This is a genomic window from Sulfitobacter aestuariivivens (assembly GCF_014763045.1).
GTDB lineage: Bacteria > Pseudomonadota > Alphaproteobacteria > Rhodobacterales > Rhodobacteraceae > Sulfitobacter > Sulfitobacter aestuariivivens.
Map to the genome: position 1 here is coordinate 112,285 of NZ_JACTAG010000002.1, position 53,381 is coordinate 165,665.

Genomic DNA, 53,381 nt, shown 5'->3' on the forward strand with positions numbered 1-53,381 from the left:
TGTAGATCGGTTGCCCAAGACACGCTCTGGCAAGATCTTGCGCGCCACCGTGGTCAAGATTGCCGAAAGCGCAGATTTCAAGCTGCCCGCCACCATCGACGACCCGGCCATCCTGGATGAAATCAAGGCGGCCCTGCAAACCATTGGTTACGCCAAATGACCCTACCGTTTGACGAACCACGTCTTCGCGCAGCCCTGCGCGCGGCGTGGTCCGCTCAGACAGCAAAGCAATGGACACCCGAGATGCCAGCAGCGGGTCAGTGTAATGTCACTGCGGTAGCTGTTCACGATCTCTATGGCGGCGATATCTGCATGACGGCGCTGGAAACCTATGACGTGCCGCATTTCTATAACGTCTTTGACAGCCGGCGCGTCGATCTGACGGACAGCCAGTTCGACGCACCGATCGCATACGATGACACGCCCACAACCCGGACGCATGCCATGAAATGGGTCACTGCGACCGAACTACAGACCCTCAAGGCAGCGCTCGAACTGCAACCGGGCGGCAGCCAATTCCAGGCGATCACAGAAAAGCTGATCGACGGCGGACTCAAGGGAACAGAATTGGATTCCCTGCTTGAGTCCTTCTGTGCAGAGCTTGTGGCGGCAGACGTCCCCATCAGCCGTGCGCATATCACGATGCGCACATTACACCCCGAGTTCGGCAGCGTCGCGTTTCGCTGGCAAGCTGAGACAGGCAAGCACAGTCAGCGATTTGAGCGCACGAGTGAAAGCCCCGAAGAGTGGCTCCGCAGCCCCCTTTATCATCTGGCGACCAGCGATGTGTCAGAGATCCGACAGCGCCTGACGGCCAATGAACCGACGTGGGATTTTCCCATTTTCGACGACCTGCGGGCTGAAGGGCGCACCGACTATGTCGCATTCAAGCGATTCTTTCTCGATATGTCCAACAGCGACCGAAGAGAAGAAGACCTTCAGAGCGCCGAAGGCATGTTGCTGTCGTGCTCCTCAGACCATCCCACGGGCTTTTCGGAGGCACATCTGGAAACCCTGCGAGCGCTTCTTCCGCCGCTCGGCCTTGCGCTCAAATCCGGCTCAAACCGCCAGATGGCAGAGGACATCACGGCGATCTATCTGGGCTCTGACGCAGGTAAGCGCGTCCTGTCCGGTGATATCACCCGTGGCTCGTCGCGCACGATCTCGGCCGTCATACTTGATTTCGACCTGCGTGGGTTCACCCATCTTTCAGAAACCCATCCGGGCACCGTTATCATCGAAATGCTCAACGCCTACTTTGGCGAGGCTGTCGAGATTGTTGAGCAGCACGGCGGTGAGGTTCTGAAATTCATGGGCGATGGGATGCTGGCAATTTTCGACATTGAAAAGGTGCCAAATGCGCGCAACGCAGCCTTGTCCGCAGCCATCGCGATGCGCGATGAGCTTGAAGTCTTCAACATCGCGCGCAGCAACGCTGATCTGCCTGTGACGGGTTTCACCCTCGCATTGAATGCAGGCGACGTTCTTTATGGCAACATCGGGGGGCGGGCACGGCTCGACTTTACGGTAATCGGTCCTGCGGTGAACACGACGGCGCGCATTCTGGGGATGTGCGATCCGCTTGGTCAGCAGATTCTTGTTTCATCCAATGTTGCCGCCCCTTTGCGTGAAACCCGAAAGGAACTTGTATCAGTAGGTCAGTACCGGATGCGGGGTGTGGCCGACCGGCACGAACTGTTCACCGTCGACTGATAAAAAAAGGGCGGCCCGCAAGGACCGCCCTTTCCTGCCAATGCAATTGCCTTAGTGCTTGGCGACAAATTCGTCGATCTGACGCTCAGCTTCAGATTTCGCAAGGCCGTAACGCTCTTGGATCTTGCCAACCAGCTTGTCGCGGTTGCCTTCGGCCTGATCGACTTCGTCGTCGGTCAGATCGCCCCAATGCGCTTTGATGTCGCCTTTGAACTGCTTCCAGTTACCTTCGATTGTGTCCCAATTCATGTCTTGGTCCTTTCGAATAAGTTGTCATGGCGGCGCGCCGGATGCTGCCGCCTTCCTTATCAAACCAACCCCCCAGAACGCGGGAAGTTCCGCAATTGCCAGCGCAAAACAGAAATTGTTGAAATTGTGATTTGCCGCCATGGCGATCAGCGGCCTAGGCTGATCCAATCACGTCAAAAGGATCGAACATGCACAGACTTCTTGCCGCCGTTCTGGCGATACTTCCCATAAGCGGATGGGCCGCCGAAGGCGAACGGATCACCGTCACAGGTGAAATCATCGACACGTGGTGCTATTATTCAGGCGTCATGGGCGGGCCGGATGCGGTTGTCGGTTCTGCACATCACACCTGCGCTTTGTGGTGTTCCGCCTCTGGTATCCCCATTGGGCTGCTGACCGAGGACGGAACGGTCTATACGATCCTCAAACTGGGCGCGCAGGATAATGCGACCGGCGGCGATACCGCTCTGAGGCTCGCGTCCCATACGGTGACGGCAGATGGCATGCACTATGCACGCGATGGCATCAATTACATTGTGGTCGAAGAGGTGGTCGAAGATCTCGGAATCGTAAACCTCACCCACGAAGACTACGACGTCGTCCCCTCCTTCGCCATTCCGGAGCCGAAAGAATGATCCGCGCATTTCTTTTCCCCGCTCTCGCCCTGCTTGCTGCGCCGCTCGCGGCACAGGATTTCTCAGAAAATTCCGAAGCCCGCAGTTGGAACCTCTATGCCGAAGAACCGGCGCTCTTTGAGGCTAAGGTCGTTGACGCCATGTGCGAACTCACGGGTGACTGCCCGTCAAACTGCGGCGATGGCGACCGCCAGCTGGCGCTTTTGCGTGCGGCCGACGGGGTCTTGGTGATGGCGCTGAAGAACAATCAGCCCGCTTTCACAGGTGCCGTCGTCGATTTGCTCCCCTATTGCGGGCAAGATATCACCGTTGATGGACTCATGATCAACGATGAAGATTTCCCGATCAACAACGTTTATCTGGTGCAACGCATCAAGGCTGGGAGCGCGGACTGGACCAAGGCAAGCCAGTGGACGAAGGTCTGGGCAGCCAATAACCCCGATGCCAAAGGCAAAGGCCAATGGTTCCGGCGCGATCCCCGCATTCAGGCACTGATCGCCAAAGAGGGATATCTTGGGCTGGGGCTCGAGATCGACAAGGCGTTCAAGGAATACCTTTTCGAATGAAGGCGCTGATCACGGCCTTGATGGTGTTGGCAACACCGGTCTGGGCGCAGACTGCGCTGCCTTTCGATGTGGGTGGACCTTTTGCGCTGACAGATCACACCGGGGCACCGCGCACACAGCAAGACCCTGAAGGGCAGCCACAGTTGCTGTTCTTTGGCTATGCGAATTGCCCCGGCATCTGCACTGCCGCGCTGCCGCTGATGGTGGGGATTGTCGAACAACTGGCAAAAAAGGGCGTGACCGCCACCCCGGTCATGATCACCGTCGATCCGGCGCGGGATCAAGTGGGCAACATGGAAGCCCTTTTGAAATACCATCCGGACTTCATCGGTCTGACGGGCGATCCTTCCGCATTGCAAGCCGCCTATGAGGCGTTCTCAATCGATCATGAACTTGCCTATGAGGACCCCGAATACGGTCCGGTCTATAGCCACGGCTCTATGGTCTACCTGCTTGACGGCCAGGGTGAGGTGCTGACCCTGATCCCGCCTGTGGTGGACGAATGGACTGCTGCCGAAATCGCTTTGAAATATGTCTCAGGGCCGGGGTAGCCTCGTGTTGAGGCCAAGTGTCAAAGTCCGAGCGGCAGGATACGTTGCAGATGCCAGGCTGAGTTTATTGGAAAGATGAAGAAGCTCCGTCCATTATTCATCTTTCCAAAAAACTCATTTAAGATGTCGACGTGCTGCCGCCGCCGGATCTGGATCGCGCGTGTTGCAACAGGAGCTCAGGTAAACTGTTCTGATATCAGTCGTTCTTCCAATCCGTGACCAGGATCAAAAAGAATGGCGTGTGACACACTCGGCTCTGACCGAATCTCGACCCGCGTCACATCGCGATGGGATTTGCCGTCAGCATCGGCCATTACGGGCCGTTTTTCGGGCTCAAGCACATCAAATTGCACCCGCGCGGATGAGGGCAAGAGCGCCCCGCGCCAGCGCCTGGGCCGAAAGGCGGACATGGCCGTCAAGGCCAACACATCCGCGCCGATCGGCAGGATAGGACCGTGCGCTGAATAATTGTAGGCGGTCGATCCGGCGGGTGTCGCCACCAGCGCCCCGTCACATACAAGTTCCTGCATCCGCAGCCGCCCGTCGACGGTGATCTGCAACTTGGCAGCTTGTGGACCTGCCCGCAGGAGGGAAACCTCATTGATCGCCAGCGCCGTTGAAACCGATCCGTCCGAATGGGTTGCGCGCATCTCAAGAGGGTTGATCTCTGCCCGCTCGGCAGCGCTCAGCCGCTCCACCAGATCGCCTTCGCCGTATGCATTCATCAAAAAACCGATTGTGCCACGATTCATCCCGTAAACGGCCGCGTCCAGTTCTTGGGTTTCATGCAGCGTATGCAACATGAAGCCGTCACCGCCCAGCGCCACGATGACCTCGGCCTCTTGCACAGGCACATCGCCATAGCGCCCGATCAGGGCGGCCCGCGCGGTCTGTGCCACGGCGGCGGCACTGGCGGTGAATGCGATTTTCATGGACGTCTCTCCGGAGGCGGTACGCGCAAGCTCCCTGCAGACAAACATATTTGTGCGCGCCCCGCCAGCGCTGCCGCGCATATTGCCGCAAGGGTCGCAATCACACCTTCACGCGTCTGACGGATTCGGATAGGAGACGCAAAACCCCAAGGCCCCAAAGAGGAATGCGCCCATGTCCGGCTTTTTCACCGCACCCCTGTCCGAGACCGACCCAGACATCGCCCGCGCCATCGCGGATGAACTGGGCCGCCAGCGCGACGAGATCGAGCTGATCGCGTCAGAAAACATCGTGTCCGCCGCCGTCCTCGAGGCGCAGGGGTCAATCATGACAAACAAATACGCCGAGGGCTATCCGGGTCGCCGGTACTATGGCGGCTGCCAGTTTGTGGACGTCGCTGAAAATCTCGCCATCGAACGGGCGTGCGAACTCTTTGACTGCGGCTTTGCCAATGTGCAGCCGAACTCGGGGTCTCAGGCAAACCAGGGGGTGATGCAGGCACTTTTGCAGCCCGGCGATACCATTCTGGGCATGAGCCTTGACGCAGGCGGTCATCTGACGCACGGGGCCAAGCCAAACCAATCCGGCAAATGGTTCAACGCCATACAGTACGGCGTGCGCAAGCAAGACAACCTGCTGGATTATGAACAGGTGCAGGAACTGGCCAGCGAACATCAACCCAAGATGATCATTGCGGGCGGTTCTGCAATCCCACGCCAGATCGACTTTGCCCGCATGCGTCAGATTGCCGACAGCGTCGGCGCATATCTGCATGTGGACATGGCGCACTTTGCAGGGCTTGTGGCGGCGGGGGAACATCCCTCGCCCTTCCCGCACGCACATGTGGCCACCACGACGACCCACAAAACCCTGCGCGGCCCTCGCGGCGGCATGATCCTGACAAATGACGAGGCGTTGGCCAAAAAGTTCAACTCTGCCATCTTCCCCGGCATTCAGGGCGGGCCGTTGATGCATGTCATCGCGGGCAAGGCCGTGGCCTTTGGCGAAGCGCTGCAGCCGGGGTTCAAGGACTACATCAAACAGGTCGTGGTGAACGCACAGGCCCTCTCTGATCAGTTGATCAAAGGCGGTCTTGACACGGTCACACACGGGACCGACACCCACGTGGTTCTGGTGGACCTGCGCCCGAAAGGTGTGAAAGGCAACGAGACTGAAAAGGCCCTGGGGCGCGCGCATATCACCTGCAACAAGAACGGCGTGCCGTTTGACCCTGAAAAGCCAACGATCACATCCGGTATCCGCCTTGGTTCTCCTGCCGGTACCACGCGCGGCTTTGGCGAAGCCGAGTTCCGCCAGATCGCGGACTGGATCATCGAAGTGGTTGACGGCCTGGCTGCAAACGGTGCTGACGGCAATGCAGCGGTCGAAGAGAAGGTCAAGGCGGAGGTCGAAGCACTTTGCGCGCGCTATCCGATGTATCCCAACCTCTGAGAGCCCTCTTATGGGCGCAAGGGTACAGGGGGCGGCCGTCAGTCGCCCCTTTCGCGTCTGCGGGCGATGTCGCTATGGTGACGCAACCCATCACAGGAGACACCCATGATCATCCACCGCGCCGGGTCACGCCCTTCCAGCACGCCCAACCCTGACTACTTCACTGGTACTGTACGCATGGACCCGCTGATAACAGCCCCCGCGCCTGCGCGGCTCAACGCGCTGAGCGTCACGTTCGAGCCCGGCGCCCGAACGGCCTGGCACACCCATCCACTGGGCCAGACATTGATTGTCACTGCGGGTGTCGGACGCGCACAACGCGCAGGCGATCCTGTTCAGACCATCCGCCCGGGCGACGTGATCTGGTTCGAGCCCGGTGAAAAACACTGGCATGGTGCCGCGCCCGATTGCGCCATGTCCCATATAGCATTGCAGGAAACGCTGGATGGCAGTGCGGCTGATTGGCTGGAAAAGGTTTCGGATGCCGATTACGGCGGCTGAGGGCTGACTACCTTACATCCAGAGCAAGCTTACCGCCCAGCCCCACAAGGATTGACCCGCCCATCCCCTGTGCCCAGACACTTGCACGCGACGATTGGTGCAATTTGCGCATAAGGCGATCCGCCATCAGAACGCAGGCCAGATCCGCGCTGGAGAACATGATATTCACGATGGTACCAAGCACCAAAAGCTGCAGCCAAATGGCCATATCCGCCGCAGGATCCGTAAACTGGGGCAAGAAGGCGAGAAAGAAAAGCGCCGTCTTGGGGTTCAGCACCTCGACAGTCACACTTTCCCAAAATGCGCGGCGGGGCGTCCTGGCGGCGAGTGACTTTGTCTCGACCGATTGAATCGCAGGCGCCCGGAACATGCGCACCCCCAGCCAGATCAAATACGCGGCCCCGCCCAGCTTGAGCAGGACGTAAAGCGTGGGTACGGCCTGAAATATCAGGGCCAGCCCAAAGGCAGCCGCCAGCACATGGACATAGCCGCCAAGGTGCAAACCCAAAGCCGCCATGGTGCCCGCGCGACTTCCCCGTGAGATCGTCTGCGCAGCCGCATACAACGTGCCGGGCCCGGGCATGTAGGCAAAAACGGCGGTGGCAACAAAAAAGGCGATCAGGGTTTCAGATCCCGGCATGGTCAATGGGCCAGAATATTCAGCGCCCGGCCCATGGGATCGGTGACGAAAAAGCGCCGCACCCCCCAGGGTTCATCGGTCAGCGGATAGCTTATGTCGCAGCCCATATCCTGCGCGTGCGCAAAGACGGCATCCACATCATCAACCTGAATTGACAGATCCGGCACGGGCGTGCCGCTGCCGCCCTCAGAGGCGATACTCAACTGCACGGGCCCCAGATCACCACTGCCCATCGTCATGATCCAGCCCTGGTCCATCAGGATGTTGAGGCCCAGCAACTCTTCATAGAAGGCCGCCAGGCCCTGGACATCTGCGGTGGCCAGATTGGGAACGATCCGCACAACGGTCATGAGAGTCCTCTGCGATCAGACATAGCCACGCCACCACAACCAGACCAAAAACCCGGCGATAACAATCAGCAGATTTCCTGCCACGGCGGCCGCAAGGCTCAACAACTTGCCTTTGCGGGCATCCGCCACGTCAATATCCTTTAGATGTGCGGCAACTGTCGCATAGGCCCGGTCGACCTCGGCACTATTCAACTGCCGCGCAAGTTTCGGGTTCGCAGCCAGCTTTTCAGCACGCACCAGCGCTTGGCCCTCACCGCGCACCCGGCGCGGCAGCCTGCGGCCAGCGCGCTTCAGAGCCTGAGACAGATCCCGGCTGCGCACGCCAAGTTTCTCCTGCAGTTGCTTGCGCAGGGTTTCTGCCTTGGTGTGAATGTCCTGGTCCTGGAACATGGCGGCACCCTAATCGCACTGGCATTGGGGGCGCAATGGCAGTACGTCTGCTCCATGCTGGCATACACGGAATACGGAACACCTGTCGCCAACGTGCCACCCCTCGTCATTGCGCACGGGCTTTATGGGTCGGGACGCAACTGGGGTGTGATTGCGAAACGGTTGTCGGACAAACGCCATGTGATCACGCCGGACATGCGCAACCATGGCACAAGCCCGCAGTCGCCGACACACAGCTATCCTGATCAGGCCAATGATCTGGCTGAGCTGATCCATGACATCGGCGCACCGGTCGACCTTTGTGGTCACTCCATGGGGGGCAAGGCCGCGATGACGCTTGCACTCACGCACCCGGGACTGCTGCGCAAGCTGGTTGTCGCTGACATTGCCCCGGTGGCCTACGGACACACGCAGGCGATGTTCATCGATGCCATGCGCAGCGTGGACATGTCGCGCGTCACCCGCCGCTCTGACGCCGAGGCGCAGCTGGCCGACGCTGGTGTGGAGCGCGCCTTGCAAAGCTTCTTCACGCAGTCGCTGGATGTGCCGGAGAAGCGGTGGCGCCTGAACCTTGATGTGCTCGAAGCCGAAATGGACAAGATAATTGGCTGGCCAGAAGACATTGCCGGCCAATTTGACGGGCCGGTCCTGTTCCTGTCCGGCGGCGCATCCGACTACGTACAGGTTGCGCACCGCGACCGCATCAAGTCTTTCTTCCCAGTGGCGCGTTTTGCAAAGCTTCCCGGGGCCGGACACTGGCTGCATGCTGAAAAACCCCGCGAATTCGAGGCCACCCTCCGCACATTTCTGGACGCCTGACACCCGCCACTTGACGCACGCAAAAATCCCACCAAAATTACTAATGTGAGTTTGGGGGCTCGTGGGAAGATGCTGAAATCGCTCTTCGAAAAAGTTCTGAATACCGTCATGGTGCACGACCAACTGCGCATCACCTATCCGGACGGATCCGTAAAATCCTATGGACCGCAAAGCGGTGAGACGGTTGGCTTTACCATCCATACACCCGCAACGCTGAGGCGCATGTGCATCAATCCTGAGCTGGGGCTGGGCGAAGGGTTTATGGATGGGACCATCACCCTTAACAATACCAGCCTTGACGATTTGCTTCGGGTATTGATCACGAACCGTAACGACGGGGGCGTACCGATGTGGTTACACCTGTCCAACCGGGGCCGGTTTCACATGCGCCGCTTCATTCAACGCAATACGCCCGAACGGGCACGGGCCAACGTGGCGCATCACTATGACATCTCGGACGCGCTTTATCAGCTGTTTCTGGACGAGGACATGCAATATTCCTGCGCCTATTTCACCGACCCCGACATGTCGCTGGAGCAAGCCCAGATCGCCAAAAAGTCCCATATCGCTGCCAAACTGCGGCTTGAACCGGACAACCATGTGCTGGACATCGGCTGCGGCTGGGGCGGCATGGCGCTGACGCTGGCGCGGGATTTTGGCGTGCGGGTGACAGGGGTGACACTGTCGCAAAATCAGTTGGACCGAGCCAACGCCCGCGCGCGCGCCGAAGGGTTAGAAGATCGCGTCACGTTCCGCCTGCAGGATTACCGCAATGTAGACGAAAAATTCGACCGCATCGTCAGCGTCGGCATGTTGGAGCATGTGGGCGTTCCGAACTACAGCACCTACTTTGCCAAGGTCGCCGATCTTCTGAAACCAAAAGGCGTGGGGCTGATCCATACCATCGGGCGCAGCGCACCACCCTTGCCCCATAGCGCGTGGATCAACAAGTACATCTTCCCTGGCGGGTATGTCCCGTCCCTGTCCGAACTGGCAGGACCAATCGAGAAAAGCGGGCTGTGGCAAACTGATATCGAGGTATGGCGCCTGCACTACGCGCAGACGATCCGCCACTGGCGCACACGGTTCGAGACCAATCTCGACAAGATCACGGCGATGTATGACGATCGTTTTGTCGCCATGTTCCGCTACTACTTCGCTGCCTGCATTGTCGCGTTTGAACATCAGATGCAGGCCGTCTACCAGTTTCAACTGACCCATGAACGCGATGCGGTGCCCCTAACCCGGGCATACCTGCACACATGATGACGGCACACGGCATCTGCGGCCCCGTTAAGTGCGGTTTGAGGTTGCAACGCCCCCCCCGGTGCCTATAACGCGGTTCAATTTGGCGCGCGTTCCCGCGCGCCCGTCTGACCGGGGGGCTCCATGCCAAAAAGAACCGATATCCAATCGATCATGATCATTGGCGCGGGCCCCATTGTTATCGGTCAGGCCTGCGAATTCGACTACTCCGGCGCACAGGCGTGCAAGGCGTTGAAGGAAGAAGGCTACCGGGTCATCCTCGTCAACTCCAACCCTGCGACGATCATGACGGATCCCGGACTGGCCGATGCCACCTATATCGAACCCATCACGCCGGATATTGTTGCCAAGATCATCGAAAAAGAACGCCCCGATGCGCTTTTGCCCACCATGGGCGGGCAGACCGGGCTGAACACCTCACTTGCCTTGGAAGAAATGGGCGTGCTCGACACTTTCAACGTCGAGATGATCGGGGCCAAGCGCGAAGCCATCGAAATGGCCGAAGACCGCAAGCTGTTCCGTGAGGCAATGGATCGTTTGGGTATCGAAAATCCCAAAGCCACGATTTGCACCGCACCGCTGGATGCATCGGGCAAGAAAGATCTTGTTGCTGGTGTGCAGTTGGCCCTTCAGGACCTCGAAGAGATCGGCCTGCCCGCGATCATCCGACCTGCATTTACCATGGGTGGGACCGGCGGCGGTGTGGCCTATAACCGCGAAGACTACGAACATTTCTGCCGGTCGGGCATGGATGCCTCTCCGGTAGGTCAAATCCTGATCGACGAAAGCCTGCTGGGCTGGAAGGAATTCGAGATGGAAGTCGTGCGCGATACCGCCGACAACGCCATTATCGTCTGTTCAATCGAGAACGTGGACCCGATGGGTGTGCATACCGGCGACAGCATTACCGTTGCCCCGGCCCTCACCCTCACGGACAAAGAATACCAGATCATGCGCAACCACTCGATCGCTGTCCTGCGCGAGATCGGCGTGGAAACCGGCGGCTCGAACGTGCAATGGGCCGTGAACCCCGACGATGGCCGCATGGTCGTGATCGAAATGAACCCGCGTGTCAGCCGCTCCTCCGCGCTGGCCTCCAAGGCGACCGGTTTCCCGATTGCCAAGATCGCCGCGAAACTCGCCGTGGGCTTTACACTCGATGAACTCGACAACGATATTACCGGTGTCACACCCGCCTCCTTTGAGCCCACAATCGACTACGTCGTCACCAAGATCCCCAAATTCGCGTTCGAGAAATTCCCTGGCTCTACCCCTGACCTGACAACAGCGATGAAGTCCGTGGGCGAGGCGATGTCCATCGGCCGCACCATCCACGAATCCCTGCAAAAAGCACTGGCGTCGATGGAATCCGGGCTGACCGGCTTTGACGAAATCGACATTCCCGGCGCACCGGACAAGGCGGCAGTCGTCAAGGCGATCAGCCTGCAAACCCCCGACCGGCTGCGTACAATCGCGCAGGCCATGCGGCACGGCATGACCGACGATGACATCCACGGGGTGACCATGTTCGATCCTTGGTTCCTTGCCCGCATCCGTGAGATCATCGAAGCCGAGGAAGGCGTCAGAACCAATGGCCTACCTTCGGATGTGGCCGCACTGCGGCATCTCAAGATGATGGGCTTTACCGATGCGCGTCTTGCGACGCTTTCAGCGCGTACCGAAGCCGAAGTGCGCCATGCGCGCCTGAACGCAGGCGTGCGCGCAGTCTTCAAACGGATCGACACCTGCGCGGCAGAATTCGAGGCGCAAACGCCCTACATGTATTCAACCTACGAAACCCCGATGATGGGCGACGTGGAATGCGAGGCACGCCCCTCGGATCGCAAAAAGGTCGTGATCCTTGGCGGTGGCCCCAACCGCATCGGGCAGGGCATCGAGTTCGATTATTGCTGCTGCCACGCCTGCTATGCGCTGACCGACGCGGGGTATGAGACCATCATGGTCAACTGCAACCCCGAGACCGTCTCAACCGACTACGACACTTCCGACCGTCTCTATTTCGAACCCCTCACCTTTGAACACGTGATGGAGATCCTGCGGGTCGAGCAGGAGAATGGCACCCTGCACGGCGTCATCGTTCAGTTTGGCGGCCAAACACCGCTGAAAATCGCCGCCGCACTGCAAGAGGCCGGCATTCCGATCCTCGGCACTACGCCCGACATGATTGATCTTGCGGAAGACCGCGAGCGGTTCCAGCAACTGGTGCAAAACCTTGGTCTCAAGCAACCGCGTAACGGGATCGCCTCGACGGACGCTCAGGCGCTCAGCATTGCCGAAGACATCGGTTTCCCGCTGGTGATCCGCCCGTCTTATGTGCTGGGCGGCAGGGCGATGGAAATCGTACGGGATATGGCGTCGCTTGAGCGGTACATCTCCACTGCGGTCGTTGTGTCGGGTGACAGCCCTGTGCTGCTGGACAGCTATCTCAGTGGTGCCGTTGAACTTGACGTCGACGCGCTGAGCGATGGGTCCGACGTCCACGTGGCCGGCATCATGCAGCACATCGAAGAGGCAGGCGTGCATTCCGGCGATTCAGCCTGTTCGCTTCCCCCGTACTCACTGCCGAGCGACATTATTGCCGAGGTGGAGCGCCAAACCAAGCTGCTTGCCAAGGCTCTTAACGTCGTCGGTTTGATGAATATCCAGTTCGCCGTCAAGAATGGTGAAATCTACCTTATTGAGGTCAACCCCCGCGCCTCGCGCACAGTGCCGTTCGTCGCAAAGGCGACTGATTCAGCGATTGCAAGCATCGCTGCGCGCGTCATGGCCGGTGAAAAGCTGAGCACCTTTCCCAAGCGCGCCGCCTACCCGCATCAAAGTTCCTATGCGGACGTGCTGCCATTGGGCGACCCGATGGAATTGGCTGACCCGAACATGCCTTGGTTCTCCGTCAAGGAAGCGGTGCTGCCCTTCGCCCGTTTCCCCGGCGTCGACACAATTCTCGGCCCCGAGATGCGCTCAACCGGTGAGGTCATGGGCTGGGATCGGGATTTCCCGCGCGCGTTTCTCAAGGCCCAGATGGGTGCGGGCACCATTTTGCCAGCCGAAGGGTGCGCATTCCTGTCGATCAAGGATGACGACAAGACCGACGACATGTTGAAATGCGCTGAAATTCTTTTAGAGCAAGGCTTTACCCTTGTGGCGACGCGGGGGACGGCGGCCTGGCTGAACACCCACGATCACACCTGCGGCACGGTCAACAAGGTCTACGAGGGGCGCCCCGATGTCACGGACATGATGAAAGACGGTCGCATCCACCTGGTGATGAACACCACCGAAGGCACACAGGCGGTCGAAGACAGTAAATCCATCCGGTCCATCGCGCTTTATGACAAGATCCCATACTATACGACTGCCGCGGGCAGCTATGCCGCCGCTCTGGCCATCAAGGCGCAGGCAGAAGATGAGATCGGGGTAAAGGCGCTGCAAGGCTAGGACGAAGACCTAGCTCTTCTTTCCAAAAAGGCGGCGCCACAGCGGCGCCTCCGGCTTTGCGTCAAAATCACGCTTCACCTCAAGCAAGCTGCGGTTTTTCAGTTCGGAAATGAGCGTTTCATTGGATCCGGCAAATGCAGGCAAGGTCACGGTTTGCCGCGTGTCGTTCAATGCCACGGCATGAAGACGTTCGACAAAAAGTGGTGTCGGCAGACGACGGCCCGAATGACCCTTTTCGATCCGCGTGATTGAAGTCTCAAATCGCTTCAGGTCCCCAAATTCCCACCGCGCACCGGGTTTCAGAATGCGGCGCGCGACAAAGGTTTTGTCTGTGATGCTGATTGCCGGTTTGAAAAAATACGTGGCCAGACGCGTGGCGAACCAAAGGATGCCAATGCCCAATGCGGCAAAAGTGACTGCCTCTAAGGGAGCGCTGAGATTATCATAGGCACCAAGAAGAAAGAACAAACCCATGAACGAAATGAAGGCGACGATGAAGCCAAACACGGCAACATTCCCTTCAACAACTGTCTCAAAGGGTCGGTCCGACATCATTCATCTCCGGATGTTCCGTGGACCAAAAGATGCGCGAGAGGTCAGTTCATATCAAGCAATACACGATGACCCGAAGGCGCACTTGTTGCTGCAGAAATTACAAAGCGGCAAGAATCCCCCAACCAATACCCGAATAACGAGAAGTTGTGATACGCTGGGAGAGTGTCGAAAGGAGTCAACTCATGCGTTTCACCGTTTCAATGTTTGCCACAGCAGCGCTGATCACTGCTTGCAGCCCGCCACCGCCGCCCGTCAGCACCGCCCTGCCCCTCTTCGGCGAGGGTTACCGTTTCAAGGGCGACGGCTGCCAACGGGTGGGTGAATCGCCGGCAACAGGGGAATACCTGGATGATGCCGCCGATCTGGTTGGATGCCCTGAAGACCTTGAAAACCTTGGTGTCTTTGTCATCGACTTCAATGCGCAAGAAGTAGCACGGATCGATGGGTACGTGCTCTATTCCGTGCCGGTACGCTAACCGCCAGGCGGTGTGCGCATGTAAGCCTTGCGCGCCCTTTTCAGGTTCATATCCATCAGATCCCCATAGATCGATGCCTTTTGTAACGCGCGGATCTCGACATTTTCGCCAAGGCTCGCAGTCACAAGAGTGTCACGCGACTTGTCCCAAAAAGCCGCGACCTTGCCTAGCAACACCCGCGCCGTGACGTTGGGCGGTGCCAGAATGTTGCGGTCCGGGTCGCCCGTTTGCAGTGCAGCCAGATCGGCCTCGAATTCGGCCTGGACCGACATCATGCGATCGTGTCCACGTTCGCCAAGCAGACCGACCTGGTTGAGACAAGCATCACGCAGCATGGCTTGCATGCGCGCCGATTGGTGGATGAGCGTCAACATGGTGTGCGCCGCGGCTGTGCTACCGGGCTTATCCTTGTCCAGCGAAAGGGCGGATGCACTCAGCGTGACTAACGCCCGTCCCACATCGGCACCATCGTCCAGCAGCAGCGACATCGGCACCCGGTGAACGTCCCCGGCGATAATCTGACGGGCTGACAAAGTCACAGCGCGTGCCTGAGCGTCCAACTCACTGAGCGCCTTGGCCCTTTCACTGTCCGTCTCGGCGGCAAGATCCTCAGTCACCAATTGTGCAAGTGACCGATCAAAACGGTCAGCGGCAGCAATCGCAGATCTGCTTAGCAGCGACCGGTCTGATCCGGCCAGAACAAAGCAGACGGCCTTGGTCATCTTTTTCAGTTCCACGCGCTGCTCAAGCAGAAGTTCCGCGCGCAGGGCAGCCGTATCGCGCATCTGGGCGGTGGCGGTGCGCACAAACATGCATGCACACAGCACTGCGAGGAAAAAAGTCGCGAATTTGATGTCTCAGCTCCCTACGTTCCACACAATCTTTTAGGTCTGATGGGTAAAGAAGATATGAAACCGGTATGCCCTTTTTGGTTACCTCCCTTGACCTTGGATATGCAATCCGGGCAAATCAGCGGGATCAAGGAGAACCTGCATGCATATACCGGCCATCACGGGCACGGGCGTTTTTACCCCTGAACAAACCATAACCAACGCAGAACTGGTTGAAGCATTCAACGCCCATGTCGATCTTTACAACGCAGAGCACGCAGCAGCCATCGCCGCGGGGGACGTCGAGGCCAAGGAATATTCATCCGAAGAGTTTATCGTCAAGGCATCCGGCATCGAACAGCGCTATGTGGTTGATAAAGAAGGCGTTCTGGACCCCAATGTCATGCATCCAAGGCTGCGCCAGCGCAGCGATGATGAGCCGTCGCTGATGGCCGAAATGGCAATTAATGCCGCGCAAAGCGCCCTTGCACAGGCCGGTCGTACGGCAGCGGACGTCGACGCGGTGATCTGTGCTGCATCGAATCTTGAGCGGGCCTATCCTGCCGTTGCGATCGAAATCCAGCAGCTGTTAGGCATCAAAGGCTTTGCCTTTGACATGAATGTGGCCTGTTCATCGGCAACGTTCGGCATTCAGGCGGCCGCCGACATGGTGCGTGCAGGATCCATCCGTTCCGCGCTGGTGGTGAACCCCGAGATCTGCTCGGCTCATCTGGAATGGCGCGACCGGGATTGTCATTTCATCTTTGGCGACGTCGCCACCGCCACCCTTATTGAACGGTCAGAAGATGCACGGGGGCCACATTTCGACATCAAATCAACCCGGTGCGCAACAGAGTTCAGCAATAATATCCGCAACAATAACGGCTTTCTGCGGCGCTCCAGACCCGATGGATTGACTGACAGGCGCGATATGCAATTTATGCAGAACGGGCGCAAAGTGTTCAAGGAAGTGCTGCCGCTTGTTGCCGATCATATTGCCGATCACATGGCCAGCGAAAGGGTTGACGCCGCCGATCTCAAACGCCTTTGGCTGCATCAGGCAAACAAGTCGATGAACGACTTTATTGGTCGCAAAGTGCTGGGTCGCACGCCCGAGACGGGAGAGCAGCCGAACATCCTGCAAGACTACGCGAACACGTCATCTGCCGGTTCAATCATCGCCTTCTCTAAATACTCCGATGATCTGGCGGAGGGGGATACGGGGCTCATCTGTTCGTTCGGGGCTGGCTACTCGGTAGGATCAGTTCTGGTTGAGAAACACGGCTGAGCAAAGCAGCTAATCGCCCTTTCTGGATACCCGTTTGTGAGCCTCTTCGGCGCTTTCCAAGCGCTCTGAATAGCGATCCACCAGATAATCGGCGCGCCCGCGTATCAGCCAGGTGAATTTGACCAGCTCTTCCATCACGTCGGTGATCCGCGCATAGAACGGGCCTTCGGGCAGGCGACCCGCGCTGTCAAATTCCAGCCACGCCTTGGGGATACTGGACTGATTGGGGATTGTGACCATCCGCATCCAACGCCCCAGAATACGCATCTGGTTGACGGCGTTGAATGACTGCGAGCCGCCGCTGACCTGCATCACCGCCAATGTCTTGCCTTGTGTCGGACGAATACCGCCCTGCAGAGACAGCGGCAGCCAATCGATCTGGGTTTTCATCAATCCGGTCATTGCCCCATGCCGTTCGGGGCTGGACCACACCATCCCTTCCGCCCAGACGGCAAGATCGCGCAGCTCAGCAACCTTGGGATGGTCAGGCTCTGACCCGTCGACAAGGGGCAAATCTTTAGGATCAAACATCTGCGTTTCACAGCCCAGAAGCCGCAGAATACGCCCCGCCTCTTCCGCGGCGCGGCGTGAATAGCTTTGCGGGCGCAGGGATCCGTAAAGCAGCAATATGCGAGGTTTGTGGCCCGGATCGTCGGGGGATTTCAGAGACGCGGTATCGATCTGGTGCAACAGTGCTGTCCGGAGCGCTGGCGTGTCGTCAGCCACTTTCGTCTTCCAGATTAAGCTTCATGTCGATCAGCACCTGTTGCAGCAGCGTCGTTTCCTTGAGCAGACGCTTGGCCTCATTCACCGTGATGCGACCGTCTTCCATGGATTGCTGATATTCTGCCATCAGCATGGCAAACCGCTGGCTAAGCGCGATCACATCAGAATTGACGCCACCCTTGCGATCAGCGTTCGGGCGGCGGTCGTCAAAGTTTAGACCAATGCCCTTCAGCTCGGCCAAGGCGGCGGTTACGTGGGGATAGCTGGACGATTCCTCAAGAAGTGCGACTGAATCGATCGGCATGAAACGGTCGGCATGTTCGGCATTGTCCGAATAATACCGCCCTAGCGTGGCCTTGGATTTGCCCGTCAATGCACAGGCCGGTTCGATACCAACGTCTTTGACCAGTGCTTCGGTGTGTTTCTTGAGATAGCTGCCAATGCCGGCCATAAACTTCTTCCCACTCCCAGAACCCACTTTCGCCCAATACCACCCCGGGGGAAAGCTCTATGGGTTTTCCCATTAATCGCTCTATCGGTAAATGTCATGAATTATTCACTTCTACAGATTGTTATGTGGAAGGGACGAGTAGCCGCTGCCCCCTTAGCGGTACAGGTTGGGGTCGTGCATCTTCGCGGTGACGGGGCACCACGGGCCGGAAACCCGGCAGCAGATCGCACGCACCCTTTGATGTACGACCTTGATCGACTGACACCGCCCCGGTAACACCCTGGCCATGGCAAAACTCTACTTCCACTACTCCACCATGAATGCAGGCAAATCGACCGTGCTTTTGCAGGCCGCTCACAACTATGTGGAACGCGGCATGGTACCTTATCTGATTACCGCACAATTCGACAACCGCGCAGGCGAAGGGCGTATCGGGTCTCGCATCGGGATCGGCAAGGACGCGGACACTTTCGCCACCAGCGAAGATATGTTTTCAAAGATCGCAAAGCGCCTGGATCAGAGACCATGTGCCTGCGTGTTCATAGACGAAGCCCAGTTTCTGGAAGAAGAACAGGTCTGGCAACTGGCCCGCGCGGTCGATGATTTGGGCGTGCCGGTCATGTGTTTTGGCTTGCGCGTCGATTTCCGGGGGCGCCTTTTTCCCGGTTCTGCGACGCTGCTCGCGCTGGCCGACGAGATGCGCGAGATCCGCACAATCTGCCACTGCGGCAAGAAAGCGACCATGGTTGTCAGACAGGACAGCGACGGCAAGGTGCTGCGCGATGGCGCACAGGTGCAGATTGGCGGAAACGAGACTTATGTCTCCCTATGTCGTCGCCATTGGCGCGAGGCCGTGGGCGACCGTTAAACCACGTTGGGTGGTGTCTGACCTGCCCGAAACGCCTGAAGATTTTCTGCGGCCATCCGCCCCATGTCCACGCGCACTTCCAAGGCTGATGTGCCCAGATGCGGCAACAGCACCACATTCTCAAGGCGGCGCAGCGCCTCGGGCACGTGCGGTTCGAATTCATAGACATCCAGCCCCGCACCACCGATCTGATTTGCATCAAGCGCCGCAATCAGCGCGGTTTCGTTCACAATATCGCCCCGGGCAATATTGATCAGGCGGGCATGGGACTGCATCGCTGACAGGACGTCGGCATCGATCATGTGTTTGGTGTCCGGGTTTGCCGGGACCGCGACCACAAGCACATCGACCTGACGGGCCATGTCGCTCAGGCTGGCAACCTTTTCTGCGGGAAAATCCAGTTTCTTAGCGCTGCGATTGAAATATTTCACACGCATGCCAAAGCCAAAGTGACAGCGGCGCGCAATCGCCTGACCGATCCGGCCCATGCCAGCGATGCCCACCGTCTTGCCACTGAGGTGGAGACCCAGCATCTGCGTCGGATGCCACCCCTCCCAATCACCTGATCGCACAAGCCGCTCGCCCTCACCGGCACGCCGCGCAGACATCAACATCAGCGTCATGGCAATATCCGCGGTTGCATCTGTCACGGCACCCGGCGTGTTGGTCACGAGGATACCGGCGGCCTTTGCCGCCGCTGTATCAATGTGATTGTAGCCCACGCCAAAGTTGGCAAGGATCTTGCACCGGGGCGCGGACACCTGACCAATCACATCCGCTGAAAACGCATCCCCCAAGGTGGGCAGAACGGCGTCATAGCCGCGCAACGCTCCGACCAATTCGTCATGTGACAGCGGATGCGTCTCTGACCGCACGGTGAGCTCGAATTCGACCAGGTTCGCCAGCACGGCGTCGGGCAGGGGACGTGTAACAAGGAGTTTCATCAATGCATCCGCCCACCGTCAGGAACCTTGCTGTCAGGGCTGAGCAGGACAATCGCACCGTCGTCGTCCGGCACCCCCAGCACCAGCACTTCGGACATGAAAGGCCCGATCTGGCGTGGTGGAAAGTTAACAACAGCCATAACCTGTCGCCCGATCAGCGTGGCAGGGTCATAATGCACCGTGATCTGGGCTGAAGTCTTGCGCTCTCCGATCTCACCGCCAAAATCCACCCAAAGCTTGATCGCAGGTTTGCGCGCTTCCGGGAACGGTTCGGCCCGGACAACAGTGCCGACGCGAATGTCGACCTTGAGAAAGTCGTCGAAGCTGAGGTTATCCACGGGCCAACTCCCTTGACCTGTCGGTTGCGGCCTTCACGGCACGTTCCAGCAAGGCCGGAAAACCATTTTCCGGGTCCATCAACACCTCCAGCGCGGCTTGGGTGGTGCCATTGGGGCTGGTAACGTTGATCCGCAACTGAGCGGGGTCATCCTCTGCCGCCATTGCCAGCGCACCAGCACCGGCAACCGTCGCCTTGGCCAATTGCAGCGCCATCTGCGCAGGCAATCCCTGCGCTTCGCCGGCCGCTGCCAAGGTTTCGATCATGTGGAACACATAGGCCGGGCCAGAGCCGCTGACACCCGTCACCGCATCGATCTGATCCTCGGATGTCAGGCGCACGACCTGCCCCACCGCGCTCAGCAACAACTCTGCCTCATCCAGCGCCGTATCCCCCGCCACGTCATTGGCCACAATCGCCGTAATGCCCTTTGAAATCGCTGCCGGTGTGTTTGGCATGGAGCGCACGATGGGGGTGCCCGCCCCAAGAATTTCTTCGAAGGTTCCAATCGTGATCCCAGCCGCCACGCTGACAAAAAGCGTGTCGCCATTGCCCATCGCCTGCAAAGTCGGCAGCGCGTCCGCCATCATCTGCGGCTTGACCGCGACCAGCACGATGGCTGGCGCCGTGGGCAGATCGGTGTTCAGGTTGATCCCCTGCGTACGCAGCCAATCCGACGGTTTTGGATCGATAACCCAGACGGACGCAGGCGGCAGCCCCTTTGCCAGCCAGCCTGCCAGCATCGCCGACCCCATCTTGCCACACCCCAGCAGCACCAGCCCCTGATTTGCTATCCGTGTGTCTTGCATAAAAAATCCCCCGAATGGCTTCGGGGGATACTGTTAGATCGTTTCGGGGTCTGCGAAAACCGCCAATGCGTCAGGCGTGGCCGTAGGCCTCTGCAATCGCAACCTGAAGCGCTTCCTTGGGCGTTCGATCGCCCCAGACCAACAGTTGCAACGCGGGGTAATACCGCTCGGCGCTCAATACCGCGGCGCGGATCATCGTGTCGATCTGATCGGGGCTCGCATCCTGCCCGCCTGACAACACCAGACCATAGCGATAGACCATCATCTGCTGCTCGGCCCAATAGGTGAAAGCACCGGCCCAGCACTGATCGTTCACATCGTTCAACAGCGCATAAAGACCCGGCAGTTTTTCCTCTGGCGGCTCCATCTCGAAGGTGCAGACCAACCGCAGTGTTTCATCATAGCTGGACCACGCCAGTGTCAGGGAATAGGTGCGCCACTGCCCCTCAACCGCCATCGCGATCTGCTCGTCCGAGATGCGGTCAAAGTCCCACTCGTGGTGGGCCGCCAGGTGCTCCACGATGTCGATGGGGTGAATGTCGTCTTCAAGGTAATGCTCGCTCAGGGCCATGTGCCACCTCTTTTCTGTCCCGGCCTGACGTCTCTAACGGACCCCAAGACCTATTCGCCTGTACAAGAGAGCGTGGGCAACCCCAGCGCCCTCTACAAGATATGGTGCGACCTTTGACAAAGCCTGACAACCCCATTTCTTGGGGATAACCACAATTGATTGAGGATAACTGCAATATCTTGTGGGCAAGCTGCATCAGCACACAAGAATTTACACACAGGGCTTGATTGCAAAATGTTTTCGGAGTCTTATTCAACTCCGCAAAGTCGGGCGCCCCGAAAGTGCATTCAGGGTGCCTCGCGTTAACTTTTCCTTAACAAACGGACTGCGTGTCAGTCGCTGTTGTTGCCCTCAAGCGCGTCCAGCCGCGCCTTGAGCGCATCGTTTTCCTCGCGCGCCTTCTGCGCCATTGCGCGTACGGCGTCGAATTCTTCGCGCGTGACAAAGTCGCGATCAGCCAGCCAGCGGTCCATCATGCCTTTCATGGCATTTTCCGCCTCTTCCTTGGCGCCCTGGGCCACGCCCATGGCATTGGTCATCATCTGGCCGATGTCGTCGAATATCTTGTTACGGGTCTGCATGGGTCTCTCCGATCTCGCTGTTATCCTCTATATGGGGGCGCGGCGCCGTCTGGGCAAGGTTGACTTCCCTTGCCAGCCGCGCTCAATCGTCGCCATGATTGCCGCGCTTCCATTTCCCGACATTTCGCCCGAGATCTTCTCGATCACCCTGTTTGGCATGACCTTCGCGCTGCGCTGGTATGCCTTGGCCTATATCGTTGGCATGATCCTCGGCTGGCGGATCGTTGTGCGCGCTGTGCGGACGCCAAGACTTTGGCGCAATGATACGCCGGTCATGGAACCTGCGAAAGTCGAAGACCTGTTTTTCTGGGTAATCCTCGGCGTCATTTTGGGTGGACGCCTGGGGTATGTCCTCTTCTACCAACTTGGCAGCTACCTTTCCGACCCCCTTCGGGTGCTCGCCGTATGGGAAGGCGGAATGTCCTTTCACGGCGGGGCCATCGGTGTCTTGCTGGCATTTTACCTCTTTACCAGACGCCATCATTTAGACCCCACATCAACGGGCGATATGGTGGCACTTGGGCTCGCTCCCGGTCTGTTTCTGGGACGCGTCGCGAACTTCATCAATGCGGAACTTTGGGGCCGGCCTACCGATGTGCCATGGGGCGTGATTTTTCCCACGCAGGCAGCACAGTACTGCCCCGACGTGGTGGGCCTGTGCGCGCGCCACCCGTCGCAACTTTACGAGGCCCTGCTCGAAGGGTTGGTGCTGGGTGGCTTGCTGATCTGGATGGCATGGCGGCGTGGTGCACTCAAACGCCAAGGGCTGATCGGCGGGACTTTCCTGATGGGCTACGGCATCGCCCGTTTCCTTGTCGAATTCTTTCGCCAGCCCGACGCGCAGTTCATCAGCGACGGCAACCCCCTTGGACTTGCGCTGCAAATGGGGGGCTTTGGGCTGACCATGGGTCAGCTTCTGTGCATTCCGATGGTGTTGGTCGGCCTCTACTTCGTGCTGCGCGCCAACAAGCAGAGGTGACGCTCAAGGAACATATCCTTGCCCGCATCGCGGCCAGTGGCCCGATGCGTCTGGATGATTATATGTCCACCTGCCTGCTGCACCCGACGCTTGGGTATTACACAACCCGCGCGCCGTTCGGTCAGAACGGGGATTTCATCACAGCACCGGAGATCAGCCAGATGTTTGGCGAACTCCTTGGACTGGCGCTTGCGCAGGCCTGGATGGATCAGGGCGCGCCGCCCCGGTTTACTCTGGCTGAAATGGGGCCCGGACGCGGAACCCTGATGGCGGATGCCTTGCGTGCAACAAGTCGGGTTCCCGGTTTCGCCAAAGCCGCCGAGATCACGTTGTTTGAGGCATCTCCCGCCCTTCAGCGCCAACAGTACGATGCACTGAAAGATCACACCGTCAGCTGGATCACCGACCTGCAAAAACTGCCCGACCAGCCCCTTTACCTGCTCGCCAATGAATTCTTCGATGCCCTGCCCATCCGCCAGTTCGTGCGTAACGGCACTCAGTGGCGCGAACGGCAGGTGGGGGCGACGGACGGAACGCTCACATTTGGGCTGGGCCCAGTCCTGCCGCAACCTGCGCTGCAGGACCGCCTTGAAGACACCCAGGAGGGCGATCTGGTTGAAACCTGCGCTCCCGCCACGGCAACCGTGGGGCAAATTGCGGGGCTGATCGCCAGAAATGGCGGCGCGGGCATCATCATCGACTATGGCGACTGGCGTACATTGGGCGATACCTTTCAGGCTGTGCGCGGGCATGAAGCCACCGATCCGCTTGCGGCACCCGGACACGCCGACCTGACAGCCCATGTTGATTTCGAGGCGCTGACGCAGGCCAGCGACGCTTGCCGGCATACCCGTATCACGCCCCAGGGCGTTTTTCTGGAGCGCCTGGGCATCACCGCGCGGGCCCAATCGCTTGCCGAAAACCTCAGGGGTCCCGCACTGGATCAACATATCGCCGCGCATCGGCGGTTGACGCACCCGGAAGAAATGGGAAACCTGTTCAAGGTGATGGGGCTCTATCCACAAGGGTGCCCCCCTCCCCCCGGATTGGAGCCGTGATCGCTGGATGACACTGGAGATTCTCACCTCAGACGCGTTGGCTGACGTGCGCCATGGGTTCTTTACCCGCCGCGGCGGTGCTTCGTCAGGGGTATTTACGGGCCTTAATTGCGGTACGGGCAGCACCGATCAAAAAGACATCGTCGCAATCAACAGAGCGCGTGTCGCCGATGCGATGGGCGTGCAGGTGGACCATTTGGCGGGGGTCCATCAGGTGCACTCCGCAGATGTGATCACCGTGACGGGTCCGATGGCCGAAAAACCCCGCGCCGATGGCCTCGTTACCTCAACACCCGGTCTGGCGCTGACTGTTCTGACGGCAGATTGCCAGCCCGTGCTTTTTGCAGATACCACAGCAGGTGTCATTGGTGCCGCGCATGCGGGCTGGCGCGGCGCGCTTGACGGCGTTCTTGAGGCGACAGTCGCCGCCATGGAGAATCTTGGCGCTGCCCGCGGTGCGATCACCGCGGTGATCGGCCCTTCCATCAGCCAACGCGCATACGAAGTTGGACCGGAATTCATGGATGCGTTCCTGGCAGAAGATCACGAGTACGCACGCTTTTTCGTTCAAGGTGAAGGAGACCGATTGCAGTTCGACCTGCCCGGCTTTGGTCTCAGTCAATTGCGGAATGCTGGTGTTGGTCATGCCGAATGGACCCGGCACTGCACTTACAGCGATCCCGGGCGCTTCTATTCGTACCGCCGCACGGTGCATGAAAAAGAAGCAGACTATGGTCGCCTGATCGCCGCGATCAGTCTTTGACGGCTGCCACAATTGCCAGCCGCATGGATGCCGCTGGGTTCCTAAAAACCTTTTCTTCGCCCAAAAGCGGCCCGATTGGACCGCCATATTGTTTCTAAGCAAAGGCAAAAGCCGCGCAGAAACGATTGAGGAAGACAGAGATGAAAGCAGGCACGCGATTCATTAAAAACGTGGTCGAGGTGGCCGCGAAAGCAAATCCCCCGATGCCCTGGACGCGCGGCGCACGCCGTGCCGCCTTTATCGCCAAGCGAAACGCCGAAGCCCAGACCCGCAAGTCCGCCTGAACTGGAACAGACCCCTTAGTCAGTCATCTGGTTTGAGTTCAAGACCCCCGCCCGTTGATTCGGGCGGGGGTTCTTGTTTGTGCAATTGTGGCAGTCCGGGCGGCCAATGCGGAAACAAAAAGGCGAATTTGCACAAAATTGGCCCGGTGCAACGGCTCAATGTCTCCCAAACTTTGACAATCGCACCCGATCATGTCGATTTAGGTGTCATCAAAGACAAGGAATGACGATAGAAACGTGATTTCCGCGTTGTCGGTGGGGCCGACACGGACGTGACACCGAAGATCGAAGGTTTTCGTATGACACTTGATGCTGCCACGGCCCCGCGCCAAATGACATTTTCCAAAACACCCTCAGGCTATGGCCTCAGCGTGACCAGAGACAACGTTGACGACCCCCGCTCGGCGCAACAAGTGCCTACGCGCAGCTATGAGGTTGCCGCGTTGCGCGCGGACGGCTCTGTGTTCATCGGACAGGACCGCGCGCCGGCGCTCCCGTTCTTTGAATCGGCTTATTCAGCCTTTGCACGCGGCACATTGATCCAGACCGCCGACGGCGAAGTCGCGGTCGAAGATCTGCAGCCGGGGGATATGATCCAGACCTCAACGGGAGAGCCCGCGCAGCTGATTTGGATCGGCTCCTCCAACTTTGTGCCCGCAGATGCCGGACGCAGAATGCCGCTGATCCGCATTATGCCGGACAGTTTTGGCCAAAACCGCCCCAGTTCCTTTTTGACCGTCGGTCCTGGTGCACGGGTATTGCACACACCACACCACCTGCGTGGCGAGGCGGGGGGCACCCAGATGCTGACGCCCGCACGCGCTTTGGTCGATGGGGTCAATGTGATCGAAGTTGTGCCGCCCACGCCGGTGCGTCTGTTCCATCTGTGCCTTACGCGACACGCGGCCATTCAGGCTGGCGGCATCGAGATGGAGACCTTTCATCCCGGTGCAAATTCAGCGCGCAGCGTCTCCCATTCAATGCGTGACCGGTTTCTGGGCATGTTCCCGCGGATCAGTCATATGACGGATTTTGGCCCGCTCGCGCATCCACGTGCGCCTGAACAAGACGCCGGAGACGAGCTGAGCTGAGCAGAGGTATCAGGCCGACGTTTCGAGGCGCTTTTCCAGCACGTCGAACGGCACGCCGGGGTCGTCTTTTGAGCCGCGGATGACAAGGCTGGTCTTGACGCTTTCAACATTTGGCGTGGTCAGAAGCTCTCCCGTCAAAAAGCTTTGAAAGCTGCTCAGGTCGGGAGCGACGCATTTGAGGATGAAATCCACCTCACCGTTGAGCATGTGGCACTCGCGCACAAGAGGCCAGGCGCGACATTTCTCTTCGAACCGGCTGAGATCCGTTTCTGCCTGGCTGGCGAGACCCACCATGGCGAAAACCTGAACCTCGAAACCCAATTCCCGTGCGTCGATCTCGGCATGGTAGCCCTTGATATACCCCTGTTCCTCTAGGGTTCGGACACGGCGTAGGCAAGGCGGTGCCGATATGCCCACGCGTTTGGCCAATTCCACATTGGTCATGCGCCCATCCGACTGCAGTTCTGCCAGTATTTTGCGATCTATGGGGTCGAGCCGTGTGCCAGCCATTCGTGTCCCTCCCGAATTTGCGATTCTTATAGCAGTCGGCGATAGGTGCGCAATATTGTTTCGTACAAGCGCAAGATTCTTTCTGGCAGGGCAAAATTTTCCAAAAATTTTGACGCTCCTTGCCGGTGGTTCGACGCACGTCAGACCGCGCGCATGCGGTGGCGCCGGGATTAGGTATTTGAGAAAGGGTGAAGCAGGGTTGGGGGTTTAAGCGTCTTCGTTCAGCGTCTATATCAGCGGGGCTGCACTTTAACTTTACGCCCGGGGGCTTGTCATGGCTGAGACACGTAAAACCAAGGTTCTTATCATCGGTTCAGGCCCCGCAGGCTATACGGCCGGGGTTTATGCCAGCCGTGCGATGGTGGAACCCATTCTTGTCCAGGGGATCGAGCCCGGTGGCCAGCTGACCACAACTACCGAAGTGGAAAACTGGCCCGGCGATACCGAAGTGCAGGGTCCCGATCTGATGATCCGGATGGAAGCGCATGCCAAGGCCATGGGAACCGAAATCATCGGTGACATTATTACCGATCTTGATCTGTCGTCGCGGCCGTTTCATGCCACTGGCGACAGCGGCACCACCTACGTGGCGGATGCGGTGATCCTGGCGACAGGCGCGCGTGCAAAATGGTTGGGTTTGGAGAGCGAAGAAAAGTTCAAGGGGTTTGGTGTGTCGGCCTGCGCGACCTGCGATGGGTTTTTCTATCGCGGTCAGGAGATTGTGGTGGTCGGCGGTGGCAACACGGCTGTGGAAGAAGCCCTGTTTCTGACCAACTTTGCCTCCAAGGTCACCCTGATCCATCGCCGTGATGAATTGCGCGCCGAAAAGATCCTTATTAACCGGTTGATGAAAAACCCAAAGATTGAACCGCTATGGGATCACACATTGGAAGAAGTCTATGGCACGAACAGCCCGCTGGGGGTGGAAGGCGTCAAGGCCAGGCACGTCAAATCCGGTGAAATCACCGACATACCCGCAAAGGGCGTTTTCATCGCCATCGGTCATGCCCCTGCCAATGAACTGGTCAAAGACGTGCTGGAAACCCACATGGGCGGCTATGTGGTGACCAAACCCGACAGCACTCAAACGTCGATTCCCGGCGTGTTTGCCGCTGGCGATCTGACGGATCACACGTATCGACAGGCAGTGACCTCTGCTGGTATGGGGTGTATGGCCGCGCTGGAAGCAGAGCGGTTTCTGGCAGAGCAGGGCGAGGATGTTGAGGTCGCAGGTGGCAAAGACCATGCGGAGCCCTTGGGGTACGGCGCGAAAGTCGAGGCCTGAACCGCGCGCCGTCCAAGGCGCTGGCATTGACGCTGGGGGTGGCGAACACAAAGCCGTTGCGCATCGGACACCTTTTCAGCCGACCACAAAGTTTGTTCTTTTCTGAACAAACTTTTTTTGCTAGATGCGCTCACGAATGAACACATCGTGAGCCCGTTAAAGTGTCCACCCGCAAGACACCCCTCATAACACCAGAGGAAGACACGCTTTTCCGCCTTCTGCGTCAGATTGATCTGATGCCGAATGCCTCTCAGCGTGCGCTATCCACAGCGATTGGCGTGTCGCTTGGGCGGCTTAACGGGGAACTCAAGTCTGCCATCGCCCATGGCTTCATTCAAACAAGCGAGCGGGACAGCACGGATCGACGACAACGGGTGTCGTACATGTTGACGCGCAAGGGCGCGACTGAAAAGGCGCGTCTCACCGATCGGTTTCTTGCCCGAAAATTCGCGGAATATGACGCATTGCATGCGGAACTCACCGGCACATCCAGCGGCCAGGTGCCGCCCCATAACAGGACTACACTGATGGAAAACAATCTTGCCCCCATTCCGGAGCTCTATGTCTCATACGATTCAGCACAAAAGCTGAAGGTTGAGGCTGCAGATCTTGTCAGCCACGATCTGACCCCGCGCCAGATATGCGATCTTGAGCTGCTGATGAACGGGGGGTTCAACCCCTTGAAAGGATTTCTCACCGAAGAGGATTACAACGGTGTGGTCGACAACATGCGGCTGGCGGATGGCACGCTGTGGCCGATGCCGATCACGCTGGACGTTTCCGACGAGTTTGCCGGCACGCTCGAGATCGGCCAGGATATCGCCCTGCGCGATCAGGAAGGCGTGATCCTTGCGACAATGACCGTCACCGACCGCTGGGAGCCCAACAAGGCGCACGAGGCCGCGCAGGTCTTTGGCGCCGATGACAGCGCACATCCTGCGGTGAACTATCTGCACAATCAGGCGGGCAAGATCTATCTGGGCGGACCTGTTGTGGGCATCCAGCAGCCCGTACACTACGATTTCCGCGGCAGCCGGGACACGCCAAACGAATTGCGCGCCTATTTCCGTAAGGTGGGCTGGCGCCGCATTGTGGCCTTCCAGACCCGAAATCCGCTGCACCGCGCGCATCAGGAACTGACGTTCCGTGCCGCACGCGAGGCACAGGCGAACCTGCTGATCCATCCCGTCGTCGGGATGACAAAGCCCGGCGATGTAGACCATTTCACCCGTGTGCGTTGCTATGAGGCGGTGCTGGACAAATATCCCGCCGCCACCACCAACATGAGCCTGCTAAACCTTGCCATGCGCATGGCAGGCCCGCGGGAAGCCGTCTGGCACGGGCTCATTCGCAAGAACCACGGCTGTACCCATTTCATCGTTGGCCGCGACCACGCAGGCCCCGGCAAGAACTCAAACGGGGACGATTTTTATGGCCCCTATGACGCGCAGGATCTGTTCCGTGCGCATCAGGAGGAGATGGGCATCGAGATGGTCGACTTCAAACATATGGTTTGGGTCGATGAGCGCGCGCAATACGAAGCAATTGACGAGATTGAAGACAAGGATAACGTCACCATCCTCAATATCTCGGGCACTGAATTGCGCCGTCGTCTGCAGGAAGGTCTGGAAATTCCTGAATGGTTCTCCTTCCCGGAAGTCGTCAGGGAACTGCGCCGCACCCGTCCCCCCCGCAGCCAGCAAGGCTTCACTGTGTTCTTCACGGGTTTCTCTGGGTCTGGCAAATCAACCATTGCCAATGCGCTGATGGTAAAGCTGATGGAGATGGGCGGCCGCCCGGTGACCTTGCTGGACGGCGATATCGTCCGCAAAAACCTCAGTTCAGAGCTTGGCTTTTCCAAAGAACACCGCGACCTCAACATCCGGCGGATTGGATATGTGGCCTCTGAAATCACGAAAAACGGAGGTATCGCCATCTGCGCGCCGATCGCACCCTATGCCACGACGCGCCGCGCGGTGCGCGAGGATATCGAAGCGTTTGGTGCTTTCGTGGAAGTCCATGTAGCCACCTCGATTGAAGAATGCGAACGCCGTGATCGCAAAGGCCTGTACAAGCTTGCGCGGGCCGGGAAAATCAAGGAATTTACAGGCATTTCAGATCCCTATGACGTTCCTCAGAACCCTGAGCTGAGCGTAGAGACAGAGAATGTGGATGTGGACAACTGCGCCCATCAGGTCTTGCTAAAGCTTGAGTCGATGGGTCTGATCGCGGGCTGATTACCTTCGAAAAACGACCAAGAACGCAGCCCAATTTCGGGCTGCGTTTTGCACATCATCAATCTGGCAAGAAGACTTGACCGGACATCATGACGATGCCGTGCCCGCCAACCTTGACCCCGGTGATCGCATCCTTGGGACCCAGCACTTCGATCTGTGCCTGGCCGGGCCTGCCCATTCCGTGCCCTTGTTCTGCGACAAAGGCCGGGGCATCAATGAAATTATGCGCCCAGAGATAGGCGGCCATGGCCCCGCTTGCGGATCCCGTAAACGGGTCCTCTGGCGGGCTGGGTGGCGCCAGCAAGAGGCGCGCATAGGTATACCCCTGGCCCGTTGCACCATCAAGCGTCACCCAGAAGGGCTCCATGATATCAATGCCATCCTGCCCAAGGTGTGCGGCATAGGCGGCCAACCCTTCAGGATCGATCGCCACCCGGTCCAGCACATCACGCCCCTTGAGGACCGTGATACAAAAAGGCAGGCCGGTGGACACGACCTGCGGCTGGCCCACGATATCTTCTGCCCGGATCCCGCCAACGGCGGCCACAATATCCGGCGGAACGGTCTGGCCGAACACGGGCGCAACCTGTGTCATGGTGATCAGACCATCGGCCACATCCACCGACACAATCCCCGCGCCGGTCTCAAGCGTGAGAAGGCCGGGCGCAATCTTCTTGCGGTGCAATAGAGCTGCCACGGTGGCCAGGGTCGGATGACCCGCGAACGGTATTTCCCGGCTGGCAAGATAGTATTTCACGTGAACGTCCGCGATATCCGATGGACCGGTAAAGGTGCACTCCACCAGCGACGTCTCACGCACGTAGTTCATGCAAATCTCATCGCTCAGGACCGCACCACCATGGACGACAGCGCACCCGTTTCCGCCAAAGGGCCTATCGGTAAACGCATCCACCCAATCGAATTCGAATTGCATCATTGGCCTCCTGAAAACAACAAAGGCCGCAGACATGTCTGCGGCCTCCCTGTTGTTTCTAGTGCGGCTGGGGCCGTGACCCAAGCGGATTAATGTACCAATACAGGCGCGTAATCATGCTCGCGGGCCAGCGCGAACGCCAGCTTACGATCGCCCACCAAGGCCAGCTGCTGACCGGCTGAGTCGTGCACGGCATAGATCTGCTCAAGCCCTTCTGCCTGCTCACGCACTTCGCGGGGCAGATCGATCACATCGATTGTCTTGACGTAAACCGTCCGGTCTGCGCTTTGGGATGTCATCATTTCCATCGCTTTACCCTTTCTTGATCTTGATCGTCTGAACCACGGTTTCCGGTTCGGCGCGGGTCAGATCGACATGCAGCAAACCGTTTTCCATCTGCGCCTCGCCCACATCGACACCATCGGCCAGAACAAACGAACGTTGGAACTGTCGCGCGGCGATACCACGATGCAGATATACCCGGCCTGCGCTGTCGTCAGTCTGCCGACCGCGAATGACCAACTGTCTGTCTTCAACTGTTATGGACAGGTCTTGTTCCGAAAACCCGGCCACCGCGAGCGTGATGCGATAGCTAAAGTCGGAGGTCTGTTCGATATTGAAAGGAGGATAGCCCTCATTGCCACCCTTGGCGGTGCGTTCCAGCACCCTCTCAAGCTGCTCAAACCCCAGCATATGGGGATAGGAAGCAAGCGTCAGTTTCGTCATGCGACACGTCCTTATCATCTCAAGCGACAGTCAGATTTTTGGCCCCGTGATCGGCGACCCTTGATCTAAATATGGGAAACATGGGCGACCCATGCAAGGGCTATGCGAGAAGATGCCTAACGCTTATATTACAGGTTCGATCAACTTTCGGGAATCACGCCACAAATGAACGCCCCCAGCGATCTGTCCATGAAAACCGATGAGGTCCTGCGCGTCGAGCTTGAGGTCTTTCGGCGTGAGCATCGCGATCTGGATGATGCGATTCACGCGCTCACAGAACGCGGTACGGCTGATCAACTGACGCTCAAGCGGTTGAAAAAGCGCAAACTCAAGCTCAAAGACATGATCGCCGTCATCGAAGATCGCCTGACCCCCGATATCATTGCCTGAGCCATCACGCGCGCATTGCCAAGGGCCGCGCCTTGTCTATAGTGCGCGCTTCTTCTCCGAGCCTGAGGCCAGAAAATCATGACCCATCCCTCCGTCGGCATCATCATGGGATCGCAATCAGACTGGGGCACCATGCGAGAGGCCGCCAGTCTGCTTGATGACCTTGGCATCACGTATGAAAAGCGCATCGTCTCTGCCCACCGCACGCCCGACCGGCTTTGGGAATATGGGAAAACAGCCGTTTCGCGCGGCTTGCAGGTGATCATCGCCGGCGCAGGCGGTGCGGCGCACCTGCCCGGCATGATGGCGTCAAAAACCCGCGTGCCCGTCATCGGGGTGCCGGTGCAGACCAAGGCGCTCTCGGGCGTCGATTCGCTTTATTCCATTGTGCAAATGCCTAAGGGATATCCCGTGGCAACGATGGCCATCGGTTCAGCGGGAGCCGCGAATGGTGCGCTGATGGCGGCCAGCATTCTGGCCTTGCACGACACCGAACTGGCCGAACGCCTGGATTCTTGGCGCAGTTCTCTCAGCGCATCAATCCCGGAGCATCCGAGCGATGACTGACCCGCTCCCGCTTGGCAGCACCATCGGCATCTTGGGCGGCGGTCAGTTGGGCCGGATGCTGTCCGTCGCCGCAGCACGCCTTGGCTTCAAATGCCACATCTTTGAGCCGGGCACCAAGCCGCCCGCTGGCGATGTCGCACATGCAGTGACCACCGCAAGCTACGAAGGCATCGACGCCCTGACCCGCTTTGCGAAAGCCTGCGATGTGGTCACTTTCGAATTCGAAAACATCCCGACCTCCGCGCTTGACGTGATCGAGGCGCACGCCCTCATCCGCCCGGGTCGCGAAGCCTTGCGGGTGTCCCAGGACCGCCTCACCGAAAAGAACTATCTGCAGGATCTTGGGCTGACAGTCGCGCCCTTCGCCGATATCCCGGATGCCGCCGCCATGACGCAGGCCATGAATACGGTGGGCACGCCGTCGATCCTCAAAACTCGTCGCTTTGGCTATGACGGCAAGGGGCAGGCCCGCCTCAAGACCCCCCAGGACGCCGATGCGGCCCTTGCCGACATGCAGGATGCGCCTGCCATTCTGGAAGGGTTCGTTGACTTCGACTTTGAGGTATCGGTCATCGCCGCACGTGGCCCTTCAGGCGATGTCGCCTGCTTTGATCCCGGCGAAAACGTCCACCGGAACGGCATTCTGCATACTACCACCGTGCCTGCACGTCTGAGCAGTGCACAAAAGACAGACGCCGTTCTGTTGACCGCCAAGATATTGAATGCGCTTGAGTATATCGGCGTGATGGGTGTCGAGTTATTCGTCGCCGACGGTCAGCTTATCGTGAATGAAATCGCACCGCGCGTGCACAACTCAGGCCACTGGACACAGAATGGCTGCACCGTGGATCAATTCGAGCAGCACATCCGTGCGATCGCCGGTTGGCCGCTGGGCGACGGCACGCGCCATGCCGATGTGGTGATGGAAAACCTGATCGGCGACGACATGGACCGCGTGCCCGCACTCGCACGCGCGGCCGACACCGCACTCCACCTCTATGGCAAGGCAGAAACCAAACCGGGCCGCAAGATGGGTCACGTCAACCGCATCTCGCGCTGACGCACCTCTTCATCTTTCAAGTAAACTCAAATCCGACAGCTCAACCCACGAACCGCCCTGCAATGTCCCCAGACATGTAAGACACCGCACCACCTGCAAAGGTTGCCGCCACGCGCCGCGACTGCGCCTCCAGCACGACAAAATCCGCCCGCTTGCCAATTTCCAACGAACCCCGATCGGTCAAACCCAAGACCCGTGCAGGCCCGGTTGAGATCAAGCCCCAGGCCCCCGTCATGTCCAGCACGCCGGTATCAGCCAGCATCAGGGCGGCTCGTCGGGGCGAGGGATAATGATAGTCCGACGCGATGGCATCACAATAGCCCATGCAAATGGCCTCTACCGCAGACATGTTGCCTTTGTGTGATCCCCCGCGCACCACGTTTGGTGCGCCCAGTACAACTCCATCCTGCGCCAGATGCGCTGCCTCGGCGGCTTCCGTCGTCTCTGGAAACTCGGCGATCTGCACGCCGCGCGTGCGCCATGCGGCACGCCCCTCTGCGGTGGTGTCATCATGGCTGCCCTTCCGAAGCCCCTCGCCCGGCAGCCGCGCGCAGAGTGCGTCAAGCGCGGCGGGCACCTCTGCCCGGCGTTCGTGCAGGCTTTGCACGTACGCCAGATGTTTTTCAGGACTTCGCCGCGCCTTTAGCGCCTGACCATTCAAGCTACGCGGAGGTTTGCCAGCGGCCAGCCGATCATGTGGCAAATGATCGTTAAAGACGATGTAGGGAATACGCCACTTTTCGATCAGTCCCGGCAAATCCTCATAGAGCGCCAGCAGATGCGTCTCGAACCGCAGTTGCGGTCGGATGTCTGTTACCAGCGTGGGTGCTGTTGCCTCAATCGCCGCAAACACCTGCTCTGCAAACTCAAGCCCCCGCATACCGCCTTCCCAGCTGACGAATTGCGCCAACATGGCTGTGGTAATCCCGTTGGCGGCTAGCTCGGCTTCGGTGGCGACCAGACCCTGATCCATTTGCTTCATGGCGCCGCGTCGCTGCGCCAGGTGCCGTTCGAACCCGTCGCCGTGCAGATCGATGATGCCCGGCAGGACCATGTACCCGGTCAGATCAACAGCCCGCCCCACAGGGCCATCCACAATATTGCCCCGCTCAAAGGACAGCCTGCCGTGCGCAAGTCCGTCAGGCAACAGGATCTCGGCCCCCGTCAGGTCAAGATCAATCATCGCTGTCCTCGGATCCGGTGATGCATTCCAGATCTTCGCAGCCGACGGAATCCAGCACGCCACCGATCCAGGTCATGTTGCGATCAAAGGTTCCATTGTTGAGAAACTCCATCGTCTGCGCGATCACACGTGGGTTATTCATCATGAAGGTATGGGTTACGGGCAGAACGATATGATCGTTCATCCCCGCAACCATGGTCGAAGACACCGACACCTTGCCGTCATCCGCCCCCGGAAGGATGGACGAAAAATAAGGATTGAGCGATTGCGTGCCCGCAATAATACCCAGCATAAAAGTCACCGGTGGCAGACTGCGCGGCAACGAATTCTCGCCTGTTCCCATCTGCAGTCCCGCGGGTCCGTTAATCCAGTCGAACCCTGCAAGATCGTTCAATTCATCAACAACCTCACTGCCCCGGTTTGGCGGGGCCAGCATCACCACCCGGCCCACGCGGTCCGGGCCCACATCAGCCACCCATTGCCGCACCAGAATACCGCCCATGGAGTGGGTCACGAAATCGACAGTTTCTGTGCCGCAGTCCGCTACAGCGTCAGGCAAGGTTCGTTTGACCAGTTCCTCGATCGGCGCTTCGGTCGAGGGATAGCCCGGGCGCACAACTCGGTACCCTTCGGTTTCAAGCGCGGCTTCCATCAAGGCAAATGATGTCTCTGTCCGCGCCAGCCCGTGCAACAGGATAACGCACCGCTCAGCCGCCTGAACAGGCAGCGCCATCGCAAGCAACAGCACGGACAGGGATATTGCACGCCACATCATCCTCCTGAGATAGACTGAAACCGCCACATGTGAAATGCTGCAGCGCAGATAACCTTGCGAAAGATCACGAACATGGGCCGAAAACCGCCGCGGATCGCTGTGCGCGCCATACTGGTGCACGCGCAAAAGCTGCTGATGGTCAACGCCTATGCGGATGGTCGTCTTGGCCTGATGTGCGCGCCCGGCGGCGGGGTTGAACCCGGCGCGTCACTGCCCGACAACCTGCAACGTGAAATCCATGAGGAAACAGGATTGCGCGTCACCGTCGGCGCGCCTTGTCTGGTCAATGAATTCCACGATCCCTACGGTGATTTTCATCAGATCGACATCTATTTTCGCTGTACGCTGCAAGGCTCAGCCAAAATCGATCCGGCCTGGCAGGATGCCGAAGCGATTGTTCATGATCGCCGCTGGGTGACCCGGGACGAGCTGCGCACCCTGCCGCACAAGCCCGATAGTCTGGGCGCCGTTGCATTCGACGCAGACACTGTGATCAGTTATGATCCGCTCGAACCGATCGTGCGGTGATCGCCCAGGCAATTCCGCCAACCACCATCGCCGCAGAAAGCACCAGAAGCAGGCTCAAAGGCTCATCCAGAAACAGCACACCGGCGACAATAGCAAGGATTGGCACGCTCAGCTGAACGATTGCCGCCGTCGCCCCCTCCAGTTTTGGCAGAACCGTGTACCATAGTGCATAGCCCAGCCCCGAGGTCACCCCGCCACAAAGGATACCCAGCGCCACGCCAGTATTGCTGATCGTGCCGCCCGCACCCAGCAGCATGACGACAACGATTGGCAGACACAAAAGAAAGTTCGCGGCCGTCGCCGCCAGCGGGTCAGCCGAACGCTTGCCTATGATCGTGTATGCAGCCCACCCCAGCCCGGCAAGCACCATCAACCCCGCTCCCACCGGGTCCGCAGCCCCCCCTGGCCCGGGCCAAAGCGCAAGAAATAGCCCACCAAAGGCGATCCCCGCGCCTGTCATTTGACGGCCCGTCGGCGCATTCCCTTTCAGCGCGCCATGGGCAAACATTGCAATCTGAACGACGCCGAAAAGGATCAACGCTCCAAGGCCCGCATCCAATGTCAGATAGGCCAGCGAAAATCCAACCATATAAACCGCCAGACTGATCGCTCCTGGTAACCGGTCGCGTCGCAACAACGGCAGGCCGCCACCGCGCAAAGCGATCAACAGCGCCAGAACCGACGCGCCCGCAGCCACACGCACCAGTGTAAAACGGGACGCATCAATATGGCCCCCGTCGATGGCCAGACGGGTCAGGATGGAATTTGACGCAAAGGCCATCATTGTCAGGCAGGTCAGAACGATCAGGCGCATGCCAAAGGCTTAGCCGCTGCACCACCTGACGCCAAGCGGCAATGGGCTGATGTTCTTCGGCCCACGCCTTTATCAGATCAGTGAAAAATGAACTCATCCTCGTCCGAGAACCCGGCCAGTAACATATCCACGTCGCCGGGGTCCATTACGTTCATCAACCGTGGCCTGTCCGGCAGGGTCTTTAGCAACTGCTGGCGCACCAATGAGACAACATTGCCCTGCACTTCAGCATCGGAAAGGGCCGCAACCAGACCCTCGCGGATGATCTCCCGCTGGTGCGCGGACTGAAGCTCTTGCATTTGTCGTTGACGGGCCAGCGTCATGGCATTGAGCATCGCCTGATTCAGCGCGGGGGCGTCCATATCTTCTTTTGTCAGAAAATCGTGGCATCCGCCCCGCATGGCGCGCACAGCGGTGTCTACCGCTGCATCCCCCGTTATCATGATCTTGCCCGCAGACGCGTTTCTGGGGTCGTCCAGCACATGCTGCAGCGCCTCCATGCCGTCGCCGACCGGCAATCGGTAGTCGATCATGATCAGATCATACTTGTTTTCCTTCACGGCTGAATCGAGTTCAGCGATGGTACCGACCTCATCAAGGTCGATCGCCATATCCGCCTTCTGGCTTAGTCGTCTGATCCGGGCGCGGTCGAAATTGCTGTCATCCAACAAAAGCGCGCGCACGGAGGTCGCATGCGGGAAGTCCGTCAACGTGGTATTTTCCAGGGGCACCGATTGAAACATTCTCACACCTCTTACATTCCTGTCCTCCGAAGATGACAAAGAGGCCGTGCCAAAAAGTTAACAGGCGCTGACGAAACACGTGCAATCTGACCCACATTTAAGCCAATTTCACCGACCTTTCAGTTGGCGCACAGCGGGCATGTGAGGCGCCGATACATGATGACCATTTGAGTTGAAATGTCGACACGACGTTGTCTGGTCTAAAGATTGCCCGGCCCTAATATTGACGTGCGGCGGGCAAGCGTACTTCCACACACGTGCCCTTGCCGTGCGGGGCGGCCAGCAGCCGCGCACTGCCTCCGTAGTGCGTTGCGATCTTGCGCACTGTCGCAAGGCCCATGCCGCTGCCTTCAACCTCGTCGCGGGGCCGCAGCGTGGTCATCGGCGCAAAGATCCTTTTGTTAAATCTCTCTTCCACCCCCGGTCCGTCATCGCAAACGCGGATCACGACCTGATCGCCCTTCGCCTGCGCAGACACAGTGATATTGCCTGTGTCTGCGTGATGGTGCTTGATCCCATTGCTGATAAGCGCGCTCAGCAACGTGGGCAAATCGCGGTTGCCAATCATCACGGTGAGGCCCGCCAGATCATGCCGAACATGAAACCCGGCTGGAATGCGCATCTCTTCCAGCACTTCTTCTACGGCGGCCCGAAGATCCAGCTCTTGTGTGGCTTGCAAGCGGCCGACGCGGGAAAAGGCAAGCAGGTCCACCAGCATCCGGTCCAGCCGGCCGGTATGGCGGTTCATCAGTTCAATTGATGTGGCAAGGGTTCCATCAACCTTGATCCCGGCCACCTCCAGATCTTCGGCGATCCATTGCGGCAATTCCAACAGGGCACGGACGGATGCGCGCACGTCGTGGCTGATCAAATAGATAAAGTCATCAATATCTGATGAAGCCTGTTCGGCGACATTCCCCTCCGCCGGCTCGGGTTGGGGGGCGGTCGTCTTATCCAAATCGACAGAAGGACGGATCATGTGGAGCCTCGCGGGGAAAATCCTGCAGACCTTACCGCGCGCACTGTTGCATTTTGCTTAATGCCCCGCATCCCGTTCTGATGAATGGATTTAAAGCGTTGTTAAGCCGTAAGGGCTAGATCCGTTTCTTGCGTGGCAGCAGGCCTGTCGCCACCTTTAAAAGGATGTCCATTGTGCCGCCACTACCTGGATTCTATAAGATCCTCATCATCGAGGATGATCGCGTCAGCGTCATGGCCCTGCAACGCGCCCTGCGCAAACTTGCGGTCCGCAACGACGTGCACATCTGCCACGATGGCATCGACGCCCTGTCATATCTGGCAACGGAAAAGGCCAGCGGCGTGCCCCTTTGCCCACATCTTGTGATCCTTGATCTCAACATGCCACGCATGGGCGGCCTGGAGTTTCTTGAAGCGATCCGAGACGATCCCCTTTTGGTGGATCTGCGCGTGCTGATCTCTTCGGGCGTTGAAATCCCTCAACGCGTGGAACAGGCGAACAGCCCACATGTCACCGGCCATTTGCACAAGGACAGACCATACGAGAGTCTCGAACAACACTTTGGCGCGCAGAAAGCCGTCTATCAAGGCTCTCTTCAACCAGAAGAATTGCGCTAAACGCCCCCTGACCGGCACAGAAAAGGGCGCGCCGCAATCGGCGCGCCCTTCGAAACTTTCAAGCTGATGTGCAGGGTTACCCCTGATTACATCATGCCGCCCATGCCGCCCATGTCGGGCATGCCGCCACCAGCGGCACCGCCGCCGTCCTTGGCTGGCTTGTCGGCAACCATGGCTTCGGTGGTGATCAGCAGACCTGCGATGGAGGCTGCGTCCTGCAGGGCAGTACGGACAACCTTGGCTGGGTCAATGACGCCGAACTTGAACATGTCGCCATATTCCTCGGTCTGCGCATTGAAGCCGAACTTCAGATCATCGCTTTCACGGATCTTGCCCGCCACAACGGAGCCATCAACGCCGGAGTTCTCGGCGATCTGACGCAACGGCGATTCCAGTGCCTTGCGCACGATGGTAATGCCGACGCTTTGGTCACTGTTTGCACCTTCAAGGCCCTCAAGCTTCTTGCCAGCCTGAACCAGTGCAACACCACCGCCAACGACGATGCCTTCCTGAACAGCGGCACGTGTCGCGTTCAGTGCGTCATCAACGCGGTCTTTGCGCTCTTTGACTTCAACCTCGGTCATGCCACCAACGCGGATGACAGCAACACCACCGGCAAGCTTGGCAACGCGTTCCTGCAGCTTCTCACGGTCGTAGTCAGATGTGGTTTCCTCGATCTGAGTGCGGATCTGGGAAACGCGTGCTTCGATCTCGGCCTTCTCACCGGCACCATCCACAACAGTGGTTTCGTCCTTGGTGATAGAGACCTTCTTGGCCGAACCCAGCATGTCCATTGTCACGGACTCAAGCTTCATGCCCAGATCGTCAGAGATCACCTGACCGCCGGTCAGAATGGCAAGGTCCTGCAGCATCGCCTTGCGGCGATCGCCGAAACCAGGTGCCTTCACAGCAGCAATTTTCAGACCACCACGCAGCTTGTTCACAACGAGTGTGGCCAGCGCTTCGCCTTCAACATCCTCTGCAATGATCAACAGCGGCTTTTGCGACTGAATGACCTGCTCCAAGAGCGGCACCATGGGCTGCAGCGAAGAAAGCTTCTTCTCATGCAGCAGGATGATGGCGTCTTCCAGCTCTGTTGTCATCTTGTCGGAGTTGGTGACAAAGTAAGGGCTCAGGTAGCCGCGGTCGAACTGCATGCCTTCGACGACGTCTGTCTCTGTTTCCAGACCTTTGTTTTCCTCGACGGTGATCACACCCTCGTTTCCGACCTTCTGCATCGCGTCCGCGATCTGACGACCGATTTCCGCTTCGCCGTTGGCAGAGATGGTGCCAACCTGCGCGACTTCGTCGCTGTCGGAAACTTCACGCGCCGCTGCCTTGATCGCTTCGACGACTTTGGAAGTCGCCAGATCAATGCCGCGCTTGAGGTCCATGGGGTTCATGCCAGCGGCAACGGATTTCATGCCTTCCTTGACGATGGCCTGGGCCAGCACCGTGGCGGTTGTTGTACCGTCGCCTGCTTCGTCATTGGTGCGCGAAGCCACTTCTTTGACCATCTGCGCGCCCATGTTCTCGAACTTGTCCTCAAGCTCGATCTCTTTCGCCACGGATACACCATCTTTGGTGATGCGCGGTGCGCCGAAAGATTTGTCCAGAACCACGTTGCGGCCCTTGGGGCCCAGTGTGACGCGCACGGCATCGGCAAGGATGTTCACACCCTTGAGCATCTTGTTGCGCGCATCGGTGTCGAATTTGACGTCCTTAGCAGCCATTTAACTTCTCCATTAGATTGGAATTTCTTGAGACTTCATGGTCGGGGCAGAAACCCCGTAGGCCGGGCTTCAGCCCGGCTTGCCTGTCAGGACAGGATCCCCATGATGTCGCTTTCTTTCATCATCAGCATCTCGGTGCCATCAACGGTCACCTCTGTGCCCGACCACTTGCCGAACAGGATGCGATCACCCGCCTTGACAGACGGTGCAATCAGCTCGCCGCTGTCCTTGCGTGCGCCGTCGCCAACGGCAACAACTTCACCCTCAGAGGGCTTTTCCTTGGCGGTATCGGGGATGATCAACCCGCCCGCAGTTTTCTCTTCGCTTTCGGTGCGCTTTACCAGCACGCGGTCATGAAGCGGTTTCAATGCCATCTTTGCAGCTCCTTAAAGGCTCAAAGTTTCTTCTCCCGGACTTCCCCTCCGTTCGAGAGGTAAGCCATTAGCACTCAACTTGACTGAGTGCTAACGGCGCATAGCTAAGCGCGACGTGACAGGCTGTCAACACGATGATGGCAAAAAATTGAGGGTATTCAGGGTCCGCACCCGCTTTGCTTGCGCGCGGCACTGGACTACTGTCGCGAGGTACCGGTTCGGGGAAAGGGACGCAATGCGAATTCTGGCGATGCTCATGATGATGCTGGTTCCGCTTCAGCTCTGGGCTGCCTGCGGCGGCGTTGATCTACGCCCCGAGCTTTCGGATGCACAACGCGCGGAAATTGCCGCCCGGCTCGACGGCGTACCTTTCACCCAAGGCAACCACTGGACCGCCACAAAAGGCACCCGCACGATCCACATCATCGGCACGATGCACGTCGACGATGACCGCATGCCGCAGGTCGCCGGCAGGCTGGCGGCAGTCATCCGACGCGCGGACACCCTGCTGGTCGAAGCAAACAGCGCAGATCAAAAGGCGCTGGAGCGCGAAATGGCCACCAACCCGGATCTTGCCTTTCTGACAGGAAAAACCCTGATCGACCTGATGCCCGCCGAAGACTGGAACGCCCTTGCCGCTGCCGCAAAGGCACGCGGCATACCCCCGTTCATGGCGGCAAAGTTTCAGCCCTGGTATCTGTCGCTGCTGCTGTCGGTGTCGCCCTGCGCCCTAAAAGAGATGCAAAAAGGCGGCGAAGGCCTGGACAAAAGGTTGATGAAAATCGCGGAAGATGCGGGCGTGCCGACACTTTCGCTGGAACCTTTCACAACCGTTTTCAATCTCTTTGCCCGCGACCCGCTGGAAGAACAGATCGCGCTCCTCACACTCGGCGTGCTGCCAGACAGGGTTTCAGAGAACGCAACAGCTACGCTGAAGGCGCAATACTTCGAGGAAGAGCATATGGCATCGATGGAAGTATCAAGAGTGGCGACGCGCCCGATGGTCGATCTGCCGCCCGCAGAGTTCGACGCCCTGTTTGATGACTTCATGGATCTGCTCGTGCGCCAGCGAAACGAAAACTGGATCACACCGATTGAGGCCGCTGAGGGCGACGTGATCGTGGTTGCGGCAGGCGCGCTCCATCTGGGCGGAACCCATGGGGTGCTGAATTTGCTGTTCCAGCGTGGGTACACCTTGTCGCGACAACCCTTTTAGGTTCAGGGCGCGCCCAGCACCCTGCCGCTGACACTAACGGCCTCTGCCCCCGCAGGCGTTAGACCATAGACACCCTTCTCGACCTTCTCGAACCAGCCATAGTGGTTGTCCCGCATCACCCGCGTGGCCGTCGCCACGCCGGTCTCACGCGCGACATCTGCTCCCTTGCTCGCGCCGATCTCAAATAGGTAGGCCGCCAGCTTCAGCGCATCCTGCCGGTATGCCGTGATCAACCCTGCCCGCGTCTGCCCCCCGTCGTTGGGGTCACCTTGTCGCCGCGCGAATTCGCGCAACAGCTGTTTTGTCCTCTTGAGTGACTTGCGCGGCGCATATGGCCCCGGATCGCAAAGCACCTCGACCAGACCATCCGACAGTCGCACAGTGATCACTCCCAAGCCCAGCCGCCGCGCCAGCGCCGTGTTTTCTTTCAACGTCTTGGCAAACCGCTTACCGGGCTGTCGCGCCACTGCCATATAGACATCGTCACTTACCCTGAGCCGCGCTATACACTGATGAAACAGCGCCAGCGAAAACCCCAGCTTCAGCTCCACCACCAGCGGTGGCTCAGCCCCGCGCAGCGCCACGACGTCCGCTGCCCCCACTTCGGATTTCACGACATAGCCCTGATCCTCGAGAAAGGATTTGATCGGCGGATAAAGATCTGTTTCACGGGGCTTGGCGGTCATGCACGCAGACTGCCCCATTTGCACAGGCCCTCCAAGCAAGAGTTGCAGGCGCACCCGACCCTTTACAGAGGCCGGCAAAGCGCGAGAAATAACTGACCCCCAGCCCGGTTTGCGTTAGAACCATCTCATGATGACCCGCGAAGACCTGTGCGCCTTTTGCGCCGCCCTGCCCCAGACAACTCATGTGGTCCAGTGGGGCAATGCGGATGTCTACAAGGTCGGCGGCAAGGTGTTTGCAATTGTCGGCATGGCCGATACGGGCGCAACCGTGACCTTCAAGGCCTCTGATCTGGCCTTCGAGGTGCTGTCAGACGCACCCGGCCTGCGCCCCGCGCCCTACATGGCCTCGCGCGGGCTGAAATGGATCCAGCACTATGCCCCACCGGGCCTGCCAGACGGCAGTCTGCAGGATCACATCAAGGCGTCCTACGATATGATCGTCGCCAAGCTTACGGCAAACAAACGCGCGGAACTCGGGCTTTGACAGCCAAGCAAAGGCCGGGTGGTGACAAGCCTCACACCCCCGCCTATAAGGCCCGCAAATCACGCACCCCGAGGCAAGGAAGCTCTCATGACCACGCTCGTATTCGGCCATAAATCCCCCGACACCGACAGCACCGGCAGCCCGATCATCTGGGCCTGGTATCTCAATCAGATCAAGGGCGTGGCGGCCAAGCCAATACTACTGGGCGACCCGAACACCGAAGCGCATTTTATGCTCGAGCACTGGAATATCGAAAAGCCCGAGATCCTGACCGACCTGGCCCCGGACACGCCTGTTGTGATCGTTGACACAAACAACCCCGCAGAGTTGCCCGACAACATCAACGACGCCGACATCCAGGGCATTATCGACCATCACCGCCTTGTTGCCGGTCTCGAAACCCGCGCCCCGATCGAAATCAATATCCAGCCTTTGGCATGTACCGCAACGATCATGTACAAGATGATCGGCTCAGACTGGTCTCAGGCGCCGCTCACCGTCAAAGGGGCCGCGCTCAGCTGCATCCTGTCAGACACGCTGGAATTCCGCAGCCCCACAACCACGCAGGAAGACAAGGCGATTGCCCATGCCATCGCAGAGGAACTGGGCGTCGACATCGCCTCATACGCCGCTGACATGTTCGCGGCAAAATCCGACGTCTCTGCCTTTTCCGAGGCGGAGCTGCTGCGCATGGACAGCAAGGAATTTGACCTTGATGGCACTGGCCTGCGTGTCTCCGTTCTGGAAACCACATCGCCTGCCTCTCTGCTTGACCGCAAGGATGCCCTGATGGCAGCCATGCCCGGCGTGGCAGAAGAAGACGGGGCCGCACAGGTATTGCTTTTCATCGTCGATATCCTGAATGAACAAGCCACACTGATGGTGCCCAACGACATGGTCAAACACATCGCCGAGCAAAGCTTTGGCGCGACCGTTCAGGGCGACACCGTGGTGCTGCCCGGCATCGTCAGCCGCAAAAAGCAGATCATCCCCAGCCTTAAGATGTAGGCACGCCCGCCAGCTGCTTGCCAAGCCACCACATTTGCATAGGCTCCTTTCCATAACCGGAGAGGAGCCTTTTGATGCCCACGGTGCTTTACGAACGCGATGGCCGCATCGCCCGCATCACCCTCAACAGACCTGAGGTGATGAACGCCATTGACGACGACATGCCGCGCGACCTCGCGGATGCGGTGGCCCGTGCGGACGCGGATCCGCAGGTCCATGTGATGATCCTGTCAGGTGCCGGCAAGGCCTTCTGCGCAGGGTACGATCTGGCGCATTATGCGGCAGACCCCGATAACAAAATAACGCAGGACATGCCCTGGGATCCGATGCAGGACTACCAGTTCATGTGGGCCAACACGCAGGCTTTCATGTCGCTCTTTCGCGCGATGAAACCGGTGATCTGCAAAATCCATGGATTTGCCGTAGCAGGCGGCTCGGATATCGCATTGTGCTGCGATCTGGTGGTGATGGCTGATGACGCACAAATTGGGTACATGCCGGCGCGCGTCTGGGGATGCCCGACCACCGCCATGTGGGTTTACCGCCTGGGACCGGAGAAAGCCAAACGCATGATGTTTACCGGCGACAGAATCACCGGCGTCGAGGCCGCCGAGATGGGGCTGGTGCTGAAATCGGTCCCCGCCGACAAACTGGGCGCAGAGGTCGAGGCACTGGCAACCCGCATGGCCTCCGTCCCAATCAACCAACTTGCCATGCACAAAATGGTCATCAACCAGACGATGGAGGCCACTTTGACCCAGACCCAACGCCTGGCAACAGTCTTTGACGGCATCACGCGGCACTCACCGGAAGGGCTGAACTTCAAGGCGCGGTCCGAAAGCGTTGGCTGGAAACAGGCCGTCGAAGAGCGCGATCAGGGCACGTTCGACTGGACCCGCAACCGTCAGATTCCCGGCAACAGCGAATGATCCGGCGCGCACCATCCCGGCCGACAGGCCCAGCCGCCGACGCGGCAATGAGTTTATTGGAAAGATGAAACAGACCCGACCTTCATCTTTCCGATTAAACTCAAATCCCGACGCAAGCCGCACAGGATAAGCCCACGGGTGGTGTGCACAGACCGGTTTCATCCCACTTTGAAATCCCGTAAGCGGAACGCGAACCCAAAGGACGCGGCCCATGACCCAGATCATTGAACACCTTTCCGAGATTTCCGACCGTTATGATGCGCTCTTCGTGGACCTCTGGGGCTGCGTGCATAACGGTGTCAAAGCCTTCCCCGATGCGGTCGCTGCCCTGCGCGCCTACCGCAAGCGTGGTGGCAAGGTCGTGCTGGTCACCAACGCACCGCGCCCCCGCAAAGGGGTGATGCAGCAACTGGCACATTTTGAAGTGCCTGACGATTGCTATGACACCATCGCCACATCGGGCGATTCCGCCCGCTCGGCCATGTTTCAGGGCGCTGTCGGCCAAAAGGTCTGGTTCATCGGCCAGCCACACGACATGCCCTTTTTCGAACCGCTCAGCCTATTGGACAATCCCATAGAGATCACCCGCGTTCCGTTGGATCAGGCACAGGGCATTGTCTGTACCGGCCCCGAAGACCCCCATGCCGATCCCGAAGCCATGCGGCCCCATTTCGCTGTCGCACGCGACCGCGGGATGAAGCTCTTGTGCGCCAACCCCGACATCGTCGTGGACCGGGGCGAACAGCGCGAATGGTGCGCGGGTGCCCTGGCAAAGCTGTATTCTGAGATGGGGGGCGAGAGCCTCTATTTCGGCAAACCCCATCCGCCGATCTACGATCTGGCGCGGCGCAGACTGTCCGCCCTTGGAGCCGACATTCCTGACGGGCGCATATTGGCCATCGGGGACGGCGTGCTTACAGACATCGCCGGAGCGATGGGCGAGGACATTGATTCTCTGTTCATCACCGGTGGGTTGGCAGCCGCTGAGACCAAAACCAGCAATCAGCCCGACCCGGATGCGCTAACCGCTTACTTGCAAAGAGAAATGTCTGCGCCGACCTTTTCAATCGGATTTTTGCGCTAGCCATTTTCCTCTTGATTTTCTGCATCTGCAAAGTAATAAAGTTGCCAATCAGATCGACTGGTTGGCATATTATTACTTGAAGGTGGCTCATGTTGGACAATCTCCCGCGCGGCACAATCGTTATCGAAGACATCGAGATCGGGATGTTCCGCTATATCCGCAAGCAGGTGACGGACGAAGATATCGAGATGTTCGCGACCATCTCCACCGACCGCAACCCGGTGCACCTCGACGACGATTATGCTCAGGACACGATCTTTCAGGGCCGCATCGCCCACGGGATGCTGACGGCGGGTCTGATCTCTGCCGTGATCGGGGAACAGCTGCCCGGCCACGGCACCGTCTATCTGGGCCAGTCGCTCAAGTTTCTCGCGCCTGTGCGCCCCGGCGACGTGGTCTATGCCGAGGTCAAGGTGACCGATATCGATCCGGCCCGTCGTATCGTGCGGATGGATTGCCACTGCTCGGTCGAGGGCAAGAAGGTGTTGGTAGGCGAAGCTACGGTGCTGGCCCCATCGCGCAAATTCGACTGAGAACGCCCGCAGCCCATCGCAGATGAGTTTATTGGAAAGATGAAGCAGGGGCGGCTTGCCTCTGTTCCGTGCCACGGCTAGGCAAGGCCCATGAAGATCATGCGCGACTACCAGTTTGTGGATGCGGCAGATCGCGGCGCAAGTGCCGCGATTGGCAATTTCGACGGCGTGCATCGCGGGCATCTGTCGGTGATCGACCTCGCGCGCAAGGCCGCGCCGGATGCGCCCTTGGGCATCGTCACGTTCGAGCCCCATCCACGTGAATTTTTTGCGCCCGATGCGCCTCCCTTCCGCCTGATGAGCGCCGATGCGCGGGCGCACCGGCTCGAGAAAGTGGGTGTTCAGCGGCTCTATGAATTGCGTTTCGATGCCGGGCTTGCCGGCCTTACCCCGCTGGAATTTGCCCGCGATGTGATCCATGCTGGCTTGGGCCTGCAGCATGTCGTCGTTGGCGCTGATTTCTGCTTTGGCAAGGGTCGGGCCGGTACAGCAGAACACCTTGTCGCGTTTGGCAAGCAATTCGGATTTGGCGTCACGATTGCCCCCCTGATGGCAGAGGGCGATCAGACCGTATCGTCCACCGCAATCCGGCGCGCTCTGAGCGACGGCACCCCGCGCGAAGCCGCGGCGATGCTGGGGCACTGGCACCGGATCGACGGTCAGGTGCTGCATGGCGAAAAACGCGGGCGCGAACTGGGTTATCCGACGGCCAACATGTCGATCGACGGGCTGCATCCGCCCGCCTTCGGGGTTTACGCGGTTCTGGTCGATGTATTGGAAGGACCGCATGCAGGTACCTATCAAGGCGTTGCAAGCCTTGGTGTGCGGCCCATGTTTGGGGAAAACACCGCCAACCTGGAAAGTTTCCTCTTTGATTTCAAGGGCGATCTATATGGCACAGCGCTTTCTGTGGCGCTGGTTGAACATCTGCGGGGGGAAGAAAGGTTTGACAGCCTCGATGCCCTGATTACCCAGATGGATGCTGACAGCACCCGCGCTCGTAAAATACTGGGCGACCTGTGACTGACCCGATTCCCCGCAACGGTTTGCGTCCCCGTTTCTGGGAAGACATCCCCATGAAACGCATGACCAACGCGGAATGGGAGGCGCTCTGTGATGGCTGCGGCAAATGCTGCCTCAACAAGTTGGAAGATGAGGACAGCGGTGACGTGGCGCTAACGCGCATCGCGTGCCGGTTGCTGGACGATGCGACCTGCCTGTGCGCGCATTACCAGAACCGTCATCAGTTCGTTCCCGACTGTATTGTCCTGACACCCGATACGATTGCAGGTCATATGTATTGGCTTCCTGAAACCTGCGCCTACCGGCTGATTTTCCAGAAAAATCCGCTTCCCGACTGGCATCCTCTGATCAGCGGCAGCCCCGAAAGCGTTCATCGGGCCGGTATCTCTGTGCGCGGTCAAACGGTATCTGAATTCGACACCCCGTTCGAAGAATGGGAAGACCACATCATCGAGGAGAACACCTGATGTTCTTTGCATCCGACAACGCGGGGCCCGTACATCCCCAGATCATGGACCGGGTCCTGCGGGCAAACGACGGCTTCGCGCTGCCTTATGGCAATGATCCGATCATGGACGAGGTGCGCGCGGCCGTCCGCCAGACCTTTGAGGCACCGGACGCAGCGGTCTATCTGGTGCCGACAGGAACAGCAGCGAACGCGCTGGCTCTGGCCACCTATTGCCAGCCGTGGAACACAATTTTTTGCGCAAAGACCTCGCATATCCAAGTGGATGAGTGCAACGCGCCGGAATTCTTCGCGGGCGGGGCGAAACTGATCCTTGTCGGTGAAGCAGAGAAAATGTCGCCCGACACCCTGCGCGCAGCAATCGAAATGCAGGATCCCACAGACGTCAGCATGGCGCAGCGCGGGCCCGTATCGATCACCCAGGTGACAGAACGCGGAACCGTTCATTCGCTGGACGAACTGCAGGCGCTCAACGCAGTGGCAAAGGACTATGGCCTGCCGGTGCATCTGGACGGCGCACGGTTTTCCAACGCCGCTGTCGCCCTGGGGTGCAGCGCCGCTGAGATGACATGGAAGGCCGGCGTTGATGTCGTCAGCTTTGGTGGCACCAAGAACGGGTGCATGGGCGTCGAGGCGGTTGTGTTTTTTGACCCCTCCAAGGCGTGGGAATTTGAGTTGCGGCGCAAACGCGGGGCGCATCTGTTTTCCAAGCACCGCTACCTGTCCGCCCAAATGGCCGCGTATCTGGAGGACGATCTATGGCGCGACATCGCACAGCTTGCCAACGACAATGCCGCCTATCTGGCGCAGGGCCTCACCGAACGCGGGATCACCTTTCTGCACAAGGTCGAGGCGAACATGCTCTATCCGCTGATTCCGCGCGCTGTGCACCGCAGACTGGACACCGCAGGGGCGCGGTATGAGCGGCACGCAGGCCTGGAAGGCGACGCGGATGCGTTGATATCGGCGCGGCTGGTGTGTGACTGGTCAATCAGCCGCGAGGATATCGACCGCTTTCTCAGCCACTTCTAGGCCATCAGCCGCGCGCCATCACAGCCGCAATGTGATCGGCAACAGCCCGGGCGTGGGTGATCGGCCCCATGTGCCCTGCCCCCTCGATCACAAGGTTTTCTGCATTGCCCAGACGCCGCGCCAACCCGTCGTTGGTCGCGATGATGACAGGCAGGGCATGCTCGCCCCGCATCACTGCTGTGGGAATGCGGACCGCCTCAAGAACACCGGGGCGCAACAAGCCTTCGGTGTCATCAAACAGAAAACCGTGCGTGCCCGGCACCACATGAATGGCCCGGACCATGGCGGCGCGAGCCCGCTCGGGCAGGCTGTCCCATTTGCCGGCCCCGCTCCACATCCGGTTGAACGCGCGCGCGCCCACGGCGCTGTCCCCTTGTTCCATGGCCTCGAAAAAAGGCGCGGCATGCTGGTTATGCGAAACCATGCTCTGCGGGTCGTCTTCCTGTGCGACCGCAAAGAACACCGGCTCGAACATCGTCAGGCTGCGCACTCGCTCAGGATGCGCGACGGCGATCCGCAGTGCCGTCGCCGCCCCAAAGGAATGGCCGATAACGTCCATCGGCTCTGCGTCCATCACCCCAAGGGACGCCGCATAGACGGTGTCAGAGAAATCGCTGACGCCGTCCCAATCCGCACTCTTCCCATGGCTGGGCATGTCGGGTGCCACCAGCGTAACACTGTCGCCCAATTGCCGCGCGATCCCTGCCCAGGCCCCGCCAAAGGCCAGCGTGCAATGCAACGCCAGCACGCGGCGCGGGCCGCTGCCAAGGGTCGAGACATGTGGCGTAAACCCCGGTTGGGCGGTCACAGCTTTCCGGCCAGATGCAAATCAAGGTCTTCCAGTTTGTCCTGACCCCAGAACCGCTGATCTTCGACGATATAGAACGGGGCGCCAAAGACACCGGCATCAACCGCTTCTTCAAGATTGCGGGCATAGGTCTCTGCCCCGACAAGCATCCCGCTGTCGGCAAGACCAGGATCGAACCCCGCTTCGGTCAGGCACGCCCGTACCACGTCATCCTGCGCGATATCCTTTTCATCCGCCCAGACACTGCGCGTGATGACATGTGCCAATTTGCCCAGATCACCCCCACCTGCGTTCTGAGCCGCGATAAACGCATAGGCCGCAGGTGCCCCGTTTGTCGGCCAATGCGCCGGTTGCAGGTTAAAAGGCATCCCCTGCTTTCTTGCCTCACGTGGCATGGCCTGCGCGCGGTATTCGATCCGGCTGATGTGCCGATCCTTGGGCAAGGTGCCGCCGGTTCGGGAAAACGCAGTGATCAAGTCAAAGGGCTTGTAGTTGATGTCAGCCCCGTATTTGGCCGCGACCTCCTCCAACCGCTGCCCGGCCAGGTAGCAATAGGGAGAAAGTGTTGCGAAATAATAGTCTATGGTGGCCATTTAGGCATTCCTTCGGGCTGATTGCTTTGCCGTAGGGTAGCTGCGTGTTAAGCGGTGTTCAACGACACGAATCTGTCATCTCTTCGCTGCCACGGAGCCCCCATGCCACGCACATCCGAGCCCAAACTCATCTCCGGCAATGCCAATATGCCACTTGCAAAAGCCATCGCACGGCGCATGTCGCTGCACAGGGGGGTCAATGTGGGTCTGGTCGACACCCGGGTAGAGCGGTTCAACGACGGGGAAATCTTTGTCGAGGTGTTTGAAAACGTCCGAGGCGAGGACATGTTCATCATCCAGTCTACGTCAAACCCGGCCAATGACAACCTGATGGAGCTGCTGATCATGGCGGACGCGCTCCGGCGCTCTTCCGCCACACGTGTGACTGCGGTCCTGCCCTATTTCGGGTATGCCCGTCAGGACAGACGGACCAAGGCCCGCACGCCGATCACCGCCAAACTCGTGGCAAACATGCTGGTCGGCACCGGGATCGAACGCGTGCTGACCATGGATTTGCATGCGGCACAGATCCAGGGTTTCTTTGATATCCCCGTAGACAACCTTTATGCCTCGCCCGTCTTTGCGCTGGATATCAAGACGCATTTCAAGGACCAGATGGGCGACCTGATGATCGTATCACCTGACGTCGGCGGCGTGTCGCGCGCCCGCGAACTTGCAAAGCGCGTGAATGCACCGCTGTCCATCGTCGACAAACGGCGCGAAAAACCCGGCGAGGTCGCGGAAATGACCGTCATCGGTGACGTGAAAGGCAAGACGTGCCTCATTGTCGATGACATCTGCGACACTGCCGGCACCCTGTGCAAAGCCGCCGAAGTACTGCTTGAGAATGGCGCCAAAGAGGTCCATTCCTATATCACCCACGGCGTCATGTCCGGCCCGGCCGTCGACCGGGTGACCAATTCAGTAATGAAGTCACTGGTAATCACCGACAGCATCGCCCCGACGCCGGAAATCAAGAAAGCCGAAAACATCCGCATCGTCCCCACCGCCCCGATGTTTGCACAGGCGATCCTCAATATCTGGAACGGCACATCCGTCTCATCGCTCTTTGAGGCTGATACACTCGGCCCGATCTACGATGGCATGTACGCGGCAGAGTAACTGTCCCACCACGTCGCAAAGCCTATTCAATCAGGCCCTCCAGGGTCCTTGAGCGCCTTGCCTGCCTCAAATGCACGATCCAAAAGCGCCTCACGCCTTTTCTTCGATCCTTTCGAGCCGTTAAGGACCAACAACTCCCTAGTGCGAAACCCGAAGTAGCCGAAAGCTCCCTTCAGCCACTGGGTCTCAATCGCCTGCTGATACCCGCACTCCTCCATTTCATCCGACCGCGCCCCGGCGGGCACCAGAAACACGCCTGTGCGCGGACGTTGAAGAGAGAGCTCCGGGTCTTCAAGCTGATCATAGGCCCAGCCCCAGGACCAGACCCTGTCCACCCACCCTTTGGTCATCGCTGGCATGCCCCACCAGAAAAGGGGGAATACGAAACAGATCGCATCCGCGCGCGCGATGCGGGTCTGTTCGCGCTGCACATCTGCCGGCGGCACACCCGAACGGTCGCCCTCTATGTCAGCAAGGGTCCAGCGCGGGTCAAAGCCCTCAGCGTGCAAATCCGCCAGTTCAACCCGGTGCCCCGCAGTCTCGGCCCCGGCACTAAAGCGCGACGCGACAGCGGCGCTGAACGCGCGCGGGTCCGGATGATCCAGAACGACAAGCACCTGCATTGGCTGCATCCTTTTATCCGCAAACAAGCGCCCTAGACTACATCCCAGTCGTCCGTGTCGGCCATCTCGCCAATCGCCGTCCAGGCAATCCGAACCCGCGCAACACGCGTGTCACCCCAAGTGCGAAACACCATGTCAAAGCCTGACTTTGTGATTGCCTCGGGCTGAAGGTCGACACGCATTGTGGTGC

General features: G+C 59.0%; 65 protein-coding genes (2 of these 65 only partly in view). 35 read left to right on the forward strand and 30 right to left on the reverse strand.

Annotation, left to right across the window (positions count from 1 at the left end):
• Positions 1 to 160, forward strand: partial view of an AMP-binding protein gene (locus H9Q16_RS10250; RefSeq protein ID WP_191075343.1) — the 3' end only. 1,730 nt of this gene lie to the left of the window's left edge; only the last 160 of its 1,890 coding nucleotides appear in the window; its start codon lies off the left edge, out of view; it ends in the stop codon at positions 158 to 160.
• Complete coding sequence (locus H9Q16_RS10255) at positions 157 to 1,713, forward strand: adenylate/guanylate cyclase domain-containing protein (protein ID WP_191075344.1); 1,557 nt, start codon at positions 157 to 159, stop codon at positions 1,711 to 1,713. The genes H9Q16_RS10250 and H9Q16_RS10255 overlap by 4 nt, the downstream gene beginning before the upstream one ends.
• A gap of 51 nt (positions 1,714 to 1,764) precedes the next feature.
• Here H9Q16_RS10255 and H9Q16_RS10260 read toward each other — a convergent pair whose 3' ends face one another.
• A complete protein-coding gene (locus tag H9Q16_RS10260; protein ID WP_191075345.1) occupies positions 1,765 to 1,962 on the reverse strand; it encodes a CsbD family protein in 198 nt (65 codons plus the stop codon).
• Between the two features lie 188 nt (positions 1,963 to 2,150).
• Here H9Q16_RS10260 and H9Q16_RS10265 point away from each other — a divergent pair, with 188 nt between their 5' ends.
• Genes H9Q16_RS10265 through H9Q16_RS10275 form a run of 3 tightly spaced genes read left to right on the forward strand, consistent with a single transcriptional unit; the run spans position 2,151 to position 3,714 of the window.
• Positions 2,151 to 2,597, forward strand: coding sequence for a hypothetical protein (locus H9Q16_RS10265; protein ID WP_191075346.1), 447 nt, complete (start codon positions 2,151 to 2,153; stop codon positions 2,595 to 2,597).
• Entirely contained in the window at positions 2,594 to 3,163 is a 570-nt protein-coding gene (locus tag H9Q16_RS10270; protein ID WP_191075347.1) for a hypothetical protein, read from the forward strand. Before H9Q16_RS10265 ends, H9Q16_RS10270 begins: the two co-directional genes overlap by 4 nt.
• Complete coding sequence (locus tag H9Q16_RS10275) at positions 3,160 to 3,714, forward strand: SCO family protein (RefSeq protein ID WP_191075348.1); 555 nt, start codon at positions 3,160 to 3,162, stop codon at positions 3,712 to 3,714. Before H9Q16_RS10270 ends, H9Q16_RS10275 begins: the two co-directional genes overlap by 4 nt.
• A 176-nt stretch (positions 3,715 to 3,890) precedes the next feature.
• Here the strand turns inward: H9Q16_RS10275 and H9Q16_RS10280 are convergent, their stop codons facing one another.
• Entirely contained in the window at positions 3,891 to 4,646 is a 756-nt protein-coding gene (locus tag H9Q16_RS10280; protein ID WP_191075349.1) for an NAD kinase, read from the reverse strand.
• Between the two features lie 172 nt (positions 4,647 to 4,818).
• Here H9Q16_RS10280 and glyA point away from each other — a divergent pair, with 172 nt between their 5' ends.
• Both glyA and H9Q16_RS10290 read left to right on the forward strand, forming a co-directional pair.
• On the forward strand, positions 4,819 to 6,096 hold the full coding sequence (glyA, locus tag H9Q16_RS10285) for a serine hydroxymethyltransferase (RefSeq protein WP_191075350.1): 1,278 nt from the start codon (positions 4,819 to 4,821) through the stop codon (positions 6,094 to 6,096).
• Between the two features lie 105 nt (positions 6,097 to 6,201).
• Positions 6,202 to 6,597 carry a (R)-mandelonitrile lyase gene (locus H9Q16_RS10290; RefSeq protein WP_191075351.1) on the forward strand — a complete coding sequence of 132 codons (396 nt, stop codon included), beginning with the start codon at positions 6,202 to 6,204 and terminating at the stop codon, positions 6,595 to 6,597.
• Positions 6,598 to 6,604: 7 nt separating this feature from the next.
• Here H9Q16_RS10290 and H9Q16_RS10295 read toward each other — a convergent pair whose 3' ends face one another.
• The 3 genes from H9Q16_RS10295 to H9Q16_RS10305 are packed head-to-tail and all read right to left on the reverse strand — an operon-like array spanning position 6,605 to position 7,977.
• On the reverse strand, positions 6,605 to 7,237 hold the full coding sequence (locus tag H9Q16_RS10295; protein WP_191075352.1) for a LysE family translocator: 633 nt from the start codon (positions 7,235 to 7,237) through the stop codon (positions 6,605 to 6,607).
• Positions 7,238 to 7,239: 2 nt separating this feature from the next.
• On the reverse strand, positions 7,240 to 7,587 hold the full coding sequence (locus tag H9Q16_RS10300) for a VOC family protein (protein WP_191075353.1): 348 nt from the start codon (positions 7,585 to 7,587) through the stop codon (positions 7,240 to 7,242).
• 15 nt (positions 7,588 to 7,602) lie between these two features.
• Positions 7,603 to 7,977 carry a hypothetical protein gene (locus tag H9Q16_RS10305; RefSeq protein WP_191075354.1) on the reverse strand — a complete coding sequence of 125 codons (375 nt, stop codon included), beginning with the start codon at positions 7,975 to 7,977 and terminating at the stop codon, positions 7,603 to 7,605.
• 54 nt (positions 7,978 to 8,031) lie between these two features.
• Between H9Q16_RS10305 and H9Q16_RS10310 the strand changes: the two genes are divergently transcribed.
• From H9Q16_RS10310 to carB, 3 genes are all read left to right on the forward strand, one after another.
• Positions 8,032 to 8,796, forward strand: a complete 765-nt coding sequence (locus H9Q16_RS10310; protein WP_191076769.1) for an alpha/beta fold hydrolase — start codon at positions 8,032 to 8,034, stop codon at positions 8,794 to 8,796.
• Between the two features lie 69 nt (positions 8,797 to 8,865).
• Positions 8,866 to 10,062: an SAM-dependent methyltransferase gene (locus H9Q16_RS10315; RefSeq protein ID WP_191075355.1), complete on the forward strand. Its 1,197-nt coding sequence runs from the start codon at positions 8,866 to 8,868 to the stop codon at positions 10,060 to 10,062.
• A 123-nt stretch (positions 10,063 to 10,185) separates the two neighbouring features.
• Complete coding sequence (gene carB, locus H9Q16_RS10320; RefSeq protein WP_191075356.1) at positions 10,186 to 13,518, forward strand: carbamoyl-phosphate synthase large subunit; 3,333 nt, start codon at positions 10,186 to 10,188, stop codon at positions 13,516 to 13,518.
• Positions 13,519 to 13,527: 9 nt separating this feature from the next.
• Here carB and H9Q16_RS10325 read toward each other — a convergent pair whose 3' ends face one another.
• The gene (locus H9Q16_RS10325) at positions 13,528 to 14,025 is read right to left on the reverse strand and encodes a hypothetical protein (RefSeq protein WP_216859398.1); all 498 of its coding nucleotides are present in this window, start codon (positions 14,023 to 14,025) and stop codon (positions 13,528 to 13,530) included.
• Positions 14,026 to 14,255: 230 nt separating this feature from the next.
• Between H9Q16_RS10325 and H9Q16_RS10330 the strand changes: the two genes are divergently transcribed.
• The gene (locus H9Q16_RS10330) at positions 14,256 to 14,549 is read left to right on the forward strand and encodes a hypothetical protein (protein ID WP_191075358.1); all 294 of its coding nucleotides are present in this window, start codon (positions 14,256 to 14,258) and stop codon (positions 14,547 to 14,549) included.
• On the opposite strand, the gene H9Q16_RS10335 is transcribed toward H9Q16_RS10330, so the two are convergent.
• Positions 14,546 to 15,361, reverse strand: a complete 816-nt coding sequence (locus H9Q16_RS10335; protein ID WP_191075359.1) for a hypothetical protein — start codon at positions 15,359 to 15,361, stop codon at positions 14,546 to 14,548. The two genes, H9Q16_RS10330 and H9Q16_RS10335, sit on opposite strands and share 4 nt — an antisense overlap.
• A gap of 181 nt (positions 15,362 to 15,542) precedes the next feature.
• Between H9Q16_RS10335 and H9Q16_RS10340 the strand changes: the two genes are divergently transcribed.
• Entirely contained in the window at positions 15,543 to 16,667 is a 1,125-nt protein-coding gene (locus tag H9Q16_RS10340) for a beta-ketoacyl-ACP synthase III (RefSeq protein WP_191075360.1), read from the forward strand.
• Between the two features lie 9 nt (positions 16,668 to 16,676).
• Here H9Q16_RS10340 and arsH read toward each other — a convergent pair whose 3' ends face one another.
• Positions 16,677 to 17,393, reverse strand: a complete 717-nt coding sequence (gene arsH, locus H9Q16_RS10345; RefSeq protein WP_343067826.1) for an arsenical resistance protein ArsH — start codon at positions 17,391 to 17,393, stop codon at positions 16,677 to 16,679.
• Positions 17,386 to 17,844, reverse strand: coding sequence for a hypothetical protein (locus H9Q16_RS10350; protein ID WP_191075361.1), 459 nt, complete (start codon positions 17,842 to 17,844; stop codon positions 17,386 to 17,388). The genes arsH and H9Q16_RS10350 overlap by 8 nt, the downstream gene beginning before the upstream one ends.
• Before the next feature lie 286 nt (positions 17,845 to 18,130).
• Here H9Q16_RS10350 and H9Q16_RS10355 point away from each other — a divergent pair, with 286 nt between their 5' ends.
• Positions 18,131 to 18,712, forward strand: coding sequence for a thymidine kinase (locus H9Q16_RS10355; RefSeq protein WP_191075362.1), 582 nt, complete (start codon positions 18,131 to 18,133; stop codon positions 18,710 to 18,712).
• On the opposite strand, the gene H9Q16_RS10360 is transcribed toward H9Q16_RS10355, so the two are convergent.
• From H9Q16_RS10360 to H9Q16_RS10380, 5 genes are all read right to left on the reverse strand, one after another.
• Positions 18,709 to 19,659, reverse strand: a complete 951-nt coding sequence (locus tag H9Q16_RS10360) for a 2-hydroxyacid dehydrogenase (RefSeq protein WP_191075363.1) — start codon at positions 19,657 to 19,659, stop codon at positions 18,709 to 18,711. The two genes, H9Q16_RS10355 and H9Q16_RS10360, sit on opposite strands and share 4 nt — an antisense overlap.
• Positions 19,656 to 19,994: a tRNA-binding protein gene (locus H9Q16_RS10365; protein ID WP_191075364.1), complete on the reverse strand. Its 339-nt coding sequence runs from the start codon at positions 19,992 to 19,994 to the stop codon at positions 19,656 to 19,658. The genes H9Q16_RS10360 and H9Q16_RS10365 overlap by 4 nt, the downstream gene beginning before the upstream one ends.
• Positions 19,987 to 20,802, reverse strand: coding sequence for a pyrroline-5-carboxylate reductase (gene proC, locus H9Q16_RS10370; protein ID WP_191075365.1), 816 nt, complete (start codon positions 20,800 to 20,802; stop codon positions 19,987 to 19,989). The genes H9Q16_RS10365 and proC overlap by 8 nt, the downstream gene beginning before the upstream one ends.
• A gap of 70 nt (positions 20,803 to 20,872) precedes the next feature.
• Complete coding sequence (locus tag H9Q16_RS10375) at positions 20,873 to 21,373, reverse strand: type III secretion system chaperone family protein (RefSeq protein ID WP_191075366.1); 501 nt, start codon at positions 21,371 to 21,373, stop codon at positions 20,873 to 20,875.
• Between the two features lie 332 nt (positions 21,374 to 21,705).
• Positions 21,706 to 21,954 carry an accessory factor UbiK family protein gene (locus tag H9Q16_RS10380; protein WP_191075367.1) on the reverse strand — a complete coding sequence of 83 codons (249 nt, stop codon included), beginning with the start codon at positions 21,952 to 21,954 and terminating at the stop codon, positions 21,706 to 21,708.
• 94 nt (positions 21,955 to 22,048) lie between these two features.
• Between H9Q16_RS10380 and lgt the strand changes: the two genes are divergently transcribed.
• The 5 genes from lgt (at position 22,049) to H9Q16_RS10405 (ending at position 26,129) form a co-directional block, all read left to right on the forward strand.
• Positions 22,049 to 22,933, forward strand: coding sequence for a prolipoprotein diacylglyceryl transferase (gene lgt, locus H9Q16_RS10385; protein ID WP_191076771.1), 885 nt, complete (start codon positions 22,049 to 22,051; stop codon positions 22,931 to 22,933).
• On the forward strand, positions 22,930 to 23,991 hold the full coding sequence (locus H9Q16_RS10390; protein WP_191075368.1) for an SAM-dependent methyltransferase: 1,062 nt from the start codon (positions 22,930 to 22,932) through the stop codon (positions 23,989 to 23,991). The genes lgt and H9Q16_RS10390 overlap by 4 nt, the downstream gene beginning before the upstream one ends.
• 7 nt (positions 23,992 to 23,998) lie before the next feature.
• Positions 23,999 to 24,754: a peptidoglycan editing factor PgeF gene (gene pgeF, locus H9Q16_RS10395; protein ID WP_191075369.1), complete on the forward strand. Its 756-nt coding sequence runs from the start codon at positions 23,999 to 24,001 to the stop codon at positions 24,752 to 24,754.
• A gap of 140 nt (positions 24,755 to 24,894) precedes the next feature.
• The gene (locus H9Q16_RS10400) at positions 24,895 to 25,038 is read left to right on the forward strand and encodes a hypothetical protein (protein WP_191075370.1); all 144 of its coding nucleotides are present in this window, start codon (positions 24,895 to 24,897) and stop codon (positions 25,036 to 25,038) included.
• 299 nt (positions 25,039 to 25,337) lie between these two features.
• Positions 25,338 to 26,129: a Hint domain-containing protein gene (locus H9Q16_RS10405; RefSeq protein ID WP_246455706.1), complete on the forward strand. Its 792-nt coding sequence runs from the start codon at positions 25,338 to 25,340 to the stop codon at positions 26,127 to 26,129.
• Positions 26,130 to 26,138: 9 nt separating this feature from the next.
• Here the strand turns inward: H9Q16_RS10405 and H9Q16_RS10410 are convergent, their stop codons facing one another.
• The gene (locus H9Q16_RS10410) at positions 26,139 to 26,639 is read right to left on the reverse strand and encodes an Lrp/AsnC family transcriptional regulator (RefSeq protein WP_191075371.1); all 501 of its coding nucleotides are present in this window, start codon (positions 26,637 to 26,639) and stop codon (positions 26,139 to 26,141) included.
• A 274-nt stretch (positions 26,640 to 26,913) separates the two neighbouring features.
• Here H9Q16_RS10410 and trxB point away from each other — a divergent pair, with 274 nt between their 5' ends.
• Together trxB and H9Q16_RS10420 are read left to right on the forward strand one after the other, a co-directional pair.
• On the forward strand, positions 26,914 to 27,924 hold the full coding sequence (gene trxB, locus H9Q16_RS10415) for a thioredoxin-disulfide reductase (protein ID WP_191075372.1): 1,011 nt from the start codon (positions 26,914 to 26,916) through the stop codon (positions 27,922 to 27,924).
• Between the two features lie 236 nt (positions 27,925 to 28,160).
• A complete protein-coding gene (locus H9Q16_RS10420; protein ID WP_191076773.1) occupies positions 28,161 to 30,161 on the forward strand; it encodes a bifunctional sulfate adenylyltransferase/adenylylsulfate kinase in 2,001 nt (666 codons plus the stop codon).
• A 58-nt stretch (positions 30,162 to 30,219) separates the two neighbouring features.
• Here H9Q16_RS10420 and H9Q16_RS10425 read toward each other — a convergent pair whose 3' ends face one another.
• The 3 genes from H9Q16_RS10425 to H9Q16_RS10435 all read right to left on the reverse strand — a co-directional run bounded on the left by H9Q16_RS10425 (position 30,220) and on the right by H9Q16_RS10435 (position 31,821).
• On the reverse strand, positions 30,220 to 31,098 hold the full coding sequence (locus tag H9Q16_RS10425) for a PhzF family phenazine biosynthesis protein (RefSeq protein ID WP_191075373.1): 879 nt from the start codon (positions 31,096 to 31,098) through the stop codon (positions 30,220 to 30,222).
• Between the two features lie 86 nt (positions 31,099 to 31,184).
• A complete protein-coding gene (locus H9Q16_RS10430) occupies positions 31,185 to 31,403 on the reverse strand; it encodes a DUF1150 family protein (RefSeq protein ID WP_386259923.1) in 219 nt (72 codons plus the stop codon).
• Between the two features lie 4 nt (positions 31,404 to 31,407).
• Entirely contained in the window at positions 31,408 to 31,821 is a 414-nt protein-coding gene (locus H9Q16_RS10435) for an Hsp20 family protein (protein WP_191075374.1), read from the reverse strand.
• Positions 31,822 to 31,986: 165 nt separating this feature from the next.
• On the opposite strand from H9Q16_RS10435, the gene H9Q16_RS10440 reads away from it, so the two are divergent.
• The 3 genes from H9Q16_RS10440 (at position 31,987) to H9Q16_RS10450 (ending at position 33,838) form a co-directional block, all read left to right on the forward strand.
• On the forward strand, positions 31,987 to 32,211 hold the full coding sequence (locus tag H9Q16_RS10440) for a YdcH family protein (protein ID WP_191075375.1): 225 nt from the start codon (positions 31,987 to 31,989) through the stop codon (positions 32,209 to 32,211).
• Between the two features lie 78 nt (positions 32,212 to 32,289).
• Positions 32,290 to 32,778: a 5-(carboxyamino)imidazole ribonucleotide mutase gene (purE, locus tag H9Q16_RS10445; RefSeq protein ID WP_191075376.1), complete on the forward strand. Its 489-nt coding sequence runs from the start codon at positions 32,290 to 32,292 to the stop codon at positions 32,776 to 32,778.
• On the forward strand, positions 32,771 to 33,838 hold the full coding sequence (locus tag H9Q16_RS10450) for a 5-(carboxyamino)imidazole ribonucleotide synthase (RefSeq protein WP_191075377.1): 1,068 nt from the start codon (positions 32,771 to 32,773) through the stop codon (positions 33,836 to 33,838). Before purE ends, H9Q16_RS10450 begins: the two co-directional genes overlap by 8 nt.
• Positions 33,839 to 33,878: 40 nt before the next feature.
• On the opposite strand, the gene H9Q16_RS10455 is transcribed toward H9Q16_RS10450, so the two are convergent.
• Complete coding sequence (locus tag H9Q16_RS10455) at positions 33,879 to 35,021, reverse strand: alpha-D-ribose 1-methylphosphonate 5-triphosphate diphosphatase (RefSeq protein WP_191075378.1); 1,143 nt, start codon at positions 35,019 to 35,021, stop codon at positions 33,879 to 33,881.
• Positions 35,014 to 35,793 (reverse strand): alpha/beta fold hydrolase, encoded by a 780-nt coding sequence (locus H9Q16_RS10460; protein WP_191075379.1) that lies wholly within the window; start codon positions 35,791 to 35,793, stop codon positions 35,014 to 35,016. The genes H9Q16_RS10455 and H9Q16_RS10460 overlap by 8 nt, the downstream gene beginning before the upstream one ends.
• Before the next feature lie 75 nt (positions 35,794 to 35,868).
• On the opposite strand from H9Q16_RS10460, the gene H9Q16_RS10465 reads away from it, so the two are divergent.
• On the forward strand, positions 35,869 to 36,324 hold the full coding sequence (locus tag H9Q16_RS10465) for an NUDIX domain-containing protein (RefSeq protein ID WP_191075380.1): 456 nt from the start codon (positions 35,869 to 35,871) through the stop codon (positions 36,322 to 36,324).
• Here H9Q16_RS10465 and H9Q16_RS10470 read toward each other — a convergent pair.
• From H9Q16_RS10470 to H9Q16_RS10480, 3 genes are all read right to left on the reverse strand, one after another.
• Positions 36,290 to 37,138, reverse strand: coding sequence for a DMT family transporter (locus H9Q16_RS10470; RefSeq protein ID WP_191075381.1), 849 nt, complete (start codon positions 37,136 to 37,138; stop codon positions 36,290 to 36,292). The two genes, H9Q16_RS10465 and H9Q16_RS10470, sit on opposite strands and share 35 nt — an antisense overlap.
• Positions 37,139 to 37,215: 77 nt before the next feature.
• The gene (locus H9Q16_RS10475) at positions 37,216 to 37,881 is read right to left on the reverse strand and encodes a response regulator (RefSeq protein WP_191075382.1); all 666 of its coding nucleotides are present in this window, start codon (positions 37,879 to 37,881) and stop codon (positions 37,216 to 37,218) included.
• A gap of 217 nt (positions 37,882 to 38,098) precedes the next feature.
• The gene (locus tag H9Q16_RS10480; RefSeq protein ID WP_191075383.1) at positions 38,099 to 38,860 is read right to left on the reverse strand and encodes a sensor histidine kinase; all 762 of its coding nucleotides are present in this window, start codon (positions 38,858 to 38,860) and stop codon (positions 38,099 to 38,101) included.
• Between the two features lie 173 nt (positions 38,861 to 39,033).
• Here H9Q16_RS10480 and H9Q16_RS10485 point away from each other — a divergent pair, with 173 nt between their 5' ends.
• A complete protein-coding gene (locus H9Q16_RS10485) occupies positions 39,034 to 39,477 on the forward strand; it encodes a response regulator (protein ID WP_191075384.1) in 444 nt (147 codons plus the stop codon).
• Between the two features lie 86 nt (positions 39,478 to 39,563).
• Here the strand turns inward: H9Q16_RS10485 and groL are convergent, their stop codons facing one another.
• Together groL and groES are read right to left on the reverse strand one after the other, a co-directional pair.
• Positions 39,564 to 41,210, reverse strand: coding sequence for a chaperonin GroEL (groL, locus tag H9Q16_RS10490; RefSeq protein WP_191075385.1), 1,647 nt, complete (start codon positions 41,208 to 41,210; stop codon positions 39,564 to 39,566).
• A gap of 86 nt (positions 41,211 to 41,296) precedes the next feature.
• Complete coding sequence (groES, locus tag H9Q16_RS10495) at positions 41,297 to 41,584, reverse strand: co-chaperone GroES (RefSeq protein WP_191075386.1); 288 nt, start codon at positions 41,582 to 41,584, stop codon at positions 41,297 to 41,299.
• A 235-nt stretch (positions 41,585 to 41,819) separates the two neighbouring features.
• Here groES and H9Q16_RS10500 point away from each other — a divergent pair, with 235 nt between their 5' ends.
• Positions 41,820 to 42,800: a TraB/GumN family protein gene (locus H9Q16_RS10500; protein ID WP_191075387.1), complete on the forward strand. Its 981-nt coding sequence runs from the start codon at positions 41,820 to 41,822 to the stop codon at positions 42,798 to 42,800.
• 2 nt (positions 42,801 to 42,802) lie between these two features.
• Here the strand turns inward: H9Q16_RS10500 and H9Q16_RS10505 are convergent, their stop codons facing one another.
• Entirely contained in the window at positions 42,803 to 43,486 is a 684-nt protein-coding gene (locus H9Q16_RS10505) for a DUF2161 domain-containing phosphodiesterase (RefSeq protein WP_191075388.1), read from the reverse strand.
• A 130-nt stretch (positions 43,487 to 43,616) separates the two neighbouring features.
• On the opposite strand from H9Q16_RS10505, the gene H9Q16_RS10510 reads away from it, so the two are divergent.
• The 8 genes from H9Q16_RS10510 (at position 43,617) to H9Q16_RS10545 (ending at position 50,045) form a co-directional block, all read left to right on the forward strand.
• A complete protein-coding gene (locus tag H9Q16_RS10510; protein WP_191076775.1) occupies positions 43,617 to 43,970 on the forward strand; it encodes an MmcQ/YjbR family DNA-binding protein in 354 nt (117 codons plus the stop codon).
• An 87-nt stretch (positions 43,971 to 44,057) separates the two neighbouring features.
• Complete coding sequence (locus H9Q16_RS10515) at positions 44,058 to 44,978, forward strand: manganese-dependent inorganic pyrophosphatase (RefSeq protein WP_191075389.1); 921 nt, start codon at positions 44,058 to 44,060, stop codon at positions 44,976 to 44,978.
• A gap of 74 nt (positions 44,979 to 45,052) precedes the next feature.
• Positions 45,053 to 45,907, forward strand: a complete 855-nt coding sequence (locus H9Q16_RS10520; RefSeq protein WP_191075390.1) for a crotonase/enoyl-CoA hydratase family protein — start codon at positions 45,053 to 45,055, stop codon at positions 45,905 to 45,907.
• A 211-nt stretch (positions 45,908 to 46,118) separates the two neighbouring features.
• Positions 46,119 to 46,991 (forward strand): TIGR01459 family HAD-type hydrolase, encoded by an 873-nt coding sequence (locus H9Q16_RS10525; protein WP_191075391.1) that lies wholly within the window; start codon positions 46,119 to 46,121, stop codon positions 46,989 to 46,991.
• Positions 46,992 to 47,080: 89 nt separating this feature from the next.
• Positions 47,081 to 47,524, forward strand: a complete 444-nt coding sequence (locus H9Q16_RS10530) for a MaoC family dehydratase (RefSeq protein ID WP_191075392.1) — start codon at positions 47,081 to 47,083, stop codon at positions 47,522 to 47,524.
• A gap of 90 nt (positions 47,525 to 47,614) precedes the next feature.
• Positions 47,615 to 48,547, forward strand: coding sequence for a bifunctional riboflavin kinase/FAD synthetase (locus tag H9Q16_RS10535; RefSeq protein WP_191075393.1), 933 nt, complete (start codon positions 47,615 to 47,617; stop codon positions 48,545 to 48,547).
• Positions 48,544 to 49,014 carry a YcgN family cysteine cluster protein gene (locus H9Q16_RS10540; protein WP_191075394.1) on the forward strand — a complete coding sequence of 157 codons (471 nt, stop codon included), beginning with the start codon at positions 48,544 to 48,546 and terminating at the stop codon, positions 49,012 to 49,014. The genes H9Q16_RS10535 and H9Q16_RS10540 overlap by 4 nt, the downstream gene beginning before the upstream one ends.
• Positions 49,014 to 50,045: a threonine aldolase family protein gene (locus tag H9Q16_RS10545; protein WP_191075395.1), complete on the forward strand. Its 1,032-nt coding sequence runs from the start codon at positions 49,014 to 49,016 to the stop codon at positions 50,043 to 50,045. Before H9Q16_RS10540 ends, H9Q16_RS10545 begins: the two co-directional genes overlap by 1 nt.
• A 4-nt stretch (positions 50,046 to 50,049) precedes the next feature.
• Here the strand turns inward: H9Q16_RS10545 and H9Q16_RS10550 are convergent, their stop codons facing one another.
• Positions 50,050 to 50,853 carry an alpha/beta fold hydrolase gene (locus H9Q16_RS10550; protein WP_191075396.1) on the reverse strand — a complete coding sequence of 268 codons (804 nt, stop codon included), beginning with the start codon at positions 50,851 to 50,853 and terminating at the stop codon, positions 50,050 to 50,052.
• Positions 50,850 to 51,446 (reverse strand): 2-hydroxychromene-2-carboxylate isomerase, encoded by a 597-nt coding sequence (locus H9Q16_RS10555; protein ID WP_191075397.1) that lies wholly within the window; start codon positions 51,444 to 51,446, stop codon positions 50,850 to 50,852. The genes H9Q16_RS10550 and H9Q16_RS10555 overlap by 4 nt, the downstream gene beginning before the upstream one ends.
• A gap of 102 nt (positions 51,447 to 51,548) precedes the next feature.
• Here H9Q16_RS10555 and H9Q16_RS10560 point away from each other — a divergent pair, with 102 nt between their 5' ends.
• Entirely contained in the window at positions 51,549 to 52,568 is a 1,020-nt protein-coding gene (locus tag H9Q16_RS10560) for a ribose-phosphate pyrophosphokinase (protein WP_191075398.1), read from the forward strand.
• Positions 52,569 to 52,594: 26 nt separating this feature from the next.
• Here H9Q16_RS10560 and H9Q16_RS10565 read toward each other — a convergent pair whose 3' ends face one another.
• Together H9Q16_RS10565 and H9Q16_RS10570 are read right to left on the reverse strand one after the other, a co-directional pair.
• Positions 52,595 to 53,191, reverse strand: a complete 597-nt coding sequence (locus H9Q16_RS10565; RefSeq protein ID WP_191075399.1) for an NAD(P)H-dependent oxidoreductase — start codon at positions 53,189 to 53,191, stop codon at positions 52,595 to 52,597.
• A gap of 32 nt (positions 53,192 to 53,223) precedes the next feature.
• Positions 53,224 to 53,381, reverse strand: the 3' end of a protein-coding gene (locus H9Q16_RS10570; protein ID WP_191075400.1) for an H-type lectin domain-containing protein. The gene runs 193 nt beyond the window's last position; 158 of the gene's 351 nt are visible here — the last part of the coding sequence; the start codon falls outside the window, past its right edge — the gene reads right to left on this strand; the stop codon is at positions 53,224 to 53,226.

Excerpts from the sequence above, each read along its gene's own strand:
- H9Q16_RS10425 (WP_191075373.1), bottom strand. The coding sequence starts at position 31,098 with ATGATGCAATTCGAATTCGATTGGGTGGATGCGTTTACCGATAGGCCC.
- H9Q16_RS10555 (WP_191075397.1), bottom strand. The coding sequence starts at position 51,446 with ATGGCCACCATAGACTATTATTTCGCAACACTTTCTCCCTATTGCTAC.
- glyA (WP_191075350.1), top strand. The coding sequence starts at position 4,819 with ATGTCCGGCTTTTTCACCGCACCCCTGTCCGAGACCGACCCAGACATC.
- H9Q16_RS10525 (WP_191075391.1), top strand. The coding sequence starts at position 46,119 with ATGACCCAGATCATTGAACACCTTTCCGAGATTTCCGACCGTTATGAT.
- H9Q16_RS10515 (WP_191075389.1), top strand. The coding sequence starts at position 44,058 with ATGACCACGCTCGTATTCGGCCATAAATCCCCCGACACCGACAGCACC.
- H9Q16_RS10545 (WP_191075395.1), top strand. The coding sequence starts at position 49,014 with ATGTTCTTTGCATCCGACAACGCGGGGCCCGTACATCCCCAGATCATG.
- H9Q16_RS10560 (WP_191075398.1), top strand. The coding sequence starts at position 51,549 with ATGCCACGCACATCCGAGCCCAAACTCATCTCCGGCAATGCCAATATG.
- H9Q16_RS10405 (WP_246455706.1), top strand. The coding sequence starts at position 25,338 with ATGACACTTGATGCTGCCACGGCCCCGCGCCAAATGACATTTTCCAAA.
- H9Q16_RS10310 (WP_191076769.1), top strand. The coding sequence starts at position 8,032 with ATGCTGGCATACACGGAATACGGAACACCTGTCGCCAACGTGCCACCC.
- H9Q16_RS10430 (WP_386259923.1), bottom strand. The coding sequence starts at position 31,403 with ATGGAAATGATGACATCCCAAAGCGCAGACCGGACGGTTTACGTCAAG.
- H9Q16_RS10335 (WP_191075359.1), bottom strand. The coding sequence starts at position 15,361 with ATGTTTGTGCGCACCGCCACCGCCCAGATGCGCGATACGGCTGCCCTG.
- H9Q16_RS10535 (WP_191075393.1), top strand. The coding sequence starts at position 47,615 with ATGAAGATCATGCGCGACTACCAGTTTGTGGATGCGGCAGATCGCGGC.
- H9Q16_RS10565 (WP_191075399.1), bottom strand. The coding sequence starts at position 53,191 with ATGCAGGTGCTTGTCGTTCTGGATCATCCGGACCCGCGCGCGTTCAGC.
- carB (WP_191075356.1), top strand. The coding sequence starts at position 10,186 with ATGCCAAAAAGAACCGATATCCAATCGATCATGATCATTGGCGCGGGC.
- H9Q16_RS10410 (WP_191075371.1), bottom strand. The coding sequence starts at position 26,639 with ATGGCTGGCACACGGCTCGACCCCATAGATCGCAAAATACTGGCAGAA.
- H9Q16_RS10400 (WP_191075370.1), top strand. The coding sequence starts at position 24,895 with ATGAAAGCAGGCACGCGATTCATTAAAAACGTGGTCGAGGTGGCCGCG.
- H9Q16_RS10340 (WP_191075360.1), top strand. The coding sequence starts at position 15,543 with ATGCATATACCGGCCATCACGGGCACGGGCGTTTTTACCCCTGAACAA.
- H9Q16_RS10270 (WP_191075347.1), top strand. The coding sequence starts at position 2,594 with ATGATCCGCGCATTTCTTTTCCCCGCTCTCGCCCTGCTTGCTGCGCCG.
- H9Q16_RS10265 (WP_191075346.1), top strand. The coding sequence starts at position 2,151 with ATGCACAGACTTCTTGCCGCCGTTCTGGCGATACTTCCCATAAGCGGA.
- H9Q16_RS10510 (WP_191076775.1), top strand. The coding sequence starts at position 43,617 with ATGACCCGCGAAGACCTGTGCGCCTTTTGCGCCGCCCTGCCCCAGACA.
- H9Q16_RS10500 (WP_191075387.1), top strand. The coding sequence starts at position 41,820 with ATGCGAATTCTGGCGATGCTCATGATGATGCTGGTTCCGCTTCAGCTC.
- H9Q16_RS10475 (WP_191075382.1), bottom strand. The coding sequence starts at position 37,881 with ATGTTTCAATCGGTGCCCCTGGAAAATACCACGTTGACGGACTTCCCG.
- H9Q16_RS10465 (WP_191075380.1), top strand. The coding sequence starts at position 35,869 with ATGGGCCGAAAACCGCCGCGGATCGCTGTGCGCGCCATACTGGTGCAC.
- pgeF (WP_191075369.1), top strand. The coding sequence starts at position 23,999 with ATGACACTGGAGATTCTCACCTCAGACGCGTTGGCTGACGTGCGCCAT.
- H9Q16_RS10530 (WP_191075392.1), top strand. The coding sequence starts at position 47,081 with ATGTTGGACAATCTCCCGCGCGGCACAATCGTTATCGAAGACATCGAG.
- H9Q16_RS10355 (WP_191075362.1), top strand. The coding sequence starts at position 18,131 with ATGGCAAAACTCTACTTCCACTACTCCACCATGAATGCAGGCAAATCG.
- H9Q16_RS10305 (WP_191075354.1), bottom strand. The coding sequence starts at position 7,977 with ATGTTCCAGGACCAGGACATTCACACCAAGGCAGAAACCCTGCGCAAG.
- H9Q16_RS10375 (WP_191075366.1), bottom strand. The coding sequence starts at position 21,373 with ATGGCCCTGAGCGAGCATTACCTTGAAGACGACATTCACCCCATCGAC.
- H9Q16_RS10505 (WP_191075388.1), bottom strand. The coding sequence starts at position 43,486 with ATGACCGCCAAGCCCCGTGAAACAGATCTTTATCCGCCGATCAAATCC.
- H9Q16_RS10290 (WP_191075351.1), top strand. The coding sequence starts at position 6,202 with ATGATCATCCACCGCGCCGGGTCACGCCCTTCCAGCACGCCCAACCCT.
- H9Q16_RS10295 (WP_191075352.1), bottom strand. The coding sequence starts at position 7,237 with ATGCCGGGATCTGAAACCCTGATCGCCTTTTTTGTTGCCACCGCCGTT.
- trxB (WP_191075372.1), top strand. The coding sequence starts at position 26,914 with ATGGCTGAGACACGTAAAACCAAGGTTCTTATCATCGGTTCAGGCCCC.
- H9Q16_RS10470 (WP_191075381.1), bottom strand. The coding sequence starts at position 37,138 with ATGCGCCTGATCGTTCTGACCTGCCTGACAATGATGGCCTTTGCGTCA.
- H9Q16_RS10350 (WP_191075361.1), bottom strand. The coding sequence starts at position 17,844 with ATGGCCGGCATTGGCAGCTATCTCAAGAAACACACCGAAGCACTGGTC.
- H9Q16_RS10280 (WP_191075349.1), bottom strand. The coding sequence starts at position 4,646 with ATGAAAATCGCATTCACCGCCAGTGCCGCCGCCGTGGCACAGACCGCG.
- H9Q16_RS10450 (WP_191075377.1), top strand. The coding sequence starts at position 32,771 with ATGACTGACCCGCTCCCGCTTGGCAGCACCATCGGCATCTTGGGCGGC.
- H9Q16_RS10420 (WP_191076773.1), top strand. The coding sequence starts at position 28,161 with ATGCCGAATGCCTCTCAGCGTGCGCTATCCACAGCGATTGGCGTGTCG.
- lgt (WP_191076771.1), top strand. The coding sequence starts at position 22,049 with ATGATTGCCGCGCTTCCATTTCCCGACATTTCGCCCGAGATCTTCTCG.
- H9Q16_RS10460 (WP_191075379.1), bottom strand. The coding sequence starts at position 35,793 with ATGTGGCGTGCAATATCCCTGTCCGTGCTGTTGCTTGCGATGGCGCTG.
- H9Q16_RS10435 (WP_191075374.1), bottom strand. The coding sequence starts at position 31,821 with ATGACGAAACTGACGCTTGCTTCCTATCCCCATATGCTGGGGTTTGAG.
- H9Q16_RS10255 (WP_191075344.1), top strand. The coding sequence starts at position 157 with ATGACCCTACCGTTTGACGAACCACGTCTTCGCGCAGCCCTGCGCGCG.
- H9Q16_RS10440 (WP_191075375.1), top strand. The coding sequence starts at position 31,987 with ATGAACGCCCCCAGCGATCTGTCCATGAAAACCGATGAGGTCCTGCGC.
- H9Q16_RS10330 (WP_191075358.1), top strand. The coding sequence starts at position 14,256 with ATGCGTTTCACCGTTTCAATGTTTGCCACAGCAGCGCTGATCACTGCT.
- H9Q16_RS10275 (WP_191075348.1), top strand. The coding sequence starts at position 3,160 with ATGAAGGCGCTGATCACGGCCTTGATGGTGTTGGCAACACCGGTCTGG.
- purE (WP_191075376.1), top strand. The coding sequence starts at position 32,290 with ATGACCCATCCCTCCGTCGGCATCATCATGGGATCGCAATCAGACTGG.
- H9Q16_RS10520 (WP_191075390.1), top strand. The coding sequence starts at position 45,053 with ATGCCCACGGTGCTTTACGAACGCGATGGCCGCATCGCCCGCATCACC.
- groES (WP_191075386.1), bottom strand. The coding sequence starts at position 41,584 with ATGGCATTGAAACCGCTTCATGACCGCGTGCTGGTAAAGCGCACCGAA.
- groL (WP_191075385.1), bottom strand. The coding sequence starts at position 41,210 with ATGGCTGCTAAGGACGTCAAATTCGACACCGATGCGCGCAACAAGATG.
- H9Q16_RS10455 (WP_191075378.1), bottom strand. The coding sequence starts at position 35,021 with ATGATTGATCTTGACCTGACGGGGGCCGAGATCCTGTTGCCTGACGGA.
- H9Q16_RS10380 (WP_191075367.1), bottom strand. The coding sequence starts at position 21,954 with ATGCAGACCCGTAACAAGATATTCGACGACATCGGCCAGATGATGACC.
- H9Q16_RS10315 (WP_191075355.1), top strand. The coding sequence starts at position 8,866 with ATGCTGAAATCGCTCTTCGAAAAAGTTCTGAATACCGTCATGGTGCAC.
- H9Q16_RS10300 (WP_191075353.1), bottom strand. The coding sequence starts at position 7,587 with ATGACCGTTGTGCGGATCGTTCCCAATCTGGCCACCGCAGATGTCCAG.
- proC (WP_191075365.1), bottom strand. The coding sequence starts at position 20,802 with ATGCAAGACACACGGATAGCAAATCAGGGGCTGGTGCTGCTGGGGTGT.
- H9Q16_RS10480 (WP_191075383.1), bottom strand. The coding sequence starts at position 38,860 with ATGATCCGTCCTTCTGTCGATTTGGATAAGACGACCGCCCCCCAACCC.
- H9Q16_RS10260 (WP_191075345.1), bottom strand. The coding sequence starts at position 1,962 with ATGAATTGGGACACAATCGAAGGTAACTGGAAGCAGTTCAAAGGCGAC.